The 51710-nt window shown below is 59.0% G+C and carries 70 protein-coding genes and 2 pseudogenes (1 of these 72 running past the window's edge); 46 read left to right on the forward strand and 26 right to left on the reverse strand.

Annotated features, from left to right (window positions below; all coding sequences use genetic code 11):
- Window positions 1-306 precede the first annotated feature (306 nt).
- Window positions 307-1941 (reverse strand): methyl-accepting chemotaxis protein, encoded by a 1635-nt coding sequence (locus ACI77I_RS11405; protein ID WP_094952474.1) that lies wholly within the window; start codon window positions 1939-1941, stop codon window positions 307-309.
- 225 nt (window positions 1942-2166) lie between these two features.
- Between ACI77I_RS11405 and ACI77I_RS11410 the strand changes: the two genes are divergently transcribed.
- The 3 genes from ACI77I_RS11410 (at window position 2167) to ACI77I_RS11420 (ending at window position 4791) form a co-directional block, all read left to right on the forward strand.
- Window positions 2167-2997, forward strand: a complete 831-nt coding sequence (locus ACI77I_RS11410; RefSeq protein WP_406997527.1) for an undecaprenyl-diphosphate phosphatase — start codon at window positions 2167-2169, stop codon at window positions 2995-2997.
- Window positions 2994-3377, forward strand: coding sequence for a DUF1294 domain-containing protein (locus ACI77I_RS11415; protein ID WP_406997528.1), 384 nt, complete (start codon window positions 2994-2996; stop codon window positions 3375-3377). Before ACI77I_RS11410 ends, ACI77I_RS11415 begins: the two co-directional genes overlap by 4 nt.
- A gap of 121 nt (window positions 3378-3498) precedes the next feature.
- Complete coding sequence (locus ACI77I_RS11420) at window positions 3499-4791, forward strand: amidase (RefSeq protein ID WP_406997529.1); 1293 nt, start codon at window positions 3499-3501, stop codon at window positions 4789-4791.
- On the opposite strand, the gene ACI77I_RS11425 is transcribed toward ACI77I_RS11420, so the two are convergent.
- Window positions 4778-5131, reverse strand: a complete 354-nt coding sequence (locus ACI77I_RS11425; protein ID WP_094952471.1) for an MmcQ/YjbR family DNA-binding protein — start codon at window positions 5129-5131, stop codon at window positions 4778-4780. The two genes, ACI77I_RS11420 and ACI77I_RS11425, sit on opposite strands and share 14 nt — an antisense overlap.
- On the reverse strand, window positions 5128-6036 hold the full coding sequence (locus tag ACI77I_RS11430; protein WP_094952470.1) for a LysR substrate-binding domain-containing protein: 909 nt from the start codon (window positions 6034-6036) through the stop codon (window positions 5128-5130). The genes ACI77I_RS11425 and ACI77I_RS11430 overlap by 4 nt, the downstream gene beginning before the upstream one ends.
- A 127-nt stretch (window positions 6037-6163) precedes the next feature.
- Here ACI77I_RS11430 and ACI77I_RS11435 point away from each other — a divergent pair.
- Window positions 6164-6493: pseudogene (locus ACI77I_RS11435) on the forward strand (helix-turn-helix domain-containing protein); the annotation flags it as partial.
- 75 nt (window positions 6494-6568) lie between these two features.
- On the opposite strand, the gene ACI77I_RS11440 reads toward ACI77I_RS11435, so the two are convergent.
- Both ACI77I_RS11440 and ACI77I_RS11445 read right to left on the reverse strand, forming a co-directional pair.
- Entirely contained in the window at window positions 6569-7075 is a 507-nt protein-coding gene (locus ACI77I_RS11440) for a hypothetical protein (protein WP_406997530.1), read from the reverse strand.
- Window positions 7060-7689, reverse strand: a complete 630-nt coding sequence (locus ACI77I_RS11445; protein ID WP_406997531.1) for an MFS transporter — start codon at window positions 7687-7689, stop codon at window positions 7060-7062. Before ACI77I_RS11445 ends, ACI77I_RS11440 begins: the two co-directional genes overlap by 16 nt.
- A 232-nt stretch (window positions 7690-7921) precedes the next feature.
- On the opposite strand from ACI77I_RS11445, the gene ACI77I_RS11450 reads away from it, so the two are divergent.
- Window positions 7922-8533, forward strand: coding sequence for an FMN-dependent NADH-azoreductase (locus ACI77I_RS11450; protein WP_242155932.1), 612 nt, complete (start codon window positions 7922-7924; stop codon window positions 8531-8533).
- 241 nt (window positions 8534-8774) lie between these two features.
- The gene (locus ACI77I_RS11455) at window positions 8775-9812 is read left to right on the forward strand and encodes a dienelactone hydrolase (RefSeq protein WP_242155933.1); all 1038 of its coding nucleotides are present in this window, start codon (window positions 8775-8777) and stop codon (window positions 9810-9812) included.
- On the opposite strand, the gene ACI77I_RS11460 is transcribed toward ACI77I_RS11455, so the two are convergent.
- From ACI77I_RS11460 to ACI77I_RS11500, 9 genes are all read right to left on the reverse strand, one after another.
- Window positions 9806-10981, reverse strand: coding sequence for an MFS transporter (locus tag ACI77I_RS11460; RefSeq protein WP_406997532.1), 1176 nt, complete (start codon window positions 10979-10981; stop codon window positions 9806-9808). The genes ACI77I_RS11455 and ACI77I_RS11460 overlap by 7 nt on opposite strands.
- A 218-nt stretch (window positions 10982-11199) precedes the next feature.
- Complete coding sequence (locus ACI77I_RS11465; protein ID WP_026140064.1) at window positions 11200-12786, reverse strand: ABC-F family ATPase; 1587 nt, start codon at window positions 12784-12786, stop codon at window positions 11200-11202.
- Between the two features lie 20 nt (window positions 12787-12806).
- Window positions 12807-14000, reverse strand: coding sequence for a tyrosine-type recombinase/integrase (locus tag ACI77I_RS11470; RefSeq protein ID WP_406997533.1), 1194 nt, complete (start codon window positions 13998-14000; stop codon window positions 12807-12809).
- A 271-nt stretch (window positions 14001-14271) separates the two neighbouring features.
- Entirely contained in the window at window positions 14272-14769 is a 498-nt protein-coding gene (locus tag ACI77I_RS11475; RefSeq protein ID WP_406997534.1) for a hypothetical protein, read from the reverse strand.
- Between the two features lie 224 nt (window positions 14770-14993).
- Window positions 14994-15329 carry a hypothetical protein gene (locus ACI77I_RS11480; protein ID WP_406997535.1) on the reverse strand — a complete coding sequence of 112 codons (336 nt, stop codon included), beginning with the start codon at window positions 15327-15329 and terminating at the stop codon, window positions 14994-14996.
- Between the two features lie 49 nt (window positions 15330-15378).
- Window positions 15379-15567 (reverse strand): hypothetical protein, encoded by a 189-nt coding sequence (locus ACI77I_RS11485; RefSeq protein ID WP_406997536.1) that lies wholly within the window; start codon window positions 15565-15567, stop codon window positions 15379-15381.
- Window positions 15568-15651: 84 nt separating this feature from the next.
- On the reverse strand, window positions 15652-16320 hold the full coding sequence (locus tag ACI77I_RS11490; protein ID WP_406997537.1) for a hypothetical protein: 669 nt from the start codon (window positions 16318-16320) through the stop codon (window positions 15652-15654).
- Window positions 16317-16808 carry a hypothetical protein gene (locus ACI77I_RS11495; protein ID WP_406997538.1) on the reverse strand — a complete coding sequence of 164 codons (492 nt, stop codon included), beginning with the start codon at window positions 16806-16808 and terminating at the stop codon, window positions 16317-16319. Before ACI77I_RS11495 ends, ACI77I_RS11490 begins: the two co-directional genes overlap by 4 nt.
- Window positions 16809-16854: 46 nt before the next feature.
- On the reverse strand, window positions 16855-18435 hold the full coding sequence (locus tag ACI77I_RS11500; protein ID WP_406997539.1) for a DNA cytosine methyltransferase: 1581 nt from the start codon (window positions 18433-18435) through the stop codon (window positions 16855-16857).
- Window positions 18436-18514: 79 nt separating this feature from the next.
- Here ACI77I_RS11500 and ACI77I_RS11505 point away from each other — a divergent pair, with 79 nt between their 5' ends.
- Window positions 18515-18700, forward strand: a complete 186-nt coding sequence (locus ACI77I_RS11505; protein WP_406991223.1) for a hypothetical protein — start codon at window positions 18515-18517, stop codon at window positions 18698-18700.
- Window positions 18701-19095: 395 nt separating this feature from the next.
- Window positions 19096-19329, forward strand: a pseudogene (locus ACI77I_RS11510) (hypothetical protein); the annotation flags it as partial.
- A gap of 39 nt (window positions 19330-19368) precedes the next feature.
- Here the strand turns inward: ACI77I_RS11510 and ACI77I_RS11515 are convergent.
- The 7 genes from ACI77I_RS11515 to bet form a co-directional block, all read right to left on the reverse strand.
- The gene (locus ACI77I_RS11515) at window positions 19369-19722 is read right to left on the reverse strand and encodes a four helix bundle protein (RefSeq protein ID WP_406997540.1); all 354 of its coding nucleotides are present in this window, start codon (window positions 19720-19722) and stop codon (window positions 19369-19371) included.
- A 57-nt stretch (window positions 19723-19779) separates the two neighbouring features.
- Window positions 19780-20373 carry a DUF1566 domain-containing protein gene (locus ACI77I_RS11520; RefSeq protein WP_406997541.1) on the reverse strand — a complete coding sequence of 198 codons (594 nt, stop codon included), beginning with the start codon at window positions 20371-20373 and terminating at the stop codon, window positions 19780-19782.
- Between the two features lie 120 nt (window positions 20374-20493).
- Window positions 20494-20970 (reverse strand): hypothetical protein, encoded by a 477-nt coding sequence (locus ACI77I_RS11525; RefSeq protein WP_406997542.1) that lies wholly within the window; start codon window positions 20968-20970, stop codon window positions 20494-20496.
- Between the two features lie 57 nt (window positions 20971-21027).
- Complete coding sequence (locus ACI77I_RS11530; protein ID WP_064451076.1) at window positions 21028-21351, reverse strand: hypothetical protein; 324 nt, start codon at window positions 21349-21351, stop codon at window positions 21028-21030.
- A gap of 69 nt (window positions 21352-21420) precedes the next feature.
- Window positions 21421-22014: a hypothetical protein gene (locus ACI77I_RS11535; RefSeq protein WP_406997543.1), complete on the reverse strand. Its 594-nt coding sequence runs from the start codon at window positions 22012-22014 to the stop codon at window positions 21421-21423.
- Entirely contained in the window at window positions 22011-23639 is a 1629-nt protein-coding gene (locus ACI77I_RS11540; protein WP_406997544.1) for a YqaJ viral recombinase family protein, read from the reverse strand. The genes ACI77I_RS11535 and ACI77I_RS11540 overlap by 4 nt, the downstream gene beginning before the upstream one ends.
- Window positions 23636-24442 (reverse strand): phage recombination protein Bet, encoded by an 807-nt coding sequence (gene bet / locus ACI77I_RS11545; RefSeq protein ID WP_406997545.1) that lies wholly within the window; start codon window positions 24440-24442, stop codon window positions 23636-23638. The genes ACI77I_RS11540 and bet overlap by 4 nt, the downstream gene beginning before the upstream one ends.
- A 135-nt stretch (window positions 24443-24577) precedes the next feature.
- Here bet and ykgO point away from each other — a divergent pair, with 135 nt between their 5' ends.
- The gene (gene ykgO / locus ACI77I_RS11550; RefSeq protein WP_019816741.1) at window positions 24578-24733 is read left to right on the forward strand and encodes a type B 50S ribosomal protein L36; all 156 of its coding nucleotides are present in this window, start codon (window positions 24578-24580) and stop codon (window positions 24731-24733) included.
- Here the strand turns inward: ykgO and ACI77I_RS11555 are convergent, their stop codons facing one another.
- The 3 genes from ACI77I_RS11555 to ACI77I_RS11565 are packed head-to-tail and all read right to left on the reverse strand — an operon-like array spanning window position 24734 to window position 25544.
- Window positions 24734-24937 (reverse strand): hypothetical protein, encoded by a 204-nt coding sequence (locus tag ACI77I_RS11555; RefSeq protein ID WP_406997547.1) that lies wholly within the window; start codon window positions 24935-24937, stop codon window positions 24734-24736. It lies immediately after the preceding gene.
- Window positions 24934-25125 (reverse strand): hypothetical protein, encoded by a 192-nt coding sequence (locus ACI77I_RS11560; protein WP_094953501.1) that lies wholly within the window; start codon window positions 25123-25125, stop codon window positions 24934-24936. The genes ACI77I_RS11555 and ACI77I_RS11560 overlap by 4 nt, the downstream gene beginning before the upstream one ends.
- Window positions 25122-25544, reverse strand: coding sequence for a hypothetical protein (locus ACI77I_RS11565; protein ID WP_406997548.1), 423 nt, complete (start codon window positions 25542-25544; stop codon window positions 25122-25124). The genes ACI77I_RS11560 and ACI77I_RS11565 overlap by 4 nt, the downstream gene beginning before the upstream one ends.
- Window positions 25545-26337: 793 nt before the next feature.
- Here ACI77I_RS11565 and ACI77I_RS11570 point away from each other — a divergent pair.
- A complete protein-coding gene (locus tag ACI77I_RS11570) occupies window positions 26338-26679 on the forward strand; it encodes a hypothetical protein (RefSeq protein ID WP_406997549.1) in 342 nt (113 codons plus the stop codon).
- Between the two features lie 57 nt (window positions 26680-26736).
- Here ACI77I_RS11570 and ACI77I_RS11575 read toward each other — a convergent pair whose 3' ends face one another.
- Window positions 26737-27276 (reverse strand): hypothetical protein, encoded by a 540-nt coding sequence (locus ACI77I_RS11575; protein ID WP_406997550.1) that lies wholly within the window; start codon window positions 27274-27276, stop codon window positions 26737-26739.
- Window positions 27277-27500: 224 nt separating this feature from the next.
- Entirely contained in the window at window positions 27501-28286 is a 786-nt protein-coding gene (locus ACI77I_RS11580) for a helix-turn-helix transcriptional regulator (RefSeq protein WP_406997551.1), read from the reverse strand.
- A 108-nt stretch (window positions 28287-28394) separates the two neighbouring features.
- On the opposite strand from ACI77I_RS11580, the gene ACI77I_RS11585 reads away from it, so the two are divergent.
- The 36 genes from ACI77I_RS11585 to ACI77I_RS11760 form a co-directional block, all read left to right on the forward strand.
- On the forward strand, window positions 28395-28589 hold the full coding sequence (locus tag ACI77I_RS11585) for a Cro/CI family transcriptional regulator (protein ID WP_406997552.1): 195 nt from the start codon (window positions 28395-28397) through the stop codon (window positions 28587-28589).
- Between the two features lie 29 nt (window positions 28590-28618).
- Complete coding sequence (locus ACI77I_RS11590; protein WP_040267807.1) at window positions 28619-28813, forward strand: hypothetical protein; 195 nt, start codon at window positions 28619-28621, stop codon at window positions 28811-28813.
- 20 nt (window positions 28814-28833) lie between these two features.
- Window positions 28834-29079 carry a hypothetical protein gene (locus ACI77I_RS11595; protein WP_406997553.1) on the forward strand — a complete coding sequence of 82 codons (246 nt, stop codon included), beginning with the start codon at window positions 28834-28836 and terminating at the stop codon, window positions 29077-29079.
- A 174-nt stretch (window positions 29080-29253) separates the two neighbouring features.
- Entirely contained in the window at window positions 29254-29985 is a 732-nt protein-coding gene (locus ACI77I_RS11600) for a Rha family transcriptional regulator (RefSeq protein ID WP_406997555.1), read from the forward strand.
- Window positions 29982-30305, forward strand: a complete 324-nt coding sequence (locus ACI77I_RS11605) for a hypothetical protein (RefSeq protein ID WP_406997556.1) — start codon at window positions 29982-29984, stop codon at window positions 30303-30305. The genes ACI77I_RS11600 and ACI77I_RS11605 overlap by 4 nt, the downstream gene beginning before the upstream one ends.
- Entirely contained in the window at window positions 30302-30532 is a 231-nt protein-coding gene (locus ACI77I_RS11610; protein ID WP_406997557.1) for a hypothetical protein, read from the forward strand. The genes ACI77I_RS11605 and ACI77I_RS11610 overlap by 4 nt, the downstream gene beginning before the upstream one ends.
- Entirely contained in the window at window positions 30532-31377 is an 846-nt protein-coding gene (locus tag ACI77I_RS11615; RefSeq protein WP_406997558.1) for a DnaT-like ssDNA-binding domain-containing protein, read from the forward strand. Before ACI77I_RS11610 ends, ACI77I_RS11615 begins: the two co-directional genes overlap by 1 nt.
- Window positions 31374-32090 carry a replication protein P gene (locus ACI77I_RS11620; protein WP_406997559.1) on the forward strand — a complete coding sequence of 239 codons (717 nt, stop codon included), beginning with the start codon at window positions 31374-31376 and terminating at the stop codon, window positions 32088-32090. Before ACI77I_RS11615 ends, ACI77I_RS11620 begins: the two co-directional genes overlap by 4 nt.
- Window positions 32087-32275: a DUF1382 family protein gene (locus tag ACI77I_RS11625; RefSeq protein ID WP_406997560.1), complete on the forward strand. Its 189-nt coding sequence runs from the start codon at window positions 32087-32089 to the stop codon at window positions 32273-32275. The genes ACI77I_RS11620 and ACI77I_RS11625 overlap by 4 nt, the downstream gene beginning before the upstream one ends.
- Window positions 32272-32565, forward strand: a complete 294-nt coding sequence (locus ACI77I_RS11630; protein ID WP_406997561.1) for a hypothetical protein — start codon at window positions 32272-32274, stop codon at window positions 32563-32565. The genes ACI77I_RS11625 and ACI77I_RS11630 overlap by 4 nt, the downstream gene beginning before the upstream one ends.
- A gap of 61 nt (window positions 32566-32626) precedes the next feature.
- Window positions 32627-33097, forward strand: coding sequence for a hypothetical protein (locus ACI77I_RS11635; RefSeq protein WP_406997562.1), 471 nt, complete (start codon window positions 32627-32629; stop codon window positions 33095-33097).
- A gap of 241 nt (window positions 33098-33338) precedes the next feature.
- Window positions 33339-33935, forward strand: a complete 597-nt coding sequence (locus tag ACI77I_RS11640) for a recombination protein NinG (RefSeq protein ID WP_406997563.1) — start codon at window positions 33339-33341, stop codon at window positions 33933-33935.
- A complete protein-coding gene (locus tag ACI77I_RS11645; RefSeq protein ID WP_406997564.1) occupies window positions 33932-34609 on the forward strand; it encodes a hypothetical protein in 678 nt (225 codons plus the stop codon). Before ACI77I_RS11640 ends, ACI77I_RS11645 begins: the two co-directional genes overlap by 4 nt.
- Before the next feature lie 136 nt (window positions 34610-34745).
- Window positions 34746-35036: a hypothetical protein gene (locus ACI77I_RS11650; protein WP_406997565.1), complete on the forward strand. Its 291-nt coding sequence runs from the start codon at window positions 34746-34748 to the stop codon at window positions 35034-35036.
- 458 nt (window positions 35037-35494) lie between these two features.
- On the forward strand, window positions 35495-35818 hold the full coding sequence (locus ACI77I_RS11655; RefSeq protein WP_406980288.1) for a peptidase M48, Ste24p: 324 nt from the start codon (window positions 35495-35497) through the stop codon (window positions 35816-35818).
- A 1-nt stretch (window position 35819) separates the two neighbouring features.
- The gene (locus tag ACI77I_RS11660) at window positions 35820-36092 is read left to right on the forward strand and encodes a hypothetical protein (protein ID WP_406980287.1); all 273 of its coding nucleotides are present in this window, start codon (window positions 35820-35822) and stop codon (window positions 36090-36092) included.
- Window positions 36093-36143: 51 nt separating this feature from the next.
- Window positions 36144-36794 (forward strand): hypothetical protein, encoded by a 651-nt coding sequence (locus ACI77I_RS11665; RefSeq protein ID WP_406997566.1) that lies wholly within the window; start codon window positions 36144-36146, stop codon window positions 36792-36794.
- A gap of 1 nt (window position 36795) precedes the next feature.
- Complete coding sequence (locus tag ACI77I_RS11670; RefSeq protein ID WP_406997567.1) at window positions 36796-38382, forward strand: hypothetical protein; 1587 nt, start codon at window positions 36796-36798, stop codon at window positions 38380-38382.
- Between the two features lie 33 nt (window positions 38383-38415).
- On the forward strand, window positions 38416-39783 hold the full coding sequence (locus ACI77I_RS11675) for a DUF1073 domain-containing protein (protein ID WP_406997568.1): 1368 nt from the start codon (window positions 38416-38418) through the stop codon (window positions 39781-39783).
- A gap of 1 nt (window position 39784) precedes the next feature.
- Entirely contained in the window at window positions 39785-40078 is a 294-nt protein-coding gene (locus ACI77I_RS11680; protein ID WP_406997569.1) for a hypothetical protein, read from the forward strand.
- A 3-nt stretch (window positions 40079-40081) separates the two neighbouring features.
- Window positions 40082-40894, forward strand: a complete 813-nt coding sequence (locus tag ACI77I_RS11685; RefSeq protein WP_406997570.1) for a minor capsid protein — start codon at window positions 40082-40084, stop codon at window positions 40892-40894.
- The gene (locus tag ACI77I_RS11690) at window positions 40894-41508 is read left to right on the forward strand and encodes a hypothetical protein (RefSeq protein ID WP_406997571.1); all 615 of its coding nucleotides are present in this window, start codon (window positions 40894-40896) and stop codon (window positions 41506-41508) included. The genes ACI77I_RS11685 and ACI77I_RS11690 overlap by 1 nt, the downstream gene beginning before the upstream one ends.
- Window positions 41509-41574: 66 nt before the next feature.
- Window positions 41575-42738 carry a DUF2213 domain-containing protein gene (locus ACI77I_RS11695; RefSeq protein ID WP_406997572.1) on the forward strand — a complete coding sequence of 388 codons (1164 nt, stop codon included), beginning with the start codon at window positions 41575-41577 and terminating at the stop codon, window positions 42736-42738.
- A 2-nt stretch (window positions 42739-42740) separates the two neighbouring features.
- The gene (locus ACI77I_RS11700; protein ID WP_406997573.1) at window positions 42741-43235 is read left to right on the forward strand and encodes a hypothetical protein; all 495 of its coding nucleotides are present in this window, start codon (window positions 42741-42743) and stop codon (window positions 43233-43235) included.
- Window positions 43236-43240: 5 nt separating this feature from the next.
- Window positions 43241-44269, forward strand: coding sequence for a DUF2184 domain-containing protein (locus ACI77I_RS11705; RefSeq protein ID WP_406997574.1), 1029 nt, complete (start codon window positions 43241-43243; stop codon window positions 44267-44269).
- Between the two features lie 71 nt (window positions 44270-44340).
- Entirely contained in the window at window positions 44341-44670 is a 330-nt protein-coding gene (locus tag ACI77I_RS11710; protein ID WP_406997575.1) for a hypothetical protein, read from the forward strand.
- A 39-nt stretch (window positions 44671-44709) separates the two neighbouring features.
- Entirely contained in the window at window positions 44710-45132 is a 423-nt protein-coding gene (locus ACI77I_RS11715) for a DUF4054 domain-containing protein (protein ID WP_406997576.1), read from the forward strand.
- Window positions 45133-45732 (forward strand): hypothetical protein, encoded by a 600-nt coding sequence (locus ACI77I_RS11720; RefSeq protein WP_406997577.1) that lies wholly within the window; start codon window positions 45133-45135, stop codon window positions 45730-45732.
- Window positions 45729-46106 carry a hypothetical protein gene (locus ACI77I_RS11725; protein WP_406997578.1) on the forward strand — a complete coding sequence of 126 codons (378 nt, stop codon included), beginning with the start codon at window positions 45729-45731 and terminating at the stop codon, window positions 46104-46106. Before ACI77I_RS11720 ends, ACI77I_RS11725 begins: the two co-directional genes overlap by 4 nt.
- The gene (locus ACI77I_RS11730; protein WP_406997579.1) at window positions 46103-46648 is read left to right on the forward strand and encodes an LIC_12616 family protein; all 546 of its coding nucleotides are present in this window, start codon (window positions 46103-46105) and stop codon (window positions 46646-46648) included. The genes ACI77I_RS11725 and ACI77I_RS11730 overlap by 4 nt, the downstream gene beginning before the upstream one ends.
- Before the next feature lie 17 nt (window positions 46649-46665).
- A complete protein-coding gene (locus ACI77I_RS11735; protein WP_406980273.1) occupies window positions 46666-47808 on the forward strand; it encodes a DUF3383 family protein in 1143 nt (380 codons plus the stop codon).
- Window positions 47809-47818: 10 nt separating this feature from the next.
- The gene (locus ACI77I_RS11740) at window positions 47819-48223 is read left to right on the forward strand and encodes a hypothetical protein (RefSeq protein ID WP_406997580.1); all 405 of its coding nucleotides are present in this window, start codon (window positions 47819-47821) and stop codon (window positions 48221-48223) included.
- 38 nt (window positions 48224-48261) lie between these two features.
- Window positions 48262-49146 (forward strand): GIY-YIG nuclease family protein, encoded by an 885-nt coding sequence (locus ACI77I_RS11745; RefSeq protein ID WP_406997581.1) that lies wholly within the window; start codon window positions 48262-48264, stop codon window positions 49144-49146.
- A complete protein-coding gene (locus ACI77I_RS11750) occupies window positions 49139-49543 on the forward strand; it encodes a hypothetical protein (RefSeq protein WP_406997582.1) in 405 nt (134 codons plus the stop codon). Before ACI77I_RS11745 ends, ACI77I_RS11750 begins: the two co-directional genes overlap by 8 nt.
- A gap of 156 nt (window positions 49544-49699) precedes the next feature.
- A complete protein-coding gene (locus ACI77I_RS11755) occupies window positions 49700-51058 on the forward strand; it encodes a hypothetical protein (protein ID WP_406997583.1) in 1359 nt (452 codons plus the stop codon).
- A 2-nt stretch (window positions 51059-51060) separates the two neighbouring features.
- Window positions 51061-51710, forward strand: the 5' portion of a protein-coding gene (locus tag ACI77I_RS11760; RefSeq protein ID WP_406997584.1) for a phage baseplate protein. 7 nt of this gene lie beyond the right edge of the window; 650 of the gene's 657 nt are visible here — the first part of the coding sequence; it begins with the start codon at window positions 51061-51063; the stop codon falls past the right edge of the window.

Here is a 51710-nt window from a genome sequence, read left to right on the forward strand (position 1 = left end):
GATCAAAAGCAAGAGCACGGCGGCCTAGTAGCCGACCTGAGTGGTAGAAGCAGAAGCAGGGCAGAAGCACAGCAACACAGCTTCTGCCTGATGTAATGAGATCTAAATGTGGGAGCGGGCTTGCTCGCTCCCACATTTGATTGAGTTCGGCTTCCAGGATCAGGTCGGCTGTAAGGCCGCCTCGGCTTTGCTTTTGATTCAACCACTCAGGTCGGCTACTAGGCCGCCGTGCTGTTGATTTTGATCTTAGGCGCCCCGATAACCCCCTAGCCCCCCCCAGCTCCCATAGCAGCCCAGCAATGCGATCTAAACCTTAAACTGGCGCAACAACCCATCCAACTGTTCACTCAACCCACGCAAATGCGCACTCGCCACGCTGGACTGCTGCGCCGCCAGCGCGGTGCTGTGAGACAACCCGGCCGCCTGGGTAACATTCTGGTTGATGTCTTCCACCACATGCGCCTGTTGCAACGTCGCGCTGGCAATCGAGGCATTCAACCCGTTGAGGTTATGCAAGGCCTGCCCGATGGCAGTAAGGCTGGCACCCGCCTGGCCGGCCTGTTCAATGGTCAGTTGCGAAGCGCTGTGGCTGTCGCTGATCACCTTCACTGCCGCTTCCGAATGACCTTGCAGGCGCTCGATCATCACCTGGATTTCAGCCGTGGATTTTTGCGTGCGCTGAGCCAGCAGCCGCACCTCATCCGCCACCACGGCAAAACCACGGCCCTGTTCCCCCGCGCGTGCAGCTTCAATCGCAGCATTAAGCGCCAGCAGGTTGGTCTGGTCAGCGATGGAACGAATCACCTCAAGCACGCCGCCAATCTGTGTGCTTTCGCTGGACAGCGTGCGGATCACCTCCACGGCCTGGCTGATGGTACTGGAGAGCTGATCGATCTGCAGCAAGCTGCCGTCGATATTCACCTGGCCTTGCTGCGCCTGGGCCTGGGCGTCACGCATTTCGCTGGCGGCATGCTCGGCGTTTTTCGCCACGTCCTGCACGCCATAGGTCACTTCATTGATTGCCGTCGCCACCAGCTCCATCTGCTGCGACTGCTGCTGGCTGCGGTCATGGGCCTGGCTGGCGTTGGTGCCCAGCTCCGTGGACGACTGGCCCAAGGCGTTGGCGCACACCTGCAGTTGGCCGACCACCTGGCGCAGCTTGGCGGTAAAGCTGTTGAAGTGTTTGGACAGTTGGGTGACTTCGTCGCGCCCATGGGTATCGAGGCTGCGCGTCAGGTCGCTTTCGCCGCTGGCAATATTGGCCATAGCGTTCACCGCCGCCTGCAAGGGTTGCACGATGCTGCGGGCGATCAGCACCACCAGCAACGTCATCACCAGCGCGATGCCCAGGACAATCAGCGAGGTTTTCCACACCTGGCCATTGAATTCGGCTTGCACATCGTCCACGTAAACGCCGGAGCCGATAATCCAGCCCCAGGGTTCGAACAGTTGGATATACGAGGTTTTTTCCACCGGCGCTTCGGCACCCGGCTTGGGCCAGCGGTAGTTGACGATGCCGGCACCTTTGGCCTTGGCCAGGATCACGAACTCGTTGAACACTGCAAAACCGTCCGGGTCGCGGATCGCCGAGAGGTTCTTGCCGTCAAGCTTGGGGTTGGCCGGGTGCATGATCATCACCGGCGTCAGGTCGTTGATCCAGAAGTAATCGTCGTGGTCGTAGCGCAGGCCACGCACCGCGCTCAAGGCTTGCTGCTGGGCGGCTTCACGGGTCAGTACCCCGGTTTTTTCAAGGTTCTGGTAATACGCCAGCACGCCGCTGGCGGTCTGCACCACATGCTGGGTCTGCTGGCTTTTGGCCTGGTAGAGGTCGCCGTGGATCTGCTTGAGCATCAACAGCCCCAAGGTCAGCAGCATCAACACGGCGACTATCAGGATCAGCCAGAGGCGGCGGCTGATCGACATGCTGCGCAAACTGTTCATCGTCCTGTCACTCCATGCTTTTATATTTTTGGGCGCTGCATCGACATTTCCGGCTTGTCTGATAGGCTTTCGGCCTGTAATCGAAAAACCTGAGTACTCCCTGATTTTTCACGAAATTTTTGCAGATCGATGTTGAAAATCAGCACCGGAATTTGAGTGCGCTCGTCAGTGAACTATTAAAAAGACAGTCAAGGCATGCCGCTGAGCATGACCTTCGGGGGAAGCATGGATTTTTGGACCGCCATACAGGCATTGATTCTTGGCGTGGTGGAGGGGCTGACCGAGTTCCTGCCCATTTCCAGCACCGGCCACCAGATCATCGTCGCTGACTTGATCGGCTTCGGCGGCGAACGCTTTGAGGCGTTCAACATCATCATTCAATTGGGCGCGATCCTGGCCGTGGTCTGGGAGTTTCGCCGCAAGATCCTCGATGTGGTCACCGGCTTGCCGACCCAGCGCAATGCCCAGCGTTTCACGGTTAACCTGATCATCGCCGTACTGCCGGCGATCGTGCTGGGGGTGATTTTTGCCGACTTGATCAAGCATTACTTGTTCAACCCGATCACCGTGGCCACAGCCCTAGTAGTGGGTGGCGTGATCATGTTGTGGGCGGAACGCCGGCAGCACGCGGTTCACGCCGAAACCGTGGATCAGATCACCTGGAAAGACGCGCTCAAGGTCGGCATGGCCCAGTGCCTGGCGATGATTCCGGGCACGTCGCGCTCCGGCGCCACCATCATCGGCGGCCTGTTGTTTGGCCTGTCGCGCAAGACCGCCACCGAGTTTTCGTTCTTCCTCGCCATGCCGACCATGGTCGGTGCGGCGGTGTATTCGGGCTACAAGTACCGTCACCTGTTCCAGCCCGATGACCTGCCGGTGTTCGCGATTGGTTTTGTCACCTCGTTCGTCTTCGCGATGATCGCGGTCAAGGCCTTGCTCAAGTTCATCGCCAGCCACAGCTATGCGGCCTTTGCCTGGTATCGGATCGCGTTTGGCCTGGTCATTCTGGCGACCTGGCAGTTCGGCTGGATCGACTGGTCTGCGGTCAAGCCATGAACATTCAGCACCCGCGCCTGAAGGCGTTGATCTTTGGGGTGCTGTGCGCCGCGCCGCTGATTGGCGCGGCGTTGGTGTGGTCTCGCGGTGAGACGGTGATTCCGCTGGCGGCGTATGGTGTGGTCAGCGTAGTGGCGTTTTTTCTGTACTGGGGCGACAAGCGCAAGGCACAGGCAGAGGGCCCGCGCGTTCGCGAAAACATCCTGCATGCCGTGGAGCTGGCGGGCGGCTGGCCTGGAGCATTGATCGCCCAGCAGGTGTTCCGGCACAAGACGCGCAAAGTGTCATATCAGGTGCTGTTCTGGGTGATTGTGTTACTGCACCAGGTGTTCTGGCTTGACCAACTGTTCCTGGGCGGTACCTTGCTGTCGGTGTTGTAGGGCAGAGGCGCTAGGAATATTCCCTACAAAGCTGTGGGAAGCACCTTACCCAATCATTGATAGGAGCCCGCACCACACTGGCGTTATGCTCCAGGCACTTGAATGCACTGGGCCAACACGAATGTCTTTCTCGGATTCATTGCTACGCCATTCAGCGACTGAGCTTGGCGCACTGATTCAACAACGCAAGCTCACCTCCACCGCCATTGTTTCCACCTACCTTGCCCGTATCGAGGCGCAAAACCCCGCAATCAACGCGCTGGTGCAAGTGTGCGCCGAGACGGCGTTGGCCGGCGCATGGGCGGCGGATCGGGCCGTCGCTCAAGGTGAGTATGGCGGCGTGCTGCAGGGCGTTCCCTTTACCGTCAAAGACGTTATCGATACCTGTGGGGTGGTGTCGGCGGCGGGTTTGGCTGAGCGCGCTGACTACCGGCCGGCGCAGGATGCCGTGGTAGTGGCGCGTATGAAAGCTGCCGGCGCCATCCTGCTGGGCAAAAGTAACTGCCCGCCGGGCGGTGGCGGTGGGGTGACCGACAACCCCGTCTATGGCGCCACCCTTAACCCGCATGCGCTGTCCCATAGCCCAGGCGGCAGCAGCGGCGGCGAAGCGGCAGCCATTGCTGCGGGGCTTTCACCGGTGGGGTTGGGCAGTGATTCCGGCGGCAGTTTGCGCGTACCGGCGCATTTTTGCGGAGTTAGCACCTTAAAACCCACCACTGGCCGCGTGCCTAACACCGGGGTTTTCGATCACCCGGGCGGGTTGAGTGACTGTCGCAGCCAGATTGGTCCGATGGCCCGGCATGTGGAAGACCTGGCCTTGGTGCTCCAGGTGATTGCCGGCGAAGATGGGCAGGATGCCGGCGTAATTCCGATGCCCATACGCGCTGTAGAGGCTCAAGCGCTGAGCGGTTTGCGCGTGGCTTGGTATTGCGACGGCGGTATAGCGCCCGCTGACGAGATAACTCAAGCCACGCTGCAGGTAGCCGCCAATCTGTTGGAGCGCGCGGGCGCCGTCATCTATCCAGCGTTCCCATCGGTACTGAGGCACTCACGCGAGATTACCGAGCGCTACTGGGCGATGAGCAAAGGCACCGGTGCGCAGTCGATAAAACTGCTTGCCGACTGGGATCAGTTTCGCAGTGGGATGTTAGGTTTCATGGCGGACTACGACCTTATCCTGTGCCCGGTTGACGCCGCGCCCGCGCCACGGCTGGGCGCCGAACGGCCGGGGCTGTTCAGTCACACCTTGCCGTACAGCCTGGCGGGTTGGCCCTGTGTGGTCGTGCGAGCAGGCACCGATGCTGCGGGATTGCCGGTAGGCGTGCAGATCGTCGCGCGCCCGTGGCACGAGCATTTGGCGCTGGCGGCGGCGATGGCTATTGAGCGCGCCGTGCCTTTTGTCAATCCAACCTGAGCCCCACCTGCGTGCGCTTGGGCAGTTTGCTCACCACCAATTGGTGAGAACGCTGCAACAGCCCACGCAGTTCCTCGGCGCCGATCGGGTAGGGCGTGTTCATGATGACCCACTGGGCCCGCGCCAGGTAAGGCGCCGGATGGATGCCGGGGCGGTCCACGTGGCCGAGGAACAGTTCTTTGTCGACCTTGAACGCCAGCGACTCGCCGCGCAGGTTTTGCAGGGCGAACATCTTGTTGCCGGCAATCGAGAACACGCGCACGCCGCCCCATTTGTAGTCTTCCCGCGCGCCGGGCAGGCTCAGGCAGAAAGCGGCGACCTGTGCTTCAGTCATTTTCATAGCAAGCGATCTCCGCAGCCCTTGAAGGCTTCTTCCAGGTAGTCGATCCAGGCACGAATGGCCGGCAGTACGCCGCGACGGTGCGGGTACACCGCCTGCAACCAGCCTCCCGGCGAGGACCATTGCGGCAGCAGTTGCACCAATTGGCCGCTGGCCAATTCCTCTTCGCAATACATCATCGGCAGTACGGTAAAGCCCAAGCCTTTCAGGGCGCAGGCTTTGCGCACAATGAAGTCGTCGATGCCCAGGCGTGCTTCCAGCGCCAGGTCTTCGCTTTTGCCTTGTGGGTCGATCAGGCGCAGGTGCACCAGGCGGTCGGCTTCCAGGGCGCCCAGTACCGGCAGTTGCTTGAGGTCTTCGAGGCTGTCGATTTGCCGGCCTTGTATGAATTCAGGGCTGGCCACCAGGATGGCCTGGGCCTGGCGCAGGCGTTTGGTCACCAGCAGCGGGTCTTCATCGCCTGACTCGCGCACGCGCAGGGCCACGTCGATACCTTCGGCCACCAGATCAACGCGGCGGTTCACCAGCATCATTTCAAGCTGCACCAGCGGGTGGGCGGCGAGAAAACCGGCGACCATGTCCGGCAGCAGGTGCTGGGCCATGCCCACCGGGCAGCTGACCCGCAGGCGCCCGCGCGGTTCGCTGGACATGCTGGCCACCGCCTCGTCGGCCATTTCTGCTTCCAGCAGCATGGCCTGGCAATGGCGCAGGTAGCGCTCGCCGACGGCGGTGAGGGTCAGTTGGCGGGTGGTGCGTTGCAACAGGCGTGCGCCGAGACGTTCTTCCAGCTCGGCAATGCGCCGTGAAAGCCGCGACTTAGGGATGCCCAGCAGCCGTCCGGCCGCCGCAAAGCCGCCGGCTTCGACGACTTTGGCAAAATAGTAGAGGTCGTTGAGGTCTTGCATGATCAACCTATTGTCCTGTCAGTGGGACGAACTATCCGCGTCTGGCGAGGGCAAATCCACTACAAATATTGGAGGCTGCTGTGGCGAGGAAGCTTGCTGCCGCTGGGGTGCGCAGTAGCCCCGCTTTGGCCCGACGCTGATGGGCGAGCTCTACGACCGGATCATCACGGGCGAGCAGGGCGGCTCCCTGCGCGCCGCGCTCAACCGTCAGGGCCAGTTCGGCAAGGTGGCGCGGGCGATTCGCAAGATTCATGGGGGCTGCCACCAGCATTTGGACGCGGGGGAACTGGCCAGGGGGGCGATGATGAGCGTGCCGAGTTTTCATGCGCACTTTCGCACGGTCACCGACACCTCGCCGATGCAATACCTCAAGTTCACGCGCCTGCACCAGGCGCGCTTATTGATGCTGCGCAACGACATCACCGCCGCCACGGCCTGCGCCAAGATCGGCGTCGATTTATGTGTCGTCGCATTGATTGCGATGAGCAGGCCTGGTGTTGTGGCGAGCAGGCTTGCCCCGCTCGCCACAGGGTTACTTGTGTGCCCTGAACGTCGTGATCAACAGGGCCAACCCGGCAAATGCCGCGCCGGTCAGCGCCTGGCCCTGCCAACTGTAATGCTCGGAGGCAAAGGCTCCAGCCGCCGAACCCAAGGCGCCGCCGATAAAGTAGACCACCATGGACACCGTGTTGAGTCGGCTAGTCGCGGACGGCTCCAGTGCCAACACGCGGGTCTGGTTGGCCAACTGGTTGATCCGGTTACCCAGGTCCAGACAGGTCGCCGCGATCAAGATCGGCCACCACCAGCCGCTTGGCCCGAGGGTATAGATCAGGATAAACGCCACCAGCACGGTGGTGATGCCCGCGCGCTCGAGCAGACGCCCATGGCGTCGGGTTTGCTGGCCGATGGTTGATGCGCAAAGAATACCGACGATGGCCGAGAGGCCCAGCAGGCCTGCCTGGGCACTCGAGAATCCATACGGCGGCAAGGCCAGCAGGGCCGCCATCGAGCCCCAGAACACATTCAAGGCGCCAAACACCAGGGCGCCTTTGAATGCTGATTGGCGCAGGGTCGGGTATTGCCTGGCCAGGCCACAGGGATTTGAGCAAGGCGCCATACGCGAGCTTGCTGGTTGAAATCGACACCGGCATACGCGTCAGAATCGCCATGAACAGCAGCACATCCAGCGCCGCTGACGGTCCTGGCAAGCAACCCGCCGGCAGACAAGCCGCTGACCATCAAGCCCAGTACGGCGCCTTTTTGCTCAACGGTACTCAGGTCCGAAGCGGCGGGAATGATCACCTGCGCGCTGATACCCGACAGCCCCAGCAGCACGCTCGCCACCAGCAGCCAGGCATAGGTCGGCGCTGCGGCCGAGGCCAGCAGGCTGATGAAGTTGAGGCACAGCACGGCCAGGATCAGCGTGCGCCGGCTGATCCGGTCGCCCAGCGGCACGAACAGCAGCAGGCCGCTGGCGTAGCCCAATTGCGTGAGCATCGCGATTTGCCCGACGTGCGCGGTGGACACCTCGAAGGTGTTAGCAATCAGCGGCAGCATGGCCTGGTTGTAGTAAATCGTGGCAACCGAAAATCCGCAGCAGATGGCGAGGATCAAGGTCAGGCCCTTGGTCAGGGCGGGAGAAGGTGGGTGCATGGGATGGCCGGTGGCTGTCGGGTCAGCCGGCGAGAATGAAGTGAAGCACGGGTGAAATCCAGTGCCGCAGAGGTGTGGGCATCAAGCCGACTGGAATGGTTTTTTGCAAAAAAGCATTGTCCTGCTGGCAGGACGAACAATCATATTTTGCCCCTCTAATCGATCATTGGGTTCGTGTGTAGGATCAACCTCACTCGATCGCCTAGCCGCGATCCTCACTTGGAGATCCCACATGAAACTGTTGCATATCGATTCCAGCATCCTCGGCGACAACTCGGCTTCGCGTCAGCTCAGCGCTGCTGTGGTCAAGGCCTGGCAAGCGGCTGAGCCGGGTGTGGAAGTGACTTACCGTGACTTGGCGAGCGAAGGCATCAGCCACTTTTCCGGCCTGACCCTGGGCGCCCTGGGCACCGCTGCCGAGTTGCGTGACGCAGTACAAAAGCACGAGGCTGACCTCAGCGCTTCGTCGCTGGCTGAGTTCATCGCCGCCGACGCTGTGGTGATGGGGGCGCCCATGTACAACTTCTCGGTACCTTCTCAGCTCAAGGCCTGGATCGACCGCATCGCCGTCGCCGGCCAGACCTTCCGTTACACCGAAGCCGGCCCTGAAGGCCTGTGCGGTGGCAAGAAGCTGATCATCGTTTCCACCGCCGGCGGTTTGCATGCCGGTCAGGCGAGCAACGTCGGCCACGAAGACTACTTGAAACTGGTGTTTGGCTTCCTCGGCATCACCGACATCGAGTTCGTCCGTGCCCAAGGCCTGGCCTACGGTGAGGAAGTGCGCAGCAAGGCGTTGAGCGACGCTAACGTAGTCATCAACGAACAATTGTTCGCCGCCGCGTAAGGCTTGTGTAAAGTTCGCCTTTGTCCGGTTCCAATCTGAAACCGGGCGCCTAAACTCTGTATTCTGGTCGTCTCAAAACGACCGGAGTACGGAGTTTTTTCGTTTGCCCGCTGTCACTACTTTGGCCCAGGTTATGCAGGCATGGGTTTATCACCCGGTGTGAGCACCTTGAACCATGGACTTTTCATACAGATATGCCGCGGGTGTTGAACGTGGTCACGCAGCAAAGGTGGACATCCCCATGATGCGTCTTTGTGCTGTTTTGGTACTCTCCCTGCTCGGTAGCCTGATTTCAGTGCACGCCGCCCCAGCGCCGCACCCGCATTGGAGTGTGGGTTTCCATCGCATGACCTTTCTCGACCCGCTGGACCAGCAGCCGATGAAAGCCATCGCGTTTTACCCGTCCACCGACGATGAGCACAGTACGCAATTGGGCGCCTATCACGTCGCCGCCGCTGAAGACTCCAAGGTCGCCATTGGCCGCTTCCCGATGCTGATGCTGTCCCACGGCAACACGGGCACACCGCTGGCCCTGCACGACCTGGCCACCTCACTGGCGCGCAAGGGTTTTGTGGTGGTGGCGGTGTTGCACCCCGGCGACAACTACAAGGACCACAGCCGCCTGGGCACCGTGAGCAACCTGTATGGTCGGCCGATCCAGATTTCCGAAGCGATCACCGCCACCCTCAGCGACCCAATGCTGTCGCCATTCGTCAATATCGACCAGGTGGGCGTGATCGGTTATTCCGCCGGCGGTGAAACCGCGTTGATTCTGGCCGGCGCCAAGCCGGATTTTGATCGCCTGCGCCGTTACTGCCAGGAACGCCCGGAAGACCGCGATGCCTGCACCACCAAAGGTGAGCTGGTGGTCGACCGCGACGATTTGCAACCACAGGCCGACCCGCGCATCCACGCGTTGATGCTGATGGCGCCGTTGAGCCTGATGTTTGGCCGCCACACCTTGGCCGACGTGCATGTGCCGGTGCTGCTCTACAGCGGCGATGGCGACAAGCTGGTGGCCGTTGACAAAAACGCCGCGGCACTGGCGCGCAAGCTGCCGGAACCGCCGGATTTCAAACTGTTGGCCGGAGCAGGGCACTTTGTGTTCATGGCGCCGTGTGACAGCGATCAGTTGGTGGCCATGCCGGCCATCTGCACAGACGCCGATGGCGTCGACCGCGAAGGTATTCACCGCGACCTGATTTCAGAGGCAGGGCGGTTCTTCTCCCACACCCTCGGGCAAATGACCCGCGCCGGTTTGCAGACCGCCGATCAGTAAGCGCGGCGCTTGAGCAGTACGGTCAAGGCCAGCGCCGTGACCGACAACAGCGCGGCGCAAAAGAAGATCCAGCCGTAGCCGAGGTTCAGTGCCACGGCGCCCATCAACGGCCCGGCAATCGCCAAGGCTAGATCAAAAAACACCGCATACGCACTCAGCCCGGCACCACGGCTGCTATTGGGCACTTGCTTGATGGCTTCTACGCCCAGCGCTGGGTACACCAACGACAAGCCAAAACCGGTCAGCCCGGCGCCGATCAACGCCACCCCGGTGGAGGGCGCCAGCCACAGCAGCGTCAGGCCCAGGGCTTCGATGGTCATGCAGGCAATCGCTGCGCTGAAACCGCCGAAGCGGCTGATGGCCGAGATAAACACCAGCCGTGACAGGATAAAACACGCGCCAAACACCGTGAGGCAGTACGCCGCCCCGGCCCAGCCGCGACTGAGGTAATACAGGGTGATAAAGGTGGTCAGCGTGCCGTAGCCAATTGAGGCCAAGCACAGGCTGGCGCCAAACGGCGCGATACGCCCGAACACCGCCCAGAACGGCAGCCGCTCGCCGCGTACCACCGGCACCGAAGGTTTATTACGGATCAGCACCAGGCCCAACGCTGCCAGCACCGTCAACGCGATGCCGAGGCTGGTGTAGCCATACTCGGCCACCATCACCACGCCCAGCGGCGCGCCAATGGCGATAGCACCATAGGAGGCGATGCCATTCCAGGAAATCGAGCGCGCCGTGTGTTCGGCGCCAACCGCCCCCATGCACCAACTGATGGTGCCCACGCCGATCAGGCCCTGGGCTACGCCGAGCAGCAGCCGGCTGACGATCAGGATGCCCAGGCTCAGGGCGGGCAGGCTCTCGACCAGCGTGGCGAAAAACGTCAGCACACCGCTGACCAAAATACCGGCCAGGCCCAGCACAATCGCGCGCTTGGTGCCGACGTTGTCGGACATGCGCCCGGCCAAGGGCCGGCTGAGCAGGGTGGCCAGGTATTGCGAGCCGATGGTGATCCCGGCCACTACCGCGCTGAAGCCCAGTTGCTCGTGCACATAGCCCGGGATGACCGCGATCGGCAGGCCGATGCAGATAAAGGCGATGAAGGTATAGAAGACGATGGAGACGATCTGCAAAGTGATCGACATTGAGCTGGGGGCGACGGCAGGCATGGTCACTCGTTCGCGGGCGGGCGGTGACGGCATGATGGCAAGGGCGTGGGGGAAAAGGAAGCAGGCTAACTAGTTTGTTTGATAGGCCACGTTGGGCTGCGCAGCAGCCCCAATACAAAACACCGCGTTCTGCCTGACAGAACGCGGTGTTTGATTTTAGGGCCGCTTCGCAGCCCAACGCAGGGCAAGCCCGCTCGCCACAACTGCAGTGGCGTTGCTTAGAACACCACGCCTTGGCTGCGCAGGTAGTCATCATAGGTGCCGCTGAAGTCGATCACGCCGTTGGCGCTCAACTCGATGATGCGGGTGGCCAGGGACGATACGAACTCGCGGTCGTGGCTGACGAAGATCAGCGTGCCCGGGTAGTTTTCCAGCGCCAGGTTCAGCGCTTCGATGGATTCCATGTCCAAGTGGTTGGTCGGTTCGTCCATGATCAGCACGTTCGGCTTTTGCAGGATCAGCTTGCCGAACAGCATGCGGCCTTGCTCACCACCGGAGATGACCTTGACCGACTTGAGGATCTCGTCGTTGGAGAACAGCATGCGGCCCAAAGTACCGCGAATCACTTGCTCGCCTTGGGTCCACTGGCCCATCCAGTCGAACAGGCTCATGTCGTCTTCGAAGTCGTGGGCGTGGTCCTGGGCGTAGTAGCCCAGTTCTGCGGCGTCGGTCCACTTGATGCTACCGGCATCCGGCGTCAGTTCGTTGACCAGGGTGCGCAGCAGGGTGGTCTTGCCGATACCGTTCGGGCCGATGATCGCTACGCGCTCGCCGGCTTCAACCTGGAAGCTGAAGTCCTTGAACAGTGGCTTGCCGTCGAAGCCTTTGGCCATACGATCGACGATGACCGCCTGGCGGTGCAGCTTTTTGGTTTGTTCGAAACGGATGAACGGGCTCACACGGCTCGAAGGCTTGACCTCGGCCAGTTGGATCTTGTCGATCGCCTTGGCGCGGGACGTGGCCTGCTTGGCTTTCGAGGCGTTGGCCGAGAAGCGGCTGACGAACGATTGCAGCTCGGAGATCTGTGCTTTCTTCTTGGCGTTGTCCGACAGCAGTTGCTCGCGGGACTGGGTCGCCACGGTCATGTACTCGTCGTAGTTGCCCGGGAACAGGCGCAGCTCGCCGTAGTCCAGGTCAGCCATGTGGGTGCACACGCTGTTCAGGAAGTGACGGTCGTGAGAGATGATGATCATCAGGCTCGAGCGCTGGGTCAGGATGTTTTCCAGCCAGCGGATGGTGTTGATGTCCAAGTGGTTGGTCGGTTCGTCGAGCAACAGCACTTCTGGGTCGGAGAACAACGCCTGGGCCAGCAATACCCGCAGTTTCCAGCCTGGGGACACTTCGCTCATCGGGCCGAAGTGTTGTTCCAGGGGAATACCCAGGCCCAGCAGCAGCTCACCGGCACGTGATTCGGCGGTGTAGCCGTCCATTTCGGCGAACTCGGTTTCCAGCTCGGCCACGGCCATACCGTCGTCTTCGCTCATTTCCGGCAGCGAGTAGATACGGTCGCGCTCAGCCTTGACCTTCCACAGCTCTTCGTGGCCCATGATCACGGTGTCGAGCACGGTGAATTCTTCGTAGGCGAACTGGTCCTGGCGCAGTTTACCCAGGCGTACGTTCGGCTCGAGCATGACCTGGCCGCCGGACGGATCAAGGTCGCCGCCGAGGATTTTCATGAAGGTCGACTTGCCGCAACCGTTGGCACCGATCAAACCATAACGGTTGCCGGCGCCGAATTTGACCGAGACATTCTCGAAGAGCGGCTTGGCGCCGAACTGCATGGTGATGTTAGCTGTGGAGATCAATTACTTTACCTATCAATAGCTTAGGGTGCGCTTTTTTGAACTGGGACCAATTTGGGACCAATCTGGAGCTTTTGCATTTCGCTCCAGTCCGAGCTTGAGTTGATCCAACGCGCATAAGTCGAGAGCAGCATCTGCACGCTATGGCCGAGCTGCTGGGAGATGAAGGCGGGGTTCATGCCAGACATAATGCATATTGTCGCATAGGTGTGACGACAGTTGTATGGCGGCCGACGACGGATATTCAGTGCCTTCAGTGTCGGAATCCACTGCTTGTGCAGGTCAGAAGTCTGTTTCACGTACTTCGAGTTCTTCGACGGCGGAAAAATGAAAGGTGTCTCTAGCACCTTCCCTTTCCCTTTTTTCCGACGCTCTGCGTACTCCCTGGCGAATTCCAGCGCGTGCAGGGCGCGATCATTCAACAAAACAAAGCGGTCTCCGCCCGTTTTCGTGCGCTCCACCACTTCCCCCAAGGCGATCCCGCGACAAACGTGTGCCGTCTTCTTCTCCACGTCTACTGCATCCCACCGCATAGCCAGGGCTTCGGACAGACGCATTCCTGTAAAAAACACAAACTCAAAAAATGCCGCATAAATCGCGCTGGGCCAGTGATCGTGCTCATACATCTTGGCGATGATCTGGTTTGCTTCCTCCAGGGTGAAGGGGTCGATCTCCTTCTTGCTACGCTTGGGAAGTTCGAGGATCGCCGCCGGATTCTTGGGGATGAGTTCCTCGGAAACTGCTGAATTTAGGATGGTCGAAAGCTTCGATATTGCGTTGCGCTTCACTCCGGGCGACTTCCACTCGCTGGCAGCCATCACCCGGCGAAGTAAGGTGGTGGTGATGAGGTCGATCCGCACCAGGGCCAGACCGGGCATCCAATACCGGTTCAGCGCCCCTTTGTAGTTCGCCTTCGTGCCCCCCACCACTTCTCGGCTATCCAGCCAGAGTTGCGCGTATTCGCCGAAGTTGATCTTGCCCCCGGCGAGGTTGCTGGAGCTGGGGAACAGCTCGGCGTACTTGTCGTCGTCGAGGAGGCCCAGCTTAATCAGCCCCTTTACCTGATCAACAACCTGTGAGGCTGATTTGATTCCTTTCTGTGTCGCGGGATAGGGGAGCGTTTCACTCCGCCGGCTGCCGTTCCACATAAAGCGGATGCGGATCGATCCGTGGTGGAGGTCCATTCCTGCGGGCAAACCCATTGGCTTTCGAGCCATTCGTAGTATCTCCTGATGCTGTAGATGATCCTGCTGCCTTGCTTGTTCCAGACACCAAGGGGTATCTCTTTTCGTGCGCGCTTCGAGCGCATGGCGGCGAGGGTGGTGCCGAGAATTTCGGCCATTTGCGCCTCGGGAATCTTGTCGCCGGTGATTCCGTCATTGAGTTGTTCGGCTGCTGCCATAGCTACCTCCCGCCGCCTGCTGTAGGCCGCGCTGTCTTGATGATGGTCATGTGGTGTCCTTGCCGCGCTGGGCGGCAGAAGGTGGGTTAAATGGAGAACTTGGCCAGGGCTTCGTCCGCAACCTTCATCGCTGCCTGAGCTTCGTTCACATAGGCAGGATCAAAACCGCCGCACAGGTGGATGGTTGCCTGGCAGGCGCGCAAGTTCTCGCGGGTCAGCTTCAGTGCCGCGATCAACTCTTCTCGCGCCTCGGCTTCGCCTCGGCCGATATCCCAGAAACGCTGGCCCCAGTGACCGGCCGGTGGCTGATTGTTTCCCTGGGAACCGAACGCCATGGCGCCAACAGCGCAGTCGAGCAGGTCTCGCTTGTAGGCGTTGTCGCCGTCGATGCTCAAGCCACGCCGGCGGAGCGTGCTGACCACTTCGTCGTCCACCAGCCCCTGATCCTTCAAGACGACTTCTTCTTCTGGCTTGCCGGGGGTGTAGATGACCAGCGCGATTTTCGCGCCAGGCCAAAGGCTTTCGCTGATTTTGACCAGCGCGTCGTTTGCCACTCGGTGGAAACGCTCAAGAATTGCAGACATAGGAATACCTCGCCCGCCGCTCACCGGCAGGCATGTAGGGGGATTGGGGTTAGGGCTTCGGCGTTTTCTTCAGCTTGTTCCAGTGCCGCCAGATGTTTTCCTCGGGCACCTTCTTTTGCAGGGTGAAGTCGCCGTCGCGGCAGATGACCCAGCTGAGCCCGGCGCTTCAGCTGCTATCCAGCTCCAGGTTGTCGCGCACTCAGGGCACGGTTTCAGTTCGTCGCTCATGGCCTCCAGCTCCTGCCAACGCGGAACACCATCATCAGGTTGTGATGGAGGGGGACTTTGAGAACGTGGTCGAAGAACTCGCCTTTTCCAGAGATGAATCCGGTAGGCACCTTGTTTCCTGCGATCCCGAATTCTCGCCAGCATTCCTCGCCACCGTTCTCGTCCCAGTAGGCGCGTTCGCGTTTGGGGATCTCGTCGTAGGTTTTCACGAACACAGAGTGATCCGGGATATCACAGATCCGGCGCCAGGCGGGATGGCGCTTGCACCAGTCGACGGCCTGCTGAGAGGCTTGCTCGGCAGAGTAAAATTCTTTGGTATTTTGTTCGGTCATGGCCTCGGCCCCTTGTAGATGAAGACGTAAGCGAACCAGAGGGTGGCGATCATGGCGTCACCTTGATATCGACGTCGTCGTGAATCCATTCGATATCGAGCAGATCATCGTCGTCGATCTGGCTTTCCCGCAAGTCATTGCTGGCCAGCAGCTCCTCCACTTCATCATCATCGACGTTCTCAATGACCTTCCGGAAGTTCACGACTGCTTTGCCGGTTGGCACGACTGTTCTTTTCATGGGCGAGTTCGTCCTTGCCGCTATAGCGGCTGACTTTGAAGGGGGAGGGGTTACAGGTTTTGCGGGTGGAGTACGGATGTACTCCTATGCTTTCGGAGCTGCCGCTTTCATCTCTGCCGCTGCGTTGTCGCGCCAGTTGGCCGGGTCTTTCAGGTAGTGGCCGAGCATCCAGTAAATCGTTACGGCCTGTTCGTCCTCGGCCTTCCTGGCTATCTGGTGCCCCATCAAGCGCAGTGCCTGGGCTGTGTGGATATGCTGGAAGCACATCTGTCCTAAGATCCACCGAAGCTCGGGTGTCAGCTCAGGAACTACCGGTGCTGCCACCGGCATATCACCGCGACACAAAGCCAGGCGCTGTACTGCGTCGAGCGATCCGTAATTTGGTGCGGCGGCTACCGGCGCGGGCTGCTCGGCGTAGAGCGGCTTATCGTTCGGTGTCTGACGGTCGTATGCAAAGTAATTATCACCGTTCATGTCTGTGACGATCCACGCCACCGGCTCGCCCTGTGGCTGGGCGGCTGGCTGCGCTTCCACTTCTGCGCATGTCTTGCACGCATGGCCCATAGACTGCTCAGTAAAGCAGCCACGACAAATGGCAATTGCTGGAGAATCGAGCAGGGCGCGCAGCTCATCCACGGCGGATCGGCATTCGTCATAGTTCGCGGCATAGGTGAACCCAAGCATATGATTTGCCTCGTCCGCAATACGCTCCAGCAGCTCACGCGACACGCTGATCGTTTGGTCGCTGATCATGACTTGATTCCTTCTGTGGGCTTGAGTTCGGCGCGCACCTTGTTGCGAATCGGCTTCACTGATTTGAATGCGCCCGCTGCAAGGTCAAGTGCTGGGAGAGCTTCACGCAACAACCCCTCCAACTGGTCAATGCGTTGGCCGGCCTCAAGTGATGTAATGCTGAGCATGTCCTCTGCCTCGGTCAGCGAAGTCAGCAGCAAAGCATTGCGCTCTGTCTCCCACTTGATCCCGGCTTCCAAGCGATCCGCCCGCTCATCCGCCCGCTCATCCGCCCGCTCATCCGCTGCGGTCAGGTGCTGTTGCAGGGCGTCACTGATCCGCTCCAGCTGGACGAAGTCACCACGCGAACATTCAAGTTCGGCGCGTAGTCGATCAGCATCGGCTGCGACACGGTCGTGATCGACTGCCAGCACAACGTTGATTCGGCCCAGGGCCTGGCCCTCTACAAGTCCCGTCTCGGTTACGTGATAGCGCTTTACTTCGGGCACAGTTATTTCCTTGCCGGGCCATGCCCGGGCGGTGGAGTGAGGGAGTTCAGAGTTGTTCCAGAAGGCGCCGGCCGATCCAGCGAACCACGGTGACGGCCTTGCTGTTGCCGATCGCCTTGTAGCGGGGGCCGTCCGGGCATTCGCTGGCAGGCTTGTTGCGCCAGGGAATCAGCGTGTAGTCGTCGGCCATGCCCTGGAGGCGTTCGCACTCAACGGGAGTGAGGCGCCGCACCTGTGCTGGGGTCAATAGCGCCGGTGGCGGGCTGCATGCATCCAAAGATGCGGTGTATTCCTCATACCACTTGCCCGCGCCACAAGCCGAGGTGTGGTGCAGTTTCGTCGAGTAGGCCAGATAGTTCTGCTGCTGAGCTCCTGCCTCTGCGGCCAGAGCGCCGACGATCTGCCCATCTTCGCCAATGTACCGAACCTCACTGCGGCTGTTCTGGGTGAAGGCCAGTAGAGCATTCTCCTGACCGTTGTTCCGGCCTAGCGTGTGCGCATGATCGATACTGACGCAGGGGTCTTGCGTGCCGTGCACCACCAGATGGCTGTGACCGTGATTCGCATCTTGGTTAGAGCAGCCTTGCAAGCGTCCGTAGCTCGCGTCCAGGGTTGCCGCAACGATGAAGTGCCCGGCCGCTGCGCCGTCAGGACGACCACCTGCTCCACCACTATAGGCGTGACTGGTTAATGCCCCGGCAACCTCGGGATGAATGAAGAATGTCTCGCTTTCGATGTCGAGCCGGCTGTCTTTGGCGGTCAGGGTCGCGGCGCGCTCGATCGAGCCGCCCAGGCTGTGGCCGCCGAACGCCGGGATGCCGCCGAACATATCGACCGCCGGCCCTTCATCGCCCTCACAGTTCGGGCAGCCGTACTGGCCTAGTGATTCAGCGAAGACGCATCCGCATCCACACTGGAGCGCAGGGCCGAAAGTAGCTGTTCCGGTAACGTCTTGCCCCTCGCCTCGGCGCGGCGCAGTATCCCGGCGCACGCCTTCGCGCTCAAAAAGTACCTCGGTGGGATCGAATCCGTCACGAGCACTTGCGACAACGAACACACGACGGCGTCGTTGGGCCAGGCCGAAATATTGGGCGTCCAGGACCCGCCACGCGATTGTTCTTTTGGGTCCATACACACAACCAGCGTCCTGCCATTTCTTCCCTGGAGACTGCAGCTCGCAGTCTTCCCCAGCAAGCGCACCAAGAAAGCATCCGAAGGCGTTCCCTTTATCACTGAGGACGCCGGGGACGTTTTCCCAGACGATAACGCTGGCGGGCTTTCGCTGGCCGGCGCGAACATAGTCAACTGCATCTGCAAGCTCCACGTATTTGATGGTGAGGGCGCCGCGCGGGTCGGTGAGACCTTCGCGCATACCGGCGACCGAGAAGGCCTGGCATGGGGTGCCCCCGACCAGCACGTCGGGCGCCGGGATCTTGCCGGACAGCACCAGTGCAGCTAGCTTGGTCATGTCGCCGTGGTTCGGCACGTCGGGGTAGTGGTGGGCCAGCACCGCCGAGGGGAAAGGCTCAATCTCGGCGAACCACGCGGCGCGCATGCCCAGCGGGTGCCAGGCCAGGGTCGCGGATTCGATGCCGCTGCACACAGAGCCATAGGTGATATCGGGCATAGGGGATCCTCTCCGGCTGGCGTGATTTAGATTTTGGGGCTATTGATATTTGCTTAGCTCAACCTGGCAGGAGGCCGAAATGAGACAGCAAAGCGATATCGATGCACTAGCAGCAATCGAGGAAGACGCCCTGATGATGCTCAAGTGGATTGGTCTTCCAGATGACAAGCAGAAACTGGACATCGTCATTTGCTTGCGGCAGATAGTTGATCTGGCGACTTATAGAAAGGAGATCAGCGAGTATTCGGAGCTATTGGCGCGATAGTGCGTGGCTGGCGTGATTCGTTGATATGGGGTATTGCGGGTGACCGGCATGGAGCCGGATAAGGGGTGAAAATGGCATCCGATAAACGGACCCAACGGTTCATCAATGGACTCGACTCGGTAAAGTCAAAAGCTGCGGCAGAAGGCATAGAGCTGACGCCAGACGAAGCCGCAAAGGCTGCTATGAAAAGGGCTCTAGGGTCAAAGAAAGGAAAACCGAGAAAGAAAAAGAAGGGCCGCGGCGGATCGCCTTTTCTGCCGGGTAGCTTCGAGAGCTCTTCCAGATAAGCGCCGCCCTCCGGTTATCGGATGCAGCGAGTAGGGTGGGTTATGCGGAACTAAAATCGGCAATACCGTCTACATTACAAAGGGCATTCCCTTTAGGAGAAGACGGTCATGTTTAAATCACGCTCGCTTGTAGCCGCTGTGACCTGCGTTGCTTTGGTCGCAGGCTCAGTGACGGCATTGGCCGATCCTGGCAACGGTAAAGGCCAAGGAAATGGGAAAGGCAACTCCCAAGGCGGCCAAGGCCATGGCAACCAGGGCAACAAGGGGAAAGGTTCCAGCGGAGACGATTGGGATCGCGGGCCCAGCATTGACCGAGGCGGCGTACTTGGCGTGGTCAGCGGCTCGACCAGATTTGGCGCACAGGCAAGGGGGCCTTAACCCTCAAGCAGCGGGCGCGGTTGCGGACTTCTTCCAGGCATTTGCCTGGCGGCCAACTGAGGCCGTCATCTTCATTGCTTTGGCGTGCTGCCCCTTGCTGATCAACCCTCGGTTGGTGAGGGCGCGCAGCAGGTAGTTGAGCATCCAAATGCTTTCCAGCAGCAGGTTGATCTGGGGTAGTTTGTCCCGGGTCATGTTGGCCCGGCCGATCAGCACCAGGACCTGCAAGCACTCATCCCGGATCTTTGCTCCGACAACCTGTTTCAGGTCGCGCGGGATATTGCGCACCAGGTCAAGGGAAAGCCCGAGCAGTTCCTCGGCAACTTTGTGAATCTCAAGCTCGGTGTGCAGTGCCATCCTTGGCCTCCTGAAAAGCGAGGGTGCTATCGCACCCATGAATGAAGAAATGAATGATCAAATAAACTTTCTGCGGACAGGGCGCGCGAGCCGCTCGTTGGTCTTGCCGGTGGTGTTGAGCCAGCCATCTTCAAAGTCCATGGTGCAGGCGTGTTTGGCGGAGCGCTGCGAGCTCGTCCAGTGATAAGACTGGGTGAACACCGCCGGCACGGTGATTTCGAGGAAGGACGCCTCGCGGCGCGCCATCAAGTAGAAGTCCTTGTGACCATCGCGCTCGAAGGTTGCGCAGAACTGGGCGGCCGGGCGGTCGTGCTCACGATTGCTGCTTGCCAGGTGGGCGGTGTTGGCCTGTCCATCCCATGGGGATTTGGAGCCACCGAGATCCTCGCCGTAGCCGCCCCACTCATGGGATGCCTCAGCATCGGCGCCGGCCGCCACGATCAGGTAGTAGGGCTTGTCACCGCCCGGGAACAGGCCGCCGTTTACGCCGCCTTCACCCGGCCAGTATTCGCCGATGGCCGGGATGCCGCTTGCGGTGATAGCGGGCTCAGCGGCAATTGCCAGGGTTGCAAGCTTCAGTACGACGGCTTGGTCTGGGCTGCTGATAACGAGATCGCCGCGGGTGTACGTGGTCAGTTCATTTGGGCACATGGGATGCTCCTGTGAGCGAGATAAGGGTGCAGGTAGCCGGCGCTTCCCGACGAGCTTCTGGTCTGAGCGCCGTCCTGGCGCTCCCGGGAATCACCTGCGAAAAACGAATGAAGGATTGAATTACTGAATAGGGAGGCTGCGGACAGGGCGCGCGAGCCGCTCGTGGCTCTTGTCGAGGTTGAGGAGCCAGCCAACTCCAAAGCCCATGTTGTAGGCGTAGTTGGCGGAGCGCTGCGAGCTCAGCCAGTGGAAGCGGTCCTCGCGGATAGCCACCAGGCCATCGGCCTTGGCAGCCATCAGTAGCTGACCTTCCAGGCAGGACGGGATGAAGCCATCCAACTCCAAAGCCTTGATGGCGATCACGCTGCCGGCCTCGGCCATGGCGCGGGTATTGGCTTCGCCGTCGCTGTAACAGCCCGCGTCTTTGATCTCGGCGCCGTACTCGCCCCACGGGCCGCTGAGCTCGTCAGGCAGGAGGATTAGGGCTCGCTCTACGCCGTTGAGCCAGTAGCGGGTGACGAACACGCCGCCGGCCAGAGGTTGGCCGCGCTCAGGGAGTTCGGCGGCGAGTACTGTTTGTTGTGCTTGCTTGGACATGGGTTTACTCCGGGTAAGCGCCGCCCTCCGGTTACCGGATGCAGCGAGTAGGGTGGGTTATGCGGGTTCGATGATCTCGTCGCCCGGGTCTTTCTGAATGGCGAGAAGGCTCTTGTTGCGGAATTCCCGCGCCACGTTTTCGGATATCTCGAATTCGTGGCGCGGCGGTTCGAGTAGCGCTTTGGACTTGGAGCCAAGGTCATGAAGACGATGAATCATCAGCGTCATTGCCTCGCCCTGCTCAGTAATGCCTGACCACTCCATCAGGTCGGCCAGCGCTTGTCGGGTGCCGGGGCGAACCCTGAGCCTCAATTCCTCTTCGGCATTCACCACACGCTTCCTGGCGGTTTTCGCCGAGCGCTCCTGCACAGTCTTGGCCATGGCCTACCTCTTTTATTCCGCTGGCCGGAAGTGCGAGCCAAGTTTGAAGTTTGCGTTGCTGGATGCGGGCTATGCGGCGCATTTAGTTCGCCCCGGTTTTGCCTTGGGGTAGTCGATGCCGTGGGCGGCGATGATCCGCTCAAAGGCTTTCGATCCCATGGCCAGACTCCCAAGGCACTGGCGCCGGGTCAGGCCCAGCTCCAGGAATGCCCGGATTCGCTCAGCGTATTTCGCATCGCTGGCTTCATCCGCTCGCCTTGGCACCAAATTTCGAGCGCCGCCCCGGGTTGGAGTCTTGAACGTAATCCCAAACTCCTGGCCAATGGTGGATACCGTGCGCCGGTCAATCCCGAGCTCTTCCGCTACATCTACCTTTGCGTGGGTGGGGGCAAGCTCGCGAATGCGCTCAACCAGCTTCAGGCGTTTCTGGGTGCGAATATCAAGTGGTGCCATTGGCAGGGGAGCCGACTCAACCCGCCGGCGAACAAAAGGCTTCGGCGCCGGCGGCATCTTGTTGCTGTAGGTGATGGGTTTGGGCTTGTAGCCGATTGGCGCCGCTTCTTCGATCTGGCCGCCGCTGGCCAGGAACTGGGCGACCTGGGCCGCCAGTTCATCCGAGGCCGGGCGCAGCGCCTCGACCAGGCTGAGGTGGTTGCTGATCATGCTGCCGCCTTGCCGAGTGTCACCCCGGCCATGCTGAAGTTTGCACCCTGCGCTGCGACCATCGCGTCGAGCGCTTCCCAGTTGACCAAAAGGACAGTGGTTGGCGCCTGACCGTATGCCACCGCTTTGATCAGTGCCTCGAAGTCTGTCACGTTGGCCTGCAGCACTACCTGCTCGACGGCGTGGCTCGTCACTGACTTTGTGGTGTGGCCGGTAGGTGCCGCTGTCTGGACCGGTGCAGCGCGGACAGGATCTTGTGTTGCCACTTTCTCTACGACCGGCTCTGGCTTGATGGCCCCCAGCCGTTGGGCTTCCTGCTCTTCGGCGATGCGCTTCGCGTCGGCCTTTGCCTGCTCCGCCTTCTGGTGTTCGGAGATTCGGAATTTGATCAGCGTCACTAGGTCATCGTTGGCTTTGGTGACCAGCTGCTGCACGTCGCTGAACAGGAAGGCATGATCAACGGCGAGCTCTGCCAGACTGGTCAGGTTCAAACGAATGCTGTCCGCTGCCTGACTTGCGTCAATCTTCGCCCGGGCCAGCTCGGTATCTACTGCGTCCTGGAGGCTGGCGATGGTGCGCTTGTTCTTCATGGCACCGGCGAAGTCCGAAACGACATGAGGCAGTATGACTTTGCCAAGGGTCTTGTTGATTGCGGCGATGTGATCCGCCAGGGCGAGCTCGGCCTTTTGCTTGATAGTGGTCTTCACCAACAGCTCTTGAGCCTTCACCAGCTTGTCGACCTTCAGGCGAGTCTCGCGAGCATGGGCGCTGATGCGATCCAACGACGAAAACAGCTCGTCGATGCTCTGGGTCTGCGACAGGGCCTGTTTCTTGGCGACCGACACGGCTTCTTCGACATCACCGCACCACTTGACTGCCTTCTTCGCGTCGGCGAAGTCCTGGTCGGTGGAGAGCGTGGCTTTCACCGAGTCAATGACGGCCAGCGCCGAATCTTCAAATACCTTCAGGTTGCTGGCGGTAACCATGCCGGTCAGCTCGATGCGTAGGGCTGGCAGTTCATCAGGTGCCTTGCCGACTACAATCGAAGGAGCGTCGGCCATTTCGAAGTTGGCCAGGTCTGTCTCGAACTGTTTCCAGCCTTCGATCAACTGGGTCGCGCGCCCTGCGACGGGCCGGTACTCCATGTGCACGAAGTTCTCCGGCGTGCCGTCCGAGCAAACAAATATGACCCGCTCAGCGCCGCTCACCAGCAGTTGCTGCTCAAGCTGCCAGTAGTAGTGCGGAGCCAGGTCGCCGGCTTTCACCTGGGCCACGACTGACTCATTCCACAGTTTGTGCTCGAACAGTGTCTCGCAGAGCATCGTGGCGCCATCCATGGAGGCCAGCAGGTTGCCCTCGGTCGCAACGATCGGATACAGCTCTTCGCCGATCAACGCTTCAGTCAGTGGGCGGGCCAGGGCTTCAGTAGCGTGGCCCTTGTCGAAGATGAACTGCTGAGACGGCGTGACATCGGGCGTGATGCCGGTCTTCTTGGCCGCCAGCAGATCGGTCCGGGTTTGGTACTTCGAGGCGCCCATCATTGCTGGTGCCTCGGAGGCGGTGCGGAACTGGGCGCGCAGGGCAAGCCACTCGGCAGAGCCTTGAGCTACGTTGTGAATTTTCATGCTGAATCTCCATCGAGGGCTTTGAGGTTAGTGATGGTTTCGATCTGGTCATCGCGCAATGAGTACTTGCTGATGACATTGGAAATGATGTGATCCGGACTAGTGCGACCGGCGTCGATCAGCGGCTGCCACTTTTCGATGTTTTCAGCCAGCAGTTCGTCGGGATAGGCAGGCTTGGCGTCAGGTTCTGGTGGGGCCTGGCGCGCCGGTGAAACATCTTTGGCGGCTTCCTCGAATGTTTTGCCTTCCATCTCGTCGGCCGTTGGCGCAGATCCGACTTCAGGGAATGCTTTGCGCAGGGCTTGGGCCTCGGCGCACTTGGCGAGCTGGGCAAATGCTCGACGCTTCCACATTGCGTTGGGCGCGGCGGTGTCCTTGCTCGATGTCGCGTAGTTCTCAAGCCAGCGCTCATTGGCCGTGTATTCGGCAACCAGGCCGTTGCTCATCTGCCGCTTGACTGTCACGCGGCACCATTCAGGGTAGGTGACTTCAACGCCGCTCAGCTTTGCGGTTACTGGAGGGCCATATTCAGGCTCGCTGATTCCAGCGTATTGACCGGTGCGCGCCGCCTGGATGCGGTAAAGGCCGATGCCGGGCATCACCGTGTCCTGCATTTTTTTGGTCTTCGAGTTCCAGATCGGAACGATGTGCACCGGCTTCAACATTGGGTCCAGGTGCGCGGCCTGGCAGTAAGCCAACACCATCACTACAGAGTTCTTTTCTGCGCCGGGGTAGAGGCTGCTGCTCAGCACTTCAACGAGCGCGGCCTCCGACATCGCAGGCGTGTTGTCGTCCTGCTTCATTACTGCGGACATGGGGATTCCTTGCCGCGATGCTCGCAGCGATGAAAGGGGTAGGGGAAATAAAAGTTGATAACCGTTCTTATTCGCATTTAAGATACGTAATAACGTATCAACTCGACGCAAGGAGCCTCACCTATGAAAGTGCTGTCCTCACTCAAAGAAGCGAAAAACCGTCACCGCGACTGTCAGATCGTTATGCGCCGTGGCCGGATATACGTGATCTGCAAATCCAATCCGAAATTCAAAGCGCGGCAGGGCAGTGCGAAAAACAAGAACAAGGGCAAAGGCTGATCAGCGCTGTTGTTGATCTTGCTGCTGAACCCGGTATCGCAGGACCTGGAGCACTCGACCGCCGTAGCCAGGTTCTGCGTATTGCTCAACCGGTGCCCCGAAGAAGCCGCGCCGTTCGGCAAGGCTGTAGGCCTCGCGCAGGTTGTGAGCGCTGATGTCCTCGAGCTGCTCATCGATCAGGGATTTAACTGGTGCGGTACTCATTGAATCTCCTTACGCCGCCGGCTGACATCCAGCAGGCGGGCGCTATACCAGTGGAATTCTTCTGCGTTGATGGCGCCCGAAGTGAAGTGGCGCACTATCAGGCCTTCAGTCAGGGTTTCGTCGATCAGAGGCTTATCTGGATCTTCAAGAGCAAACAGAGCTTTATCGATCTCAACATACGGGCTCACAGTTCGTTGTCCTCGGCCTGGGCGATCAGAGCGTCATCAGCCAGAGGCTGAAGTAGTCGTTCGGCAATCTCGCCGAGCTTCCCAAGTGGGTGGTCGCTCCGTCCGAGTAGCTCCAGTGCTTCCGATTTCACCCTTGAACCTGCCATCCCTGCGATCAGTAAGTAGCCCAGGGCTGGAGCGTCGACGCCGCAGTCGGCAAGTAGGTTGTTGGCGTACTCATCGACAGCCAGTGCGAACTGGTAGGCCGTGACGCCTTGCGGGGGGTGCAAGTGGCGCTTGAACATCATGCTGCCACCTCTGGCCAGCTCTTCGGCTGCGTTGTACAGCCATTCCGTGCGGGCTAATTGCTGTGACATTTCGCTCACCGGAGGCGGCAGTTGTTCGTCGTGCTCAAGCTGAGCCTTGCGTAGTGCTGACATGGTCGCCTCCAAAGTGGCGGGTTGTTCACCTGTATTCGTCAACACTCATGCCTCCCGCTGGTTGCCGATGGGCGCGGGGGAGGAGTGCTGACGTAATAGAGGTGGGGAAGGGTGCCCAGGCCCGCTACTGGCGACGGCCTGGGTTTGTTGCGTCAGCGGTGTGGCCCGTTGCCCGCTGCTGATTGCAGGGCTTGCCGGTCGTCTTCGTTGGTTGGCGGTGAGCTTCCTCCCCGGGCGTCAATCAGCATCTGTTCGCCTTGGATCACAGGTCCCTACAACATGCACGCTGCAGCTCGTTTGCCCGGTTAGGTGGGCAGGGTGCATGAGGTCCGGCGTTCCCAGCCGAGGCTATCGGGATCGCTAATTCAAATCTTTTGGAGCTGGCCGTAACCCGCTACTGGCGTCGGTCACCGGCTTGAATCAAATGTTCTTCCAGCCGCGGGCCTTTCGGCTTGTTCTCCCGCTGGATAACTGTTCTTGGCGCTTTACGCTGCACGCCCGGGTCAGTTGCCAACCCTCTGAACCGTTTAGGCCGGTTCATCGCTGCCTTTGAATCTGGGCCGGTGGTGATCCGGCAGGGTGAAGCGATGGAGCTAAAGAGCGGCGGGCGGTGAGGCCCTGGCGAGTCCCTGTTGGGTGACTCGACGGAGTGAACAATACCGCCGGTATTCTATGAGGTCAATACCGCCGGTCATGTATTTTTCAAAACACACAAAAAAGCCTACTCAGTGGCGACCAGGCAGGGTTTTGATGCCCTGTTACAATCGACTGATTAAGTGGAGGGGGATGAGCAATGAATCGAATTGCGGTAGCAGGATTGTTGTTATTTCTTGGCGCGCCTTGCGCAGCGCTCGCTTACACGCAACAGGACGCCAACGAGGACGCTGTCTTCATTTGGGCTTCAGGCTGTACAGACTTCAAAGCAGGCATGAACGCTGGCGATTTCAGTGGATGGCTGAAAGTTGGGGATGCCGCCAAGACATTTTTAGGGATAAAGAGAATCGCTTCTCAACGGCTCTATATGGACGGATGGGAAGTGGCGAGAGGGCTGCGCGGCGTCATTGACTGCCAGGAGCTGGCGAAGATACGCGCCGCTGACTACGTGTCAGGGGTGGACATACGAAGGGCTGAGTAGGCCAGAAATAAAAAGCCCGGCGCTGGGCCGGGCTTATTTTTAGTAGAACGATGATTGCTAGGAGCTTGAGGTGTCCCAGTCAAACCACTGGGCGGTTGCGCGCTTAACCCATCCAAGCTGGCTGACACTTTTATCCGCCTCCTCTTTGGGGTACATGGCCCGAATAACATCGTTTCTGGCCAGGATCTCGAGAGCAGGAAGTGTTGGCGGCTCATCGGCTTCAATTCGTCGAATACGGCTTTTGTATGCTCTAATTTTTCCTGCCTGAGATGAAGGCTCATCCAAAAACATCTCGGACTCAATGTCCAGGTAGCGCTTCCGCAAGTCGTTATGTAGCCACGCTCGCTGACCAGTGCCGACAACCAAATCAATGGCTGAGGCGGCTGTTACCATAAGCGCTGCAGCCCCTGTCACGTATGGGCTGGCTCCGGCAAGTAGAGAAGTTACTGCTGCAGAGCCAAAGATAATGCCGATAAATGCAGTGAACCGACCCCACCGAAGGAAAAAAGCACCTCTCCGCATATGGTATCGGATGTTGCGCTGCACGTAGAAATTGAGCTCGTGAAGCTCAACCCTAAGATTGTCGGCATCTTCCATCTTCAGCTTCCTCTGGGCGGGCGCGGAACAGGACGACTCTCCGATATGGTGTTCGGGCGGCTGCCATCACCACTTTTGCTTCTATCATCATTTGTGTGAACAGGCCTGCTGGGTCTTGGATCAGGCTTTGGTACCGTTGGATTTCTTGGCTTATCGCTCATGCCACTATAGCTCCTTTGTGTTGTTTTATTTGCATGCAAGCGTCCGAGAAATTATTCAAGCACTCACAGCATCCCGCCGCGCCAAACCACGCGACCGATGATGCGAACCTCGTTAATCTCCCCATCACGCAGCGTCTCGTCGCCATAGCGCGCTTTGTCCGGGTTGTCGCTGCGAATGATCCAGCCGTCGAAGTCGGACTTCACCAGGCGCTTCACAATCGTGCCTTTCGACTCGCTCTGCATGGCGAATATCTGACCGTCCTTCGGCTCGATCTTCGATTCATCTACCAGCAGCACGTCGCCGTCGTTGATGGTCGGTTCCATGCTGTGGCCATTGGCGTAAATGACGTCGAGGTGCTTCTGGTTGAGGTTGTTTGCGCGGAGCCAAGCCGACTTGAAGGCCATCACGCCGCGGATCTCAACGTGCGGGTTGTCGTCGCCGTCGCCAGTTGAGCCTCGCGCTGTAAGTTGGAGGACGCCGGTGTAGCCAGGCTCATCCTGTAAATCAAAGCTGCGCGGAGGAGTGCGGTCGTCTATCGCCCGCTGAAGATCTCTGCCAGGAAGCGATTGAGACATTTTTTCTATCTGCGCCGCGAGAGTGGGGCTTATCTCTGATACGGGAACGCCCAAAGCCCTCGCAAATACGACTGCCGCATTCACGCTCAGAGCGGTTCGGCCGTTCATGAAGTGGCTGACAGCGCCTTGCGTGACGCCATCACCCAGTTCGGCGGCGAGTTTTTCCTGGGTGAGCTTCAGCTCCCCGCGCTTGGCCTGGAACAGGGATTTCAGCCGGGCGCTGTCTTGCAGCTGCCATTCGGATAACGGAAGCCGTCGGGAGTCTTTTTTCATCTGCTGATGGTATTACCCACGGTATTTACTTAACCAATATCGCCGGTATTGACTACAAACAATACCGGCGGTCATACTTGTGGCGAAATCTACGTAGAGGACGCCGCAATGCGCCGAATCACACTCACCGAATTTGCCAAAGAACACGGCCATACCAAGGCCGCCCAGATGCTTGGTTGCACCCAGGGCGCGTTGAGTAAAGCGATCCGTGTTGGCCGCGATGTGTTCGTGACCCTCGAAGAGGACGGCAGCCTGTCGGCCCAAGAGCGGCGTCCGTTCCCATCTCAGAAATCAGCTGCATAACCCTTTCGAACAACCAAGGAGCCTCACCAATGGCATACGACGACACACGCCACCTGAAAGACCGGGAGATCAAGTCCCGCTATGACGATGAAACCTATGAGGCGTTAAAGGCCGTGGCCCGCCTGCACAAGCTGCAGCTGGCCGTGTTCGTTCGGATGTGCGTCGAGGAGAAGTTGGAAAGCATCGTTGAACCGAATGCTACCGGTAAACACATGCAGGCCTGAAGGCCCTGAAGGAGGCTTACGTGCCTGAAACCACGATCTGCCACGGGATCGATGGGCGCCTCTACGAAAAGCTTGAACGGTTGGCAGCAGCGGAGGGCATGACGCCCGACGAGTACGCCGCAAAGCTTGGAGCAGAACGCTTTTTCGAGAAGACCAGGCCAAGAGGAGCCGGAAAGATCCGGCATCTACCAACGACACGGCGTGACCCGCCGAAGGCCGTATTAGGGCCTGAAAAAGGAGGGGCTGATGAAGACCTCAACCCATGAACCTAAATCGCGAGCACAAAAAAGCCGGGGTGCGATCCCGGCTCTTTTTACAGCGCTTGCAAAAACTGTATCAACGTGGAGCTGATTATGCATACGTCTAACACTGATGTACAGGCCCTGAATAATCCCGCGCCACGTTTTTCTATATCTGAAAACGTGGCGCGGACAATTTCCATGACCAGTTCCGAAATTGCGGAACTGACTCGGAAGCTGCACAAAAACGTCATCCGTGACATTCGAGAGATGCTCGACGAGCTGAAAAAGGATGGCTCAGATGTGAGCCATATACGTAAAGACCTGGATTCACGTGGCTACACATCAAATCTTCACCTTGATCGCGAACTGACTGAGCTGCTGCTGACCGGTTACAGCGTTCCTTTGCGTCTCAAAGTGATTCGACGCCTGAATGAGCTTGAGGCTCAGAACAGGAAGTCGGTCGCACTCCCATCCTACGCTGAAGCCCTGCGTTTGTACGCCGACCAGATCGAGCAAACAGAGGTGCTGCGAGTCGAAAACCACCAACAAGCCGAGAAGATCGCCAGCCTTGAATCCATCTTCCAGGTTGGCATGACCCCTACGCAGTTCTGCAAGCGCCTGAATGGCGTGAACTGTCAGCAGGTCAACAACGCGCTGTTGGCCCGCAGGTGGATCTTCAACTCGGAGCGAGATGAGAAACGCTCGGTCAAGTTCCGGGTTGGCTCAATAGCCCGCGACAAGTACCTCACTGAGAAAGTTACCACCATCTCCAATGAGGGCATGGACACGTTCGCCAAGTACACGCCGATCCTTCTGAAGGAGGGCGCCAAGCGCCTGCATGACCTGTACATGGCACAGAAGCTACCTATGAAGAAAACGTGGGACGGCCAGTTCTGCCACTGCAAGGCGACCGAGGAGGACCTGGCATGAAGGCTCCTACCTACCAGCAACTGATCGAGCGAGCAGCCCTGACTGCGCTTGAGCTGTTCCAGGCGCAGACCACTAAAAAGGCCCTCAAGGCTGAATTGCGCTCGATGTACGACACCTTTTTTGCCGCCCGCGGGCGTCCAGAAGGGCGATTCCATGAGGACAATGAAGACTTCCTGCCCGTGATGTTCTTTACGGAAAGCCAGTTCCAGCGCCTGCAAGCCGCCAAAAAGGCCGAGTACAACGCCCAGCGCCGTCACCACACCGCGTTGCGCGCTCTTGACGCATACCGGCCTGCCAAGGCTGCGCGGGGTGCGGCATGAGCCGGGTAACGATCGTTCTCGATAGCCCCACAGAGCCAATCCACTTGGGCATGACGCTAGCTGGCGGTCGCCTAACAAGCGCATGCCTGGGCGATCAGTCAGAGCTTCTCGAAACTACCAAAAAGCTCCAGCGCGCGCTGTTCTATTACAACCAGATGCCAGAAGCCGAACGCCTCTCAATTGAGCGCGAAGCCGCACGGATTATTGCCAAATTGGAGGCCGCGTGATGGCCAGGATTCGCACTGTAAAACCTGAGTTCTGGTCTAGCGAGCAGGTCATGTCCTGTTCGCCGCTGGCACGACTTCTATTCATCGGCATCTGGAACTTCTGTGATGACGGCGGTAATCACCCTATGTCGCCACGGACCATTAAGGCCCTCGTGTTCCCGGGTGACGACATTACGGCTGAATCCGTTGATCGCCTGCTGGGTGAACTGAGCGCTTCTAACCTGATCGCTCTGTACTCGGTAGACGGTAAAACCTACCTGCATGTGCGCGGTTGGAGTCACCAGAAAATCGACAAACGCACCTTCAAATATCCTGCTTTTGTCGCTTCACCTGACGAGAGTTCGGAGAGTAGTCGTCGAGTTCTCGACGAGCAGTCGTCGAATGGTAGTCGAGACCTCCCCCCCGGAAGGGAAGGGGAAGGGAAGGGAATGGATCAACACCACTCTCACAACGCGGGCGAAGAAGTTCCGGGCTCAAGCTTCGAAGGCTTCGGTGATCTTGAAGACCTCTCCCTGGAAGAGGGTGAGCCTCCTGTTGACCCAAAGGCCCCTGTCGAGATGACCCTGGATTGGATGCCTGACGCCAATCTGCTGAAGACCTACTGCGTCCACTTCGGCGTCTCGACTGACCTATTCACCAGGGACGCCGTAGCCCCGTTCACTGCTCACCACGAAACAACCGGCCTACTGCAAACCCAATCCAAATGGGTGTCGCTGCTGGTGAAGTGGGTCAAGGATGACAAGAACCGGGCCAGTAACGTTCGCCAGTTCCCGGCGCGCCGTCCGAGCAGTGAGCCCGACTTCGACAGCAACGCCTGGGCCGAAGGGCTTGTGGTGAGCCCATGAAGCCAGTCAACCAATTGATGGCGACCATGGGAAACCTGCCGCCTGCCAATCACACCCAGCCGCTCCACGTCACGCCACAGACCGCAGAAGTGGTGAACGACCTTTTCCGCCGCCTGCGCGGGATCTTCCCGGCATGGCGTCAGGCCTGGCCGTCCACTGAAGCACTGGACGCTGCCAAGGCCGAATGGATCAAGGAATTCGCCGACGAGGGCATCCGCACCCTGGAGCAGATCGAGTTCGGTATCCAGAAGTGCCGCAAGCTCAAGAAACCTTTCGCGCCGAGCGTGGGTGAGTTTATCGCCATGTGCACACCAGGCCCTGAAGACTTCGGCATGCCTTCCGTTGCGGACGCCTGGATCGAGGCGCTGATGACCACGTACAGCCATGAAGCGGTGAAGCTGGCCGCCGAGGCTACCGGTCTTTTCGATCTGCGCGGCGCGCGCCAGGAGGACAAGGGGCTGCGCGCCAGGTTTGACCGCAACTACGAAATCATCCTCCGCCGCGCCCAGGCCATGCAGCCGCTCGACGGCCGGATCGCCACCGGGATCGGCCACGACAGCCAGAAGACCGAATTCGAACTCGCCAACGAGCTGGCCGACCAGCAAACCCAGGCGCGGATCCTCCAGCAAGGCATCCCGGCAGACGGCAAGTCAGCCCGCGAGCTACTGCTGGCCAAGTTCGGCAAGAACAAGAACCAGGAGCAGCGGATATGAAGCGCGCAAACCCAGCCCAGCTACGCCAATCCATTGAGATGGCCAACACCATGGTCAAGCACGGAATCCGATTCGTGTGCATGCCGGTGGTGGATGAGGCCGACCTGGTCAATCTCGCCAGCCAGGCCACTGAGCGCTTTGAGCGCCTGGCATTGATCGCAGAAGCAGCGGAGCAACGGACATGACCCTACGCCGAGAAGACTTTGAAAAGGCCTACGCCGAAGCTCACAGCATGACCGCTGATGACTTCACTCAGTACCGAATGGGTGATTCCTACCGCCTCCCGATGATCGCCAAGTGCTGGCGGTTCTGGCAGATGGCCCGGGTGCTGGATATGAATCTACAGCCGGATGTCCTGGTCGCCTACGCCGACGGCTGCATGGTTTGCGGCCAGTGGGGTGGTCACTTCGGCCTGCCATGCCCGAAAACACGAGCCACGGCGGAAGCCGGCACTTGCCAAGGAGATCGGCCATGACCGACTACACCGAACTGAAGCGGCTGGCCGAGGCTGCTTTCTTGCCGTGGAAGGTGAGGCCATGACCGATAAGATCAGCGTCAACTGCCGCTCCATGCTTACCGAGGCTATCACCCGAATGTCCAAGATGTTCGAGGACAAGCACTTTGTGGTGGTGAGCCTTCGCCCAGGCAACGACCGCACCCTGGACCAGAACCGGCTGTGGTTCGCCATGTACAAGCGCATTGCCGAGATGACCCAGATCGGTGACGCGGCCGAGGCCCGCAAGTACTGCAAGCTGCACATCGGCGTGCAGATCCTGCTGAACGAGGACGCCGGGTTCCAGGCCGAGTGGTACCGGGTGATGCGACATCTACCCTACGAAACGAAGCTGGACATGATGGGCGAGTGCCACCTGTTCGGGCCGGACGGCTTCCCGGTGACCAGCCTGTTCAATCGTGCCCAGGGCATCGCCTACACCGACCGCATCGCCTCGCGCTTTGAGCCGCAGGGCGTGTACTTCTCTGACCTGCTTAGCCAGGAGGCCGCATGAGCAAAATTCTAATCCTTGGGGCCGGATCACTCGGCATTGCTGTGGCGCTTCGGGCTCTCGATGGAGCGGTCATGCCTGGGGCTGGGCCTTCTCGCCAATTCGCTGTCTACCCGAACGAATTTGAGCTTGGTGCACATGGCGCTCTAGATATTCCAGCAGAAGACCCATTCAGCGGCGGAGGTCGAAGCAAGGGCGAGAAAAAAAGAGCGGCCAGAGAGCGGCGTGTACGGGGAGGCTACTGATGCTCGCCACCAAGCAACCCAAACCCAAGATCTGCAAGAACCCAGCATGCAGGGGCTCATTCGTCCCGCAGCGCATGGGTCAGGCGGTGTGCAGTCCGGCGTGCGCAATGATCGACGCACCCAGGCATGAGCCAAAGGCCCGCAAGGCGCTGGCCGAGATCGAGCGCAAGGACATCAAGGTCCGCAAGGAGAAGCTGAAGAGCCGCGGCGAACACATGCGCGAGGCTCAGCAGGCGTTCAACGAATACATCCGCACTCGGGACCAGGCCGCCGGCCACATGTGCATATCCAGCGGCAAGCCATTGGACTGGAGCGGCAACGCTGTGGATGCAGGTCATTACCGCAGCGTCGGCTCGGCACCGCACCTGCGCTTCGATGAGCGCAACTGCCATGCCCAGAGCAAGCAGGACAACCGGTTTCTGTCCGGCAATGCCGTGGACTACCGGATCGGCTTGATCGCGCGCATCGGCCAGGATGCGGTCGACGCCCTGGAGTCCGACCAGAGCGTGCGCAAGTACACCGTGGAAGAGATCAAGGCCATCAAGGCGACGTACCGGGCAAAGACCAGAGAACTCAAGAAGGGGCAGGCAGCATGAAACTGATCAACGCAAGGCAGGTATGGACTGAGGCTCAGCACGAATCGAACGCGTCGATCAGCGCTGCGGCCATCGACAAAGCGCAATCGGCACCGATCAAGAAGGGCCAGCGCATGCGCCGCGCCGAGGCTGTGTTTGCTGCGTTGGGGGAGGACAAGGAAGAACGCATTCAGGTTGTGCGCCAGAAGATCAGCATCAGCGAGACGCGCGGGGCGCCTCTTGGCCGGTCCACCGCCCGCGCCGCGCACCTGGCCACCATCGGCAAAGTACTGCGCGCCATCGACACCTTGCCCTTCCAGGTGCAGCAGTTCGGTCACTACCTGTACCACCCGGCAATGAACATGCGGCACCTGCTGAACGCGGTGCTGCTGATCACCGCCAAGGCCGCATTGCCTGACCTGACTTCGGCCAAGCGAGTGAAGGCGCAGTACCTGGTTACCCTGGCGCTGCAATCGTACAAGGGGGAGGTGGCTGGATCGGCAGAGTGGGGGCCGGCCCGTGTATCCGCAGAGATGATGGCGTTCTTCGGCGCCACAGTGGACCAGAACAACTGGAACCGCGATTGGAGAGAGCTGTGGATTGCACTGAGAAAAGTAATCGAGGAAGTGGATATACAGGCACAACAGCCACTATGGCAGGTGATTCACTCGGAAAATGACAAAGAGGCGGCATAAAGCTATTGACATGAATGAACATTAAAGGTACTTTTCCCATAGTGCACAAGTAACGCGAAACGCACACGAAACCCTGAACCCGGCCACCGCGCCGGGTTTTTTATTGCCCAAAGAAACCCACCGAAAGGAATGCCGAATGATGAAGCGAATGTCCGCTTACCTGGGCTTGGCGCTCGCCGCCTGCCTGTCCTGTTTCTCCCTGTCGGCATTCGCCGAGCCTGCTGCCTACGCTTATCGCTCAGTGGTGATGCTGGCCGAACTTCCAAACGTCGGCGTAAAGCGCCTGGAACTGACCCTCGCCATGTGGCGAACGGGTGGCCAGTCCACTGATGAAAGTTTGGCCTCGAACCTGCGCGCATCCAGCAACCACTTCGTGATGGCCTCGGCCAAGCCTGCCCCTGATGGCGTCGGCCTGACCCCCTGCTGAATACGCCTGGAAGCAATAGAAAAAGCTCGGACATATGCGCCGGGCTTTTTGTACCTCCGAGGAAAGCCGCTACCAAGTGGAAGCTTTCCCAGATGTACCCAGTTTCACCTTTAGCCAGGACAGCCCTCGGGAAGGCCTGGACGTCGATAGCCGGATAGTGCGACGTACGGAATCAACACCGGCAGCCCGTGCACTCTGACCTCACATGCTTGTGGAGTGGCGCGAGACAGGAAAGGCGAGATCGATGCATTGGGGCGTCGACGCTGGGATGGTCTTTGGCTGACTGCGGGAAAGACCGCGCACCTATTCAGGGCCTCGACATTGATCGGGGCCTATCGTTTTCGGCCCCACCACACCCATTGCTATGGCTGGGAGTGCTGCTGGGGCTGATTCAAATCGCCGCTGCTCCCCAGCGTTTGGCCGCTCACACCGGCCTTTTTTATTTTACGGAGAGACCAATGGCAGAACCAACGAGCACTGCCGCCGGCGTATTGCTGGTGAAATACGGCGTGGTCATGGCTGCTTTTATCGGTTCGATTCTGTCCCTTGGTTTTCTGAAAGACCTAACCCGGGGCCAGGCGGCAACCGCTGTAGCTACTGGCTTCGGATTTTCGGTTTACCTGACGCAACCAGTGACGTTATGGCTTGCCCCCAAGCTCGCACTTGCTGTGAATGATGATCTGCTGTGTGGCGTGGCATTCGTGCTCGGCCTGACCGCAATGAACATCATCCCGGCCATGAAGGCGGCGATGGGTGCATTCGTAACGACGCGAGGTGCCTGACATGAACAGCATTCTTGTATCTGCACTGGGTCTGGTTGATGCCGCCCTGTGCATCGTCGTTGCCCTTGCTGCGTGTGACTTCCTTCGCCGGGTTCGCCCGATAGACCAGCCTCTGTTGAGTGTTGCGTTCTACCTGGTCGCCATTGGCGCCTTCGGATCGTTCGTCACCTCAATGCAGGGTTACTGGGTAAGCCCGTTCGGCGCAATGCTTCACGCTGGGATGGTGGCTTATGCCTGGGCTCGTCGTGGGCATGTGTGTGAGCTGAAGCAATAACCCGCGCCACGTTTTCGAATGCGCCAAATCGTGGCGCGACAAAGGAATCACATGACCGACAAGCAACCAACCGACTGGGAGCGCATCGAGCAGCTCTACCGGGCTGGCGTGCTTTCTGTGCGTGAGATCGCCGCTACGTGTGGCGTATCTCACACTGCAATCAACAAGCGCGCCAAGACCGGTGGGTGGGATCGCAACCTCAAGACGAAGATCCAGGCCAAGGCCGATGCGCTGGTTTCCAAAGCTGAGGTTTCCACAAAGGTTTCCACGGAAACACTGGCAACCGAGCGTGGAATCGTTGAAGCGAACGCTCAAGTCATTGCCGACATCCGCATGGCTCACCGTACGGATATTGGCCGTGGTCGCCGGCTCGCCAACAAGCTGCTGGATGAGCTTGAAGCGCTGACAGATGAGCAGGGCACCATCAAGGAGTTGATCGCTCAGCTGAAGGACGCTGACCATGACGACGGCGATGCAATGGCTGATGTTCTGGCGCTGGCCAACAAGATGGGCGCGCTACCGTCCCGAACCAAGACCATGAAGGAGCTCGGCGAGACGCTGAAGAACCTGATCACCCTTGAGCGTCAGGCATATGACTTGAGCAACGACGGTGGCGGGCCAGCTGACCCCCAAGCCTCTGCAACCAGCGACGACCCAATCGAGGCCGCACGCATCTACCAGAAGCTCATGTCAGGCGGTTGAAATGCCCATCCCGTTTCAGTTCGACTTCAAGAACCCGGACTATGTGCAGGTTTTCGAATGGCGGACTGAGCGGCTGGCACGTATTCGCCGCGATCCGACGGTTCTGCCTGCGCTGCGTGCGTTCTACCGCGACAACCCGGCCCAGTTCATCATCGACTGGGGCATGACTGCTGATCCGCGCAACGTTGAGCGCGGCCTTCCATCGTCCATCCCGTTTCTACTGTTCCCCAAACAGGAAGAGTGGGTGCAATGGTTCATGGAGCGCTGGCGCAACCAAGAGCCCGGCATCACCGAGAAGACCCGCGACATGGGTATGTCCTGGCTGACCATCGGCCTGGCCTCAACGGTGTGCATGTTCAATCCCGGCTTTGTGGTGGGCTTCGGCTCACGCAAAGAGGAATACGTCGACAAGATCGGTTCGCCCAAGTCGCTGTTCGACAAGGCGCGGACCTTCATGCGACTGCTACCGAAGGACTTCCGTGGCACTTGGGATGACCGCAAGCACGCGCCGCACATGCGCATCCTTTTCCCTGATACCGGCTCGGTGATCACTGGCGAGTCTGGTGACGGCATTGGCCGGGGCGACCGGACAAGCTTTTACATCGTCGACGAGTCAGCGTTCCTTGAGCGCCCACAACTCGTTGATGCATCCCTGTCGGCCACCACCAACTGCCGGCAGGACATCAGTACACCAAACGGCATGGGCAACTCATTCGCCCAGCGCCGGCACAGCGGCAAGATCAAGGTGTTCACGTTCCACTGGCGGGATGACCCGCGCAAGGATGACGCTTGGTACGCCAAGCAGGTCGATGAGCTCGACCCTGTGACCGTTGCTCAAGAGATCGATATCAACTACTCGGCTTCGGTTGAGGGCGTGTTGATTCCATCGGCGTGGGTGCAGGCGGCTATCGACGCGCACAAGAAACTGGGCATTACACCTACAGGCGCTCGTTACGGCGCGCTTGACGTTGCCGACGAAGGCCGAGACCTGAATGCCTTTGCTGGACGCCACGGGATACTGCTCGATTACTTGCAGCCCTGGTCTGGCAAAGGTGGCGACATCTTCCAAACAGTGCAGCGTGCTATTCGCATCTGCGAAGAGAACGATTACAGGCGCTTCAACTACGACGCCGACGGCCTTGGTGCTGGTGTTCGTGGCGATGCCAGGGTTATCAACGAGCAGCGCAAGTTGGCCGGCCAGCGAGTGATTAACGCCGAGCCATTCCGTGGTTCTGGAGAGGTGTTCAAGCCTGACGGCGAGATGGTCGCCAAGCGCAAGAACAAAGACTTCTTTATGAATCTCAAGGCGCAATCGTGGTGGGCCCTGCGTATCCGGTTCCAGAACACCTACCGCGCCGTCGTGCTCGGGATGGAGTTCAAGCCGGACGAGATCATCTCAATCGACAGCACGCTCGAGCACCGGGCCGCGCTGGTCACTGAGCTTTCTCAGCCAACCTATCACATCAACGTGGCGGGCAAGGTCGTGGTGGACAAGGCGCCAGATGGCACCAAGTCGCCCAATCTGGCCGACGGCGTGATGATTTCCTACTCGCCAGCCATGCGAGCGCCTATCCGCGACCTCCTATGACCCATTGGTGAATACATGAGCAAGAAGGGCTTAGTGCCAGCAAACAAAAAGCTGGGCAAGGCCCTCAGTCGGGCCTTGGTGGAATACAACGCCGGCACGAAGAACACCGCTGATGGATTGGTGAACGTCGTGTCGGGCTTGGGTACTCAAAAGGCCAAGCGCTCGCACAACCAGTTCCAGTACGGCTTCCTGAACGACTTCCAGCAGCTGGACGCGGCATATCAAACCAGCTGGCTTGCACGTGCGATCGTGGACTATCCAGCCGAGGACATGACCCGCGAGTGGCGCACCCTCAAGTGCGACGACGCGGACGTTATCCGGGCCGAGGAAGACCGCCTACAGCTGCCAGCCATGGTGAGCGAGGCCACAAGCTGGGCTCGCCTGTACGGTGGCGCCGGTATCCTCATGCTGACCAACCAGGACCTGACCAAGCCGCTCAAGCCGGAGAAGATCAAGAAGGGCGACCTGTACCGCCTGCTGGTGATCGATCGATTCGACATGACGGCGATGGACCTGAACCAGACCAACATCCTGGCCGCGAACTACTTGCAGCCGGAGTTCTACACCATCTCGGCCGGTGCGCAGCAGATCCACTGGACGCACTTCGCCCGGTTCGCCGGGGCCAAGCTGCCACGCCGCCAGCGTGCACAGACGCAGGGCTGGGGTGACTCAGAGTTGCGCAAGTGCCTCGATGACGTGATGGACATCGTCGCCAGCAAGGACGGCATCGCCGAGCTGATGCAGGAAGCGAACGTCGACATCATCAAGCGCGAAGGCCTCTCGGATGAGCTGGCCAGCGATCAGGACGACGCCATCACGGCGCGTTACGCGCTGTTCAGCATGATGAAGTCGTCGATCAATCTGGCGCTGCTGGATGGTGAAGAGACCTATGAACGCAAGACTCTGGACCTTTCCGGGGTTGCGCCGGTGCTTGACCTGCTTATGACGTGGATCGCTGGTGCTGCTGGCATTCCGTCAACGCGCTTGTTTGGTGAGTCTGCCAAGGGGCTGGGAAACGATGGTAAGGGCGACGACACCAACTACCACAACCATCTCTCATCGAAGCGCCTGACCCAGATCGACCCAGGACTGCGCCAACTCGATGAGGTGATGGTGCGCTCGGCCACCGGCCAATGGATCGACGATTTCAATTACGTCTGGAACCCGTTCAAGCAGCCTGACCTGGTGCAGATCGCCCAGGCCAATAAGGCCAATGCCGAGACGGACATCGCCTACAAGGATGCAGGTGTGATCACCACCAGCCAGATCCAGCGCAAGTTGCAGGCCCAAGAGCTTTACCAGTTCGACGACGAGAAAATCGAAGCGCTGGAGGCTGATGAGGACCTGACGATGTTCAACGATCCGCCGGACGACGGCAAAGACAACGACCGAGGTGAGTGATATGTCGCTTTATGTTCAGAGCCCGCTTGGAACGCTTGTGAGTCAGGAAGAATCAGTTGCACTCCGTAATTTAGCCGCTATGGCTTGCGAGCTGGATGGGCATGGCACCGACCAGTCCATGAATGTTGCCAAAAAATTCTTCTTATTGCTGAGCAAGACCGCAGACGACCTGATCACCGCCCACACCAAGATTTCTGGTGGTTGCGCAGCCTGCGGGCAGACTGATGCCGGGCAGACTGGTGAGTATCCATGCAAGGCATGCGGGCTCCCGATGGAGCACGATAAGAAGGCGTAACCCATGAACATGATCGGCATCCAGTACAACGCCAAGCTGCAGCGACTGGTGAAGCAGGTCAAGGAGTCGATCAGCAAGGAGATCATGCCGCTGGTTCGCCAGTTGGCGCCGGAGTACACGCAGGACGCGGTGGCCACGACTGACGCTTGGTCTGACCTGATCCTCAACGCCATTGCCACTCTGGTAAGCCGCTGGAGCTCACCGGCGGTTCAGTCGGCAGGCGCCCGCATCGCCGGTGAGTTCGTTCAGTCGTCGCTCAAGAAGTCCGAGCGCGACCTGAAGAAGTCGGCCGGCATCGACGTGTTCAGCGGCTCCAAGACGATGCAGGACTACCTGCACGCGTCGGCCCAACAAAACGCCCAACTCATCAAGTCCATCCCCGCCAAGCACCTGGAAGAGGTGCAGACGCTGGTGATGGCCAACATGCGCTCCGGCATGCGGCCCAGCTACATCGAGAAGGCGTTGCAGGAACAGTTCGGCGTGACCCAGCGCCGCGCCAAGATGATCTCCCGCGACCAGACATCGAAGATTCAGGGTGAGCTGAATAGGAAGCAGCAACAAAATGCTGGGTTCTCTTATTTTCGATGGCTTACCAGTAATGATCAGCGAGTTCGTCACGATCATGAGGTTTTCGAGAATCGCATCACCAAGTACGGGAAAGGGGTTTATGCATGGTCAGACCTACCTCTCGAGAAGGGTGTTCCAGTTAGTCCTGGCTCGCCTATCAATTGCCGATGTACAGCAATTCCGGTTAGCGAAAGGGAAGTGAAATCCAATCAGGAAAAGGGCATTACAAACCCATCGGTGAGCAAGTAATGAGCCTGATCAGTATTGGCGAGGCAAGAGCGGCTGGCGCGACCACTTATTTCACCGGCAAGCCTTGCAAGCACGGGCACGTTTCCATGCGGGTGACTGCTAACGGAACCTGCATCGAATGCGCAAAGGTCGCATCGAAAAAGATTTACGAAAAAGGCGCCGAAGCCAAGAAGCAAAAGCAGAAGGCGTACTACTCCGGCAACAGGGAGAAGCGCCTTGCGTATGCATGCGCATATCGAGAGGCGAACAAGGATAAGGCCAATCAGCGGCACGGAATTAGATATGCCTCCGATCCTGAATACAGGATGTATTTCAAGGTTAGACGCATTCTCCGTCGGGTCTCAGAGTTCGCCGGACGCAAGCAGGCCTACCGGTCTTCGGTGCTCGGGTACTGCTCGCAGGATCTGGCTTCGCATATTGAGTCTAAATTCTTGGAAGGGATGAATTGGGGCAATGCCGGCGACTGGCATGTCGATCACATAAAGCCAATTGCTTCCTTTTTCAAGGAGGGCATTACCGACCCGGCCGTTATCAACGCCCTTAGCAATCTCCAGCCGCTTTGGGCTGAAGACAACCTCAGGAAAGGCTCAAGGTATTCGGTTTCAGCCGCATAAACCAAGACGCAGGCCGCACAGCGCCTGGCGTCTACCGCTAATTCATCCAATCCGCGAGGCCGCAACATGAAGTGCACGGTTTTCGACCGGGCTGGGCATCGCATCACCCAGCGAGAGTACACAGACGAAGGGTTCCTCAGGGTTCCGGGCCGGGTGGCCCGCACTGGCATTCAGGAGTATCTGGCCCGAGAGCTTGGGCTCGACGGTGATCCAAACCGCATTGTCCGCGTGTACCGGCCAGAGGAAGAGGTGTTCAACGACGCATCGCTGAACACATACGACGCTTCAGACATCACAAGCCCCCATCCACCCCTACTGGTCACCGCCCTGACTTACAAGGGCGTGGCAGTTGGCGTTGTGCGAGGTCCTGGTCGCCGAGATGGAGACTTTGTGGTCTGCGACCTGATCGTCAAAGACCAGAAGACCATCGACGAAATCATTGGCGGCAAGTGCGAACTGTCCGCTGGCTACACCGCTGTCTACGACGAAACCCCAGGGGTTACCGAGGACGGCGAGGCATACGACTACATCCAGCGCGACATCAAGATCAATCACGTCGCGATCGTAGAAAGAGCAAGGGCGGGCGCAAATGCCCGCGTTTTCGACCACAACCCAGGAGGCAACACAATGCCTGTACTTATCACCACCGATAGCGGGCGCAGCGTTGATGTTGCTGATCCTGCGAACGCCCAAGTGGTCGCCGACTCGTTCGACCGATTGCTGAAGCGTGCCACCGATGCGGAAACCAAGGCTGACAAGGCTCAGGCGACCGCTGACAAGGCTGCCGAAGATCTGGTCGAGGCCCGCAAGGCTTCCGGCGATGTCGCAATCGGCGAGCGTGTCAAAGCCATCAGCGAAACCCAGGCACTGGCCCGCAAGGTTGCCGGCGACGGCTTCACCTGTGACAGCCTGGACGTGACCGAGATCAAGCGCGCCGCCCTGGCCGTCAAGCGCCCGAAAATGGCGTGGGGCGACCAGTCTGCCGTTTATGTCGCGTGCGCATTCGACGCCGAGGCTGAGAAAGAGCCTGACGAAGACGACGAAAAGGACAAGGACGGCAACAAGAAGGTCAAGGCGCCGACCGGTGACACCGCCGCGCTCTTCGCTCAGTTCGTCCAGATCGCCAAAGACGGCGCGGCCACCACCGCTACCGTCGACGCCAAGCCAACCCCGTACCAGGCGCACAAACAAAGCCTGTCCAACGGCCACAAAGCCAAACAAGGAGCCTAACCATGCCAGTTATCGGTGGTAACGCAATCAACCACGGTGTCGCCTACGCGGGCATGGTCGCCGACGGCGAAGTGTCGAACGGCGTGTCCAAGCTCAACAAGGGCACTGTCAACATCGCCTACGGCCTCGGTGTCGTGAGTGACGGTGATGACGGCGCCAAGCTGCCTGTCGCCGCATCGACCGCGCTCCAGTTCGTCGGCGTTGTTCGCCGCGAACTGAACCGTGCCTACACCTCGACCGACGTGTTCGGCGCTGTCGCCAAGCGCGACATGACCGTCGAGACCATGGCGCCTATCTGGGTCACCGCCCGCGTGGCAGTCGCCAAAGACGATCCGGTCTACCTGGTCGTCGGCGACGGCACTGGCGCCAGCCAAGGCCAGTTCTCGAACGTGATCGGCGCCGCCGCAACCCTGGCAGTCCTGATCCCGAACGCCAAATGGGTCAGCTCCGCCGGCTCCGGCGCACTGGCTAAAATCTCTCTCAAGGTCGGGGGCTAATCGACATGACCCAGCTTAAAAAAATCGTCGTAGCCATCGATGCCGCAATCGCGCATCAGATCGGCCGCGATGCGTACGAAGTGGCCTTCAATGACGGTCTGCCGACCCTCGACGACGGCCTGGCGTTCTACATCAGCCAATTGGCGAACCTGGAATCTCGTATCTACGAGGCCAAGTACGCCGCGATCAACTACATGGAGCTGATCCCGGTCGACACTTCTCTGCCTGAATGGGTAGATCAGTGGGACTACATCAGCTACGACGGCGTGACTATCGGCAAGTTCATCGGCGCCAGCGCTGACGATCTGCCTGATGTGACCATCAACGCGAACAAGTCGAGCGTGCCAATCGGCTACGCCGGCAACAAGTACAGCTACAGCCTGGACGAGCTGCGCAAATCGCAACAGTTGCGCATCCCACTGGACACCACCAAGGCGCGACTGGCCTTCCGTGGCGCCCAGGAGCACACCCAGCGCGTGGCTTACTTCGGTGACGCTTCTCGCAACATGACTGGCCTGTTCAACAACCCGAACCTGGCGCTGTCGAACTCCACGCTGAACTGGTACGACCCGGCCACCACCGGTGACCAGATCGTTGCTGACATGAACAAAATCCTGGTTGACGGCTACATCAACTCGGCAACTGTTCACCTGTTCGACACTGTCATCCTGGGCGCTGCCCGCTTCGCGTTCATCTCGAACAAGCGGATGGGGACCATCACCGACAAGACGATGTTGGAATACTTCCGCACGAACAACCAGTTCACCGCGTTGACTGGTCGGCCGATCAACATCTTCAGCCGCCTGCAATTGTCCGCCGCCCAACTGGCCGCCGCCGGCGTTTCCAACGGCAACAAAGACCGCATCGTCGCTTATGAACTGAACGACGAGAACCTGGGCATGCAGGTGCCGATCCCGTGGCGCTCCCTGGCTCCGCAGTTCCACAACCTAACGGTTAGCGTGCCGTGTGAATACAAGCTGTCTGGCGTTGAGTTCCGCTACCCATTCAGCGGCGCGTATCGCGATCAATTCTGATTGATCTGTCTGCGCACGGTCGCCGTTGCTGATTGGTAGCGGCGACCACTGACCACACGCGAGGATTCGACATGTTTCTGAAGAATGAAGCAGCACGACTGATCACCATCAACCACCTGGTGGGCGAGAAAGAAACCAGCTACCCGATCCTGCCGGGCGAAAACCCAGCGGTCGAAGTGCCGGATGCGGTGGCGAAGATCGATTTCGTCAAAGCTCTGCTGAAGAACGGCGACCTGCGCCGCGTTGGCGCTGATGAGTTGGCCGGTGACGAAGAGGAAGAGGAAGAGGTCGACCTCGACGCATTGCGCGCTGAAGCGGCAGAACTCGGAATCGAAGTGAGCAATCGCTGGGCAGAAAAGCGCCTGCGCGAAGAAATCGCCAAGGCCCAGCCTGGCGCGTAACACCCGGGCGCCTGGCGCCCACTCATTCAAGGTGAACGCATGCAGATCACACCAGAAATTGTTGCGTCATTCCGGCTGGTCCAGCTCGCGTTCACCGACCTGACCAAGTGGCCTGAAGCCATTGTGCAGGAGGCTCTCTGCGAGGCTGACTGCGAAAGCGGCGGCAAGCGCTGGGGTGCGTATGAGGACGACTGCCACAACCTAAAGCGGCGCGGCATGTACTACTTCGCCGCGCACTGGCTGTCCGTCACGTACCCGACCGGCCTGGGCGCTACCGACCCGACGAACATCCCTTCGACCGCTCGCCTCAACGTGGCGGCCAAGTCGATTGGCGATGAGTCGGTCACATATCGGGTCGGAGCCATTCAGGAAACTGAAAACGATTGGCTCTCCCTCACCAACTATGGCGTTCAATTCCTTCGCTTGCGTCGTCGCGTGGGGATGGGCGCACTGGCGGTATAGATGATTGACTTAACGCTGATCGGCTTCCAGGAGTTGCAAGACGAGCTGTCAAAGGAGCTTGCCGCGCTGAGGTCAGACAAGGTGGTCACCGTCGGCATCCATGAAGAGGCTGGCGACGTTGAATCAGGTGATCTGACCATGGCCGGGCTTGGCGCAACCCATGAGTTCGGCGCCGAGATCAAGCATCCCGGAGGAACATCCTACGGCTACGCCAGCAAGGCCGCTGCCGATCGCGATGAGGTGCGATTCCTCAAGACCGGCAAGGGGTACATGGAGCTTGGCGTAACTCAGGCGCACACGGTAACCATCCCGGCAAGGCCATGGCTTGAGCCTGGAGTTGCGAGCGCAACACCCGAGGTGCTGCTGACCATTCAGGACGGAATGGAGGCTGGTAAGTCGATGGATCAGATCCTTGATGCAGTCGGCGTTGTGGCTGCCGCCGAAGTTCAGATCTACATGAGAGACCTGAAAACTCCACCAAACGCCGCGTCGACGATCCGCAAGAAAGGCAGCGCCAATCCGCTCATAGATGCCGGCGCGCTAGTCAAGTCGGTCACCTACAAGGTTTCAATCGGTCCCGCGTCGGAGGGCTTGGAATGAGCGGCACGCTAAGCATGGCCGGTCACGTTGACGATACCTTTGTCAGCGTTCCGGCATCGCGCACCGTCACCACTGGCGGTGAGTGGATTGAAGGCATATGGGTGCCAGGTGCGGCTGATACGAAGCCCTACACCGTCAATATCCAGCAGGCCAGCGACCGTGAAGTGGATTTCATCCGCCAGGGCGGCGAGCGGATCACCGACGTGCGCCGGATCTACATCAACGACGGCGAGATGCAGTTGATCGACCAGACCGGCACCTGGGAATTTCTCGGGCAGCAGTGGAAGGCTACCAAGTGCGACAACCGTTACTGGCGCGACTACTGCAAAGTCATCGTCATGCGCATTGACGACCAGTCAGGCGGCCCAGCATGACCAACGAAGAGTTGTTTAAGAAGCTGCGCCCGATTGTGATGCTGGCGACTGGCGTGCCTGAGTGCCTACTGGCCGATCAGGCGGGCCCCGGCAGCATGCCTTCACCGAAGGGTGCCTACGCGACGATCACGCCCCGGCAGTCCGTCGGCGAGCGCGGCCAGGCCAACATCGTGCGCCGCAACATACCCGGCGAACAGGTTGAGGTCGATGTGCGTGCACAGATCATGTGCTCGGCCAGCATCAACTTCTACCGAGGCGAGGCGCTGATGTACGCCGAGCGCCTAAAGCAGGCCAACAAGCGGCCTGACGTGAGCGTGATGCTCTTCAAGGCCAAGATCGGCTGGAACAGCACGGATGCCGTTAACAACCTAACTAGCCTTCAGTCGGCCAACTTCGAGCAGCGGGCGCAGATCACCATCCGCCTGATGTACGAAACCAGCAGTCTCCCAGCTGTAAACAACATCCTGAGCGTCGAAGTGGCGCTTCAGAACGAGAAAGCGCGGGTCATCGAGACCTTCACTGTTGAAGTAGACCCCTCATAATCATTGGAGCTCTCGCGATGAGTTATCCCGCAACGAATATCATCCGGATTAATGCCCGGATCAGCCCGGCAGGCCTGGGTAATGCAAACTTTGCCAGCGCCATGCTGTTCGCTCCGCAGCTTGAGCTGCCGGTTGGCTTTGCGCCGGACACGTACCGGTCGTATTTCAACCTAGTCGCGCTGTCTGAGGACTTCCCCGACACGACCGAAACCTACAAGGCGGCTCAGCGCTGGCTTGGCGGTACCCCAGCTACTCGCCTGATTCAGGTTTGGGGCGCTGCAACTGCCGACGCAACCCGCGCCGCGACGCTCAACAAAGCCCGCAACATGCTCTGGTGGTACTGGACCATGTGGACTGCTCCGGTTCTGGCGGTGAAAGCTGACGCTTTGGCGATCGCACAGTGGTGCGAAGACAACACCAGCATGTTCATCAACAACCAGACTGGCGCGTCCGTGATCGAAATTCGCGACCCGGCTGATGTTGATGATATCGCCACGCAGTTGACCTCGGCCGGATTCCGCCACGTCTACACCGCTGCGCACGCGACTGACCCGTATTCGGGATCGGCACTGGCCAAGCATTTCGCTGCAGTGAACTACAGCGCCGACAACTCGACCATTGATGGCGAGTACAAGAAGTCTCCCGGCGTCACAGCTGAATCGCTCAGCGGCACCGACTATACGACCATGCAAAGCAAGGCCCGTAACGTCACGTTCTACACAGTCGTGGATAACCAAGGCTCGGTGGATAGCGGCCGCTGGATCAACACCAATACCCACAGCACCTATGGCGAGACCATTGATGATGTGGTCAACCTCGATGCCTGCATCAACTTCCTGACCACTTCGCTCTACAACGCCACCGCGAATCAACTGACAAAACTTGGTCAAGACCCAGTTGGTCAGGCCGTCCTGATCGGCGCCGCACGGGCAACCCTGCGCCAGTTCGTCGGCAACGGCTACCTTGGCCCGCGCAACTACATCGATCCAGATGACGGCCTTGAGAAGTACACCTTCGGTTTCGAGATCCTGACCAAGCCCGAGGACATCCTCGACCTGTCGGACGCTGATCGAAGCGCACACAAGGCCGCACCTTTGCGTATTCGACTGTTCCGCAAAGGCTCCATCCGCATTGTTGACGTTGACCTCGACGTTTATTGATAGGTGACCCATGAGTCTGAATAACTTTTCCAACGACCTGACCGTCGTCACCATCAATGGCCGGATTATCAGTGACTGGGGCGATACAGCAACCCCGTACACGGATGCGCCGATTGATGCTCGCAGCCAATTGCGCCGAGGGCAGGGCGGAAACGCCGTTCGCCTTGATCGTCAGAACCCAGGCCGCGAGGTGAACGTCTATCTCAACCCTGGCTCGCCTGACTCTGCCTACGTGCAGGGCCTGCTGAACTCGAACGCCAACGTCACGCTGACTTTCACCCAGATCGGCACGCTGGAGGCGGCGCTGGGTTCGGAAGGCGTGATCGTGAACGACGGCCAGCGCGGGCGGGCGGGTTCGACCATCACGGATAATCAATTTACTATGCAGTTTAATATATGGGAAGCTACAAAATAAAAAGTTATAATGCCCATGTAACTTAATGGGCATAGTTAATGAAAAAACTAACAACTGAGCAGTTTATTGAAAAGTCTCGCCTAGTCCACGGTGAAGCATATGACTACTCATCCTGTAAATATGTAAATAGCAGGACCCCGGTATCTATAGTCTGCAAGTTGCACGGGGAGTTTCTACAGATACCTAATGCTCACCTGGTCGGCAGTGGGTGCAATGCCTGCGGATATCTAAAGTGCTCAAAGAAGAGAAGGCAAGACAAAAAATTATTCGTTGAAAAAGCAGTATCTGTCCATGGGGATAGATATCTATACGAAGATGTCGTGTACGCAGGAGCTCACGGTAAGGTAAATATAAAATGCACCGATCACGGAGAGTTCGCGCAGGATGCGCGCTCTCATTTGAAGGGGTCGGGCTGTCCAAAGTGCGCAATATCGAGACACGTTAGGATTCCTGCAAAACCCCTAGAGCATTTTATTTATCGTGCAAAAAAAGCCCACGGCGAAAAATATGTATATAGCAAATCCATTTACATTGGCGGAAAGCGAAAGGTAGAAATAACATGCAAAACGCATGGATCTTTTTGGCAGTGCGCCGCCGACCATATGAAGGGTAGTGGGTGCCCAGGATGCAGGGAGGGTGGATTCAATACGCTACAGGTCGGATATCTATATGTTTTAAGATCTGCAGAATTCATAAAAATAGGAATAAGTAACAATGCCACGGAAAGAATGATCTCTCTTAAGAGGGATACGCCTTTCGGATTCGAATGTTTATACGTAGAAAAGGGCTGCGGAAAGCTAATAGCGGCCAGAGAAAAAAGCCTCCACAAGAAATTTACAAGGGCGAATGTTCTAGGGTTTCCCGGATATACCGAGTGGTTTGAAATAGTCAAGGACTTTATGGAGGTCATAGTAAATGAGTAGCGTGAAACCATTCACCATTGGCGGTGTGCAGTACAACGCCGCCATGGCCAGCGCCGTCGATCAAGACCGCCTGATGTCCCTGCTGTCTGCCGCCGTGCTGGAGCGATTCGCCACGGCGGCAGGCGCTGGCCTGGAGATTGACGATCAGGTGCTTTGCGCCATGTTCATGTCGATGCGCCAGGACGTGAAAGCCCAAGTGGCCCAGATGATCATGGCGCGCGTGCTGATCAATGGCACTGAGCGCCCCGTAACCGTCGCCGACTTCGGCGGCAAGATGGTGCAGTACAACCAGCTCCTGGCCGAGCTGCTGCGCTGGAACCTCTCCGATTTTTTCGACTGGCTGCCAAGCGGCGCAAAAAGCCCAGGGCAGCCGGGCGCGGAAAGCGCAGCGCAGTAAATTGGTTCCTGATGCGGCCCTGTGTGGGCATACAAGGAATTTGCCCGCCGCTTTGCACATGGGGCCAGCTTGAGGATGGAACCTACTCACTTGCCAGCGTAGAGCGCTTCAACCAGACCCTAGATGAGCTATGGGATCAATACGAGGCTGCGAAGAATGGCTAGCAAGGTACTGAAGTCGTTCCTGATCGGCATCGGTTGGGATACCAAGGGATTAGAGGCTGGCGACAAGAAGATCCAGGGCAGTCTGCAAGGCGTTAAGTCTAGCGCTCTTGGCATGTCTGCGGCTCTTATTGGGGCATTCGGAGTCGGTGCTGCGATCATTGTCAGCACGTCAAACAAAATTGACCAGTTAGCGTCTGCAACGCAGAACATGCGCACCCCGGTAAACACCGTCTACAACTTCGGAAACGCAGTTGAGCTTATGGGCGGCCAGGCATCGGAGGCTTACGACGCGCTCAAAAGGCTTGAAGAGTTCCAGAACAACTTCAGACTTAATGGGAACGACGGGGCGCTCGACCCTCTCGCGAAGGCCGGCATGGACGTTGGCGCACTAACCCGCACCGTAAAATACGGTGACGGAATGGATCTCTATAGAGAGCTGGAGAGGCAGTACAAGGAGAGAAAACCAGACGAGGGTCAGAGGGCTCAGGTTCAGTCCACTTTGGGCTTTTCGAATGGCACCGCAAGGTTTCTCAATAGGGGAGGGGCTGACGAAAAAATGGCGCAGGCTGCCAGCAACACCGGCTCCATTGACCAGATGACTGAAAGCGCGCGGAGGTTTGCTGAAAGCAACACGGCACTCGGCCAGAAATTCGAGGGCATGTCCAACGAGCTGTCCGAGAAGTTCATGCCCCGCCTGATCGGCGCTAGCGAGTGGATGGGGAAATTCCTCGACGAACACCGCGAAGAGATCAGCAAGGTTATTGGTTACGCCGCTGAAGAGCCCGCCTCGGCAGCTCTTGGTGCTAGCACGGGCGCAGTGATTGGCGGATCGATACTCTCCTTTCTTGGAATGAAGGGCCTCGGTACGGCTGCCAGCAAGACGGGGATGACGGGGCTTATTGCCTCCGGCTCGTACATGGCCACGGACTCTATTTTCGACAAGCTTGAGAGCCATGAGGGTTACAGAAAATTTAGCGACTCCATAGACAATGGGGCCCGCGACATTGGGCTTGGCTGGGCGGTAGACCTATCAAACTTGGCCTTCAACAAGGAAGCCCAATCAAAAGTCAGCTCCAGCCCGTCGGTTAGCACGCCACCTGAAGCCATTTATGGCGAAAGATCAGCAGCAGATAGCCTTCCTCCAGAATCGAGCTATTCGCGCAAGGAGGACATCCAGGCAAATGCAGAAGCGCTTGGTGGTGTGCTCAGCAGATCCCCGATCAAGGTTAACAACCAGCTTGGGGTAACGCTTCAGATTGACGGCCAAACCCTGGACAACCGGATAATCCAAGTCAACGAACGCCAGAACTACGAGGCGGACGGCGACCTAAGGTCAACTACGAGGCGCTAGCCATGAGCATTGTTAATATCTTTACTCGGCAAGCTCCAACCCTTGCTAGCTACTCATTTGACGCAGTTCTTGAGGATACTTTTGAGTCCAGCGTAACCATCACCACGTTCCCTATTGAGAGCGGGGTGCGGGTTGCGGATCATCGAATCCTCAACCCTTTCAAGTGGACCATGACCGGAGCAATCAGCAACAACCCGGTCAAGGTTCAACTGACGGACTTCCTTGGCGGCGCGCTTTCCAATCTGACCGACAACCCATTTATAGCGGGGGTTGCCGGGCTTTCAGCTGGATTCCTAGCGGGCAGCGATGATACGAGGGCGAGCTCTACGCTGGGCCTCCTTGTCGAGTTGATGAGCAAGAAAGAGCCATTCGACGTTGATATTGGCGAAGTCATCCTCAGGAATATGGCGATCACTCGCCTATCTCGGACCAAGGAGCCGCGCAACGAGGGTGGACTAGAGTTCGTCGCAGAATTGCAGGAGGTTATTCAGCTTGATCGGCTCGCCTCAGGCAACGACCGCTGGCCCCATCAGCTTAGGGCTGGAGACCCGTCTCAGAGCGCCCTGACAAGAGCTGTAAACAAAGGGCAGCTGATTGCCAAGGAGGCCACCGCAAGCGTGACAAATGCGGTGAACGGCATTCTCGACGGAGT

Origin of the sequence: Pseudomonas sp. D47, from assembly GCF_045447305.1 — a bacterium.
Classification (GTDB): Bacteria; Pseudomonadota; Gammaproteobacteria; order Pseudomonadales; family Pseudomonadaceae; genus Aquipseudomonas.

Bases quoted from the DNA above. Each gene is read 5' to 3' on its own strand.
- ACI77I_RS11405 (WP_094952474.1), bottom strand. From the start codon at position 1,941: ATGAACAGTTTGCGCAGCATGTCGATCAGCCGCCGCCTCTGGCTGATC.
- ACI77I_RS11750 (WP_406997582.1), top strand. From the start codon at position 49,139: ATGAGTAGCGTGAAACCATTCACCATTGGCGGTGTGCAGTACAACGCC.
- ACI77I_RS11710 (WP_406997575.1), top strand. From the start codon at position 44,341: ATGTTTCTGAAGAATGAAGCAGCACGACTGATCACCATCAACCACCTG.
- ACI77I_RS11615 (WP_406997558.1), top strand. From the start codon at position 30,532: ATGGCCAGGATTCGCACTGTAAAACCTGAGTTCTGGTCTAGCGAGCAG.
- ACI77I_RS11490 (WP_406997537.1), bottom strand. From the start codon at position 16,320: ATGATCAGCGACCAAACGATCAGCGTGTCGCGTGAGCTGCTGGAGCGT.
- ACI77I_RS11505 (WP_406991223.1), top strand. From the start codon at position 18,515: ATGAGACAGCAAAGCGATATCGATGCACTAGCAGCAATCGAGGAAGAC.
- ACI77I_RS11700 (WP_406997573.1), top strand. From the start codon at position 42,741: ATGCCAGTTATCGGTGGTAACGCAATCAACCACGGTGTCGCCTACGCG.
- ACI77I_RS11745 (WP_406997581.1), top strand. From the start codon at position 48,262: ATGAAAAAACTAACAACTGAGCAGTTTATTGAAAAGTCTCGCCTAGTC.
- ACI77I_RS11570 (WP_406997549.1), top strand. From the start codon at position 26,338: ATGAATCGAATTGCGGTAGCAGGATTGTTGTTATTTCTTGGCGCGCCT.
- ACI77I_RS11555 (WP_406997547.1), bottom strand. From the start codon at position 24,937: ATGAGTACCGCACCAGTTAAATCCCTGATCGATGAGCAGCTCGAGGAC.
- ACI77I_RS11415 (WP_406997528.1), top strand. From the start codon at position 2,994: ATGAACATTCAGCACCCGCGCCTGAAGGCGTTGATCTTTGGGGTGCTG.
- ACI77I_RS11650 (WP_406997565.1), top strand. From the start codon at position 34,746: ATGATGAAGCGAATGTCCGCTTACCTGGGCTTGGCGCTCGCCGCCTGC.
- ACI77I_RS11470 (WP_406997533.1), bottom strand. From the start codon at position 14,000: ATGGCTCGAAAGCCAATGGGTTTGCCCGCAGGAATGGACCTCCACCAC.
- ACI77I_RS11520 (WP_406997541.1), bottom strand. From the start codon at position 20,373: ATGTGCCCAAATGAACTGACCACGTACACCCGCGGCGATCTCGTTATC.
- ACI77I_RS11720 (WP_406997577.1), top strand. From the start codon at position 45,133: ATGATTGACTTAACGCTGATCGGCTTCCAGGAGTTGCAAGACGAGCTG.
- ACI77I_RS11455 (WP_242155933.1), top strand. From the start codon at position 8,775: ATGATGCGTCTTTGTGCTGTTTTGGTACTCTCCCTGCTCGGTAGCCTG.
- ACI77I_RS11485 (WP_406997536.1), bottom strand. From the start codon at position 15,567: ATGAAAAGAACAGTCGTGCCAACCGGCAAAGCAGTCGTGAACTTCCGG.
- ACI77I_RS11690 (WP_406997571.1), top strand. From the start codon at position 40,894: ATGAGCCTGATCAGTATTGGCGAGGCAAGAGCGGCTGGCGCGACCACT.
- ACI77I_RS11420 (WP_406997529.1), top strand. From the start codon at position 3,499: ATGTCTTTCTCGGATTCATTGCTACGCCATTCAGCGACTGAGCTTGGC.
- ACI77I_RS11680 (WP_406997569.1), top strand. From the start codon at position 39,785: ATGTCGCTTTATGTTCAGAGCCCGCTTGGAACGCTTGTGAGTCAGGAA.
- ACI77I_RS11630 (WP_406997561.1), top strand. From the start codon at position 32,272: ATGACCCTACGCCGAGAAGACTTTGAAAAGGCCTACGCCGAAGCTCAC.
- ACI77I_RS11685 (WP_406997570.1), top strand. From the start codon at position 40,082: ATGAACATGATCGGCATCCAGTACAACGCCAAGCTGCAGCGACTGGTG.
- ACI77I_RS11530 (WP_064451076.1), bottom strand. From the start codon at position 21,351: ATGGCCAAGACTGTGCAGGAGCGCTCGGCGAAAACCGCCAGGAAGCGT.
- ACI77I_RS11445 (WP_406997531.1), bottom strand. From the start codon at position 7,689: ATGCACCCACCTTCTCCCGCCCTGACCAAGGGCCTGACCTTGATCCTC.
- ACI77I_RS11755 (WP_406997583.1), top strand. From the start codon at position 49,700: ATGGCTAGCAAGGTACTGAAGTCGTTCCTGATCGGCATCGGTTGGGAT.
- ACI77I_RS11735 (WP_406980273.1), top strand. From the start codon at position 46,666: ATGAGTTATCCCGCAACGAATATCATCCGGATTAATGCCCGGATCAGC.
- ACI77I_RS11525 (WP_406997542.1), bottom strand. From the start codon at position 20,970: ATGTCCAAGCAAGCACAACAAACAGTACTCGCCGCCGAACTCCCTGAG.
- ACI77I_RS11730 (WP_406997579.1), top strand. From the start codon at position 46,103: ATGACCAACGAAGAGTTGTTTAAGAAGCTGCGCCCGATTGTGATGCTG.
- ACI77I_RS11425 (WP_094952471.1), bottom strand. From the start codon at position 5,131: ATGAAAATGACTGAAGCACAGGTCGCCGCTTTCTGCCTGAGCCTGCCC.
- ACI77I_RS11605 (WP_406997556.1), top strand. From the start codon at position 29,982: ATGAAGGCTCCTACCTACCAGCAACTGATCGAGCGAGCAGCCCTGACT.
- ACI77I_RS11500 (WP_406997539.1), bottom strand. From the start codon at position 18,435: ATGCCCGATATCACCTATGGCTCTGTGTGCAGCGGCATCGAATCCGCG.
- ACI77I_RS11460 (WP_406997532.1), bottom strand. From the start codon at position 10,981: ATGCCTGCCGTCGCCCCCAGCTCAATGTCGATCACTTTGCAGATCGTC.
- ACI77I_RS11480 (WP_406997535.1), bottom strand. From the start codon at position 15,329: ATGACCGAACAAAATACCAAAGAATTTTACTCTGCCGAGCAAGCCTCT.
- ACI77I_RS11725 (WP_406997578.1), top strand. From the start codon at position 45,729: ATGAGCGGCACGCTAAGCATGGCCGGTCACGTTGACGATACCTTTGTC.
- ACI77I_RS11635 (WP_406997562.1), top strand. From the start codon at position 32,627: ATGACCGATAAGATCAGCGTCAACTGCCGCTCCATGCTTACCGAGGCT.
- ACI77I_RS11705 (WP_406997574.1), top strand. From the start codon at position 43,241: ATGACCCAGCTTAAAAAAATCGTCGTAGCCATCGATGCCGCAATCGCG.
- ACI77I_RS11625 (WP_406997560.1), top strand. From the start codon at position 32,087: ATGAAGCGCGCAAACCCAGCCCAGCTACGCCAATCCATTGAGATGGCC.
- ACI77I_RS11515 (WP_406997540.1), bottom strand. From the start codon at position 19,722: ATGGCACTGCACACCGAGCTTGAGATTCACAAAGTTGCCGAGGAACTG.
- ACI77I_RS11600 (WP_406997555.1), top strand. From the start codon at position 29,254: ATGACCAGTTCCGAAATTGCGGAACTGACTCGGAAGCTGCACAAAAAC.
- bet (WP_406997545.1), bottom strand. From the start codon at position 24,442: ATGAAGCAGGACGACAACACGCCTGCGATGTCGGAGGCCGCGCTCGTT.
- ACI77I_RS11695 (WP_406997572.1), top strand. From the start codon at position 41,575: ATGAAGTGCACGGTTTTCGACCGGGCTGGGCATCGCATCACCCAGCGA.
- ACI77I_RS11655 (WP_406980288.1), top strand. From the start codon at position 35,495: ATGGCAGAACCAACGAGCACTGCCGCCGGCGTATTGCTGGTGAAATAC.
- ACI77I_RS11620 (WP_406997559.1), top strand. From the start codon at position 31,374: ATGAAGCCAGTCAACCAATTGATGGCGACCATGGGAAACCTGCCGCCT.
- ACI77I_RS11590 (WP_040267807.1), top strand. From the start codon at position 28,619: ATGGCATACGACGACACACGCCACCTGAAAGACCGGGAGATCAAGTCC.
- ACI77I_RS11610 (WP_406997557.1), top strand. From the start codon at position 30,302: ATGAGCCGGGTAACGATCGTTCTCGATAGCCCCACAGAGCCAATCCAC.
- ACI77I_RS11640 (WP_406997563.1), top strand. From the start codon at position 33,339: ATGCTCGCCACCAAGCAACCCAAACCCAAGATCTGCAAGAACCCAGCA.
- ACI77I_RS11565 (WP_406997548.1), bottom strand. From the start codon at position 25,544: ATGTCAGCACTACGCAAGGCTCAGCTTGAGCACGACGAACAACTGCCG.
- ACI77I_RS11715 (WP_406997576.1), top strand. From the start codon at position 44,710: ATGCAGATCACACCAGAAATTGTTGCGTCATTCCGGCTGGTCCAGCTC.
- ACI77I_RS11430 (WP_094952470.1), bottom strand. From the start codon at position 6,036: ATGCAAGACCTCAACGACCTCTACTATTTTGCCAAAGTCGTCGAAGCC.
- ykgO (WP_019816741.1), top strand. From the start codon at position 24,578: ATGAAAGTGCTGTCCTCACTCAAAGAAGCGAAAAACCGTCACCGCGAC.
- ACI77I_RS11410 (WP_406997527.1), top strand. From the start codon at position 2,167: ATGGATTTTTGGACCGCCATACAGGCATTGATTCTTGGCGTGGTGGAG.
- ACI77I_RS11660 (WP_406980287.1), top strand. From the start codon at position 35,820: ATGAACAGCATTCTTGTATCTGCACTGGGTCTGGTTGATGCCGCCCTG.
- ACI77I_RS11540 (WP_406997544.1), bottom strand. From the start codon at position 23,639: ATGAAAATTCACAACGTAGCTCAAGGCTCTGCCGAGTGGCTTGCCCTG.
- ACI77I_RS11450 (WP_242155932.1), top strand. From the start codon at position 7,922: ATGAAACTGTTGCATATCGATTCCAGCATCCTCGGCGACAACTCGGCT.
- ACI77I_RS11585 (WP_406997552.1), top strand. From the start codon at position 28,395: ATGCGCCGAATCACACTCACCGAATTTGCCAAAGAACACGGCCATACC.
- ACI77I_RS11670 (WP_406997567.1), top strand. From the start codon at position 36,796: ATGCCCATCCCGTTTCAGTTCGACTTCAAGAACCCGGACTATGTGCAG.
- ACI77I_RS11535 (WP_406997543.1), bottom strand. From the start codon at position 22,014: ATGATCAGCAACCACCTCAGCCTGGTCGAGGCGCTGCGCCCGGCCTCG.
- ACI77I_RS11645 (WP_406997564.1), top strand. From the start codon at position 33,932: ATGAAACTGATCAACGCAAGGCAGGTATGGACTGAGGCTCAGCACGAA.
- ACI77I_RS11575 (WP_406997550.1), bottom strand. From the start codon at position 27,276: ATGGAAGATGCCGACAATCTTAGGGTTGAGCTTCACGAGCTCAATTTC.
- ACI77I_RS11475 (WP_406997534.1), bottom strand. From the start codon at position 14,769: ATGTCTGCAATTCTTGAGCGTTTCCACCGAGTGGCAAACGACGCGCTG.
- ACI77I_RS11580 (WP_406997551.1), bottom strand. From the start codon at position 28,286: ATGAAAAAAGACTCCCGACGGCTTCCGTTATCCGAATGGCAGCTGCAA.
- ACI77I_RS11665 (WP_406997566.1), top strand. From the start codon at position 36,144: ATGACCGACAAGCAACCAACCGACTGGGAGCGCATCGAGCAGCTCTAC.
- ACI77I_RS11740 (WP_406997580.1), top strand. From the start codon at position 47,819: ATGAGTCTGAATAACTTTTCCAACGACCTGACCGTCGTCACCATCAAT.